A 55373-nucleotide genomic window follows, 5' to 3' on the forward strand; every position below is an offset into this window, starting at 1 on the left:
GTTCAAGCTGCGGATCTGTCTCCACTTCGATGCCTGCCTTGCTCACTGAAACCTCCTCAAACCGCCCCACAATTGTTATCTATAAAAACCGAGAACAACTGTTGGGTAGGAGGTTGACACGTAGGGGTCTCACCGCGGCGCATTTGAACAACGCGCGCCATCACGCTGGCAATCAGATCTTCGTCACCCTCTTCCACCACGGGCGCGCGGTGATGGTGCAGCGCGATACCGGCGCCGCAAGGGAGGTGCTGTGCGGCCTGCTCAATCCACACGGCTTCGAGCCCGGGTGGGACGGCGAACACATAGTTACTGACACCCGCCGCGGTCAGTTGATTTTTCTCGACGAGAACTTCGACGTGAAGTCCGTGCTGGTGATGGATGCCTGCGCCCCGGTCGAAAGCCGCGACGGGCTCGGCGAGTGGCTGCAGAACGTGCTGCACCTCGATCGTGGGCTCTACGCCGCGGTCGACATCCATCGAAGCTGTATTTGGCTTTTCGAGACCGCGACGCAGCGCTATCGCAAAATTGAAGTGAGTCACGACTGGGCGGTGCAGAGCCGGACTGAGCGACCCGGCTGTATCCGTTGCTCGGTGCAGCGGCCCGGACGCGAGCCAAGGTTGGCCGCGGCCGGCTTGTAGCGCGGAAGTCGGAGTAGCAGTCGCCAAGCCGACGATTGCCCAGACGAAATCGATTCCAGCAAGGGCTGTATCAGCACAGACCAACCGCTGGCGCGCGCTGCGCTGAAGAATCGCGCCGACGACGAGTTCGAGGCCGCGCTGCCGGCCGGCCTGCTGCGCTTCGCGGTGCTGAAGGTGAGCTAAAGCGCGCCAAACTCGCACGCTGGCGGCTGACGCCTCGCGACCGTTGGGAAGCACCGCGCTCAACCGATGCGGATCCGCCCAGCACCACCCTGCCCGTCCAGCCGCAAGCCATCCTCCACGCCAATCGAGCGCAGAAGCTCCAGGCTATGGCTGACCACCAGCAGCGCACCGGGGAACTGCGCCAGCGCGTGTTCCACTGCGGCACGCGCGGGCAGATCAAGAAAGCTGTCGGGCTCATCGAGCAGAAGCAGATCCGGCAGCCGCTGCGGATCGAGCTGAGCGCACAGCGCGAGCTTGCAGCGTTCGCCGGTCGACAGGGATTTCGGATGCGTCATCCATTGATCGGCGCCGAAGCCGAACCAGCTCAGGCGCTCGCGCCGCTCGGCTTCGCTGGACTGCGGCTGCAGTGCCGCGATACAAGCCAACAGGCTGTCGGCGGCGGGAAGAGTCGCGTGCTGATCGATCAACACGCAGCGCTGCGCGCCGCCGACGATCGTGCCAGCAGCCGGCGGCATGCGCCCCGCCAGTGTGTTCAGCAGAAGACTCTTGCCGCTGCCGTTGCGGCCGACGATCGCCAGCCGTTGCGGGCCACGCACTTCCAGATCAAGCGCGCGCAACACAACCTCGCCCGCCACCTCGATGCGCAGCCCGCGCGCCTGCAGCAGACGTCGGCCCGCGGGCGGGCCGAGCCCGTCAATACGCAGGTCGAAGCGCGCCTGCTGCTGCAGCCGTGAGCGCTGCTCCTTGGCGCGAGCAAGCAGCACCTGCTCGCGCTGCGCGGCTGCGGCGAGGCGACGCCCCGCGCCGGACTCGGCCCGCTCCTGCAAGAAGTCGAAAGCCATCGCGCCTTGGCTGCCGCGCGCGCGTTCGCGACGCCCCTGGCTGGCACGCTGCTCACTGCGCTCGCGCGCGCGCTGCGCGGATGCGCGCTGCTGAACCAGTGTCGCGCTCGCCTCATGAACCGCCCGCTGCTCCGCGGCGCGTTCGACCGCGCGCAGTTCGCGGTAAGCGTTGTAGCCCATCGCATAGTTGTGCAGGCGCCCGTTCGAGAACTCCAGCACGCGCTGGGCCGCGCCGAGCAGCTCGGGCGAATGGCTGATCAGCAGCGCACCGCCGCGATGAAGCGCCAGCGCGCGCATCAGCCAAGCCTGACCTTCGGCATCGAGATGCACCCCCGGCTCATCAAGCACCAGGAACGCGCACGAATCCGACAGTTCTGCCGCCAACGCAAGCCGCACCACTTCGCCACCGGACAGGCTGCTGATCGGCCTGGACAGATCGAGCCCCGCCAGCCCCAGCTCAGCCAGCCGTGCCCACAGCCCGGGCTCAGACATTGCGTGGGACAGTGTCTCCAGAACGCTGCCGCCCACGGCACGAATTGCGGACGGATCAATTAGACGCACCGGCGCGTGCCTCAACACCGCGCCGCCGGCGGGCGGCTGCAGGCCGGCGAGCGTCCGACACAGGCTGGACTTGCCGACCCCGTTGGCACCGATCAAGGCAACGACGCGCGCATCCAGACTCAGCGAAACCGGCGCCAGCAACGCACGCCCACAGGGAAGCTGCAGCGCAACCGCGCGCAGCTCAAGACAGACAGAGGAAACCATTCAACACCTCGCCGCCCACGGCGCCCAAAGCGCGCCGGCGGGCTCATCGCAGATCAATACACCGGCGCAGCGGCCGGGCTGGATGCGGGTTAGACGAGATAGTTCATGGCACGCGGGTCAGGGGCGAGGTGCGCAGAGTACGACCTGCGCCAGCGGATACTCAAGCATGGCAGGAGGCGTGCATCTCTCTGCCGCCATGCATCGCGGCCAATCGGGTGCTGCGAGAGCGAAGCCCGATCGCCGGCATCAAAACCCCCAGCGCAGCTTCGCCAGCACCTGGTTCGCGGTCTCATTCGCACCGGCGCGGTCGAACAGGCGGTCCAGCCCGACCGCATCCTCGTCTTCGCCGAAGTAGTCGCCGCCGCGGCTGAGCACCAGGTAGAGCTCGCGCTGCGGGCCGAACTCGTAGCGGTAGCGGATCTGCGCGGCCAGCGTGGCCAGGCTGAAATCGGAGGGCGCGGCGGCGCTCTGCAGCGTCCCGTTGAGCACCGCGTATCCGGCGCGGGCGCGGGCATCCAGGCCGACGTACTGGGCGCGGAGGCGCACCTCGTGGCCGGCCCGTGGGAACCATTCAAGGGTCCAGTCGAATTCGACCTGCCGGCGCGCGTACTGGCCGAGGCGGTTGTCGCCGTCCCAGATCAGCCAATCACTGCTGTCGATATACGAAGCCGCCAAGGTGGTCGAGAACTGCTCGCCGATGAACCAGGTCGGCGCGAGTTCGAGCTCGCGTGCCCAGCCACTCAGGCCCTGACGATAGGCTTCGACGCCGGCATCGAAGCGCCAGCGGCCCAATCGCTGGCTTTCGTATTCGAGGCCCAGGTAGGGCTGTGCGGGCAGGTGTACGCTGCCATTGCCGCGCAGGATCAGATCATCGACAAAGCGCCCGGTGCCACCGACATAGGCATACAGGCGCGCCGCGTTGACGAAGCGCCACTGCCGCAGCAGCTCGGCGCCCGCGTACAGGCGCTCGCCGGCGCTGTTGCGCTGCCACAGTAGCTCGGTCTCCCACACGCTTTCGCGCAGCCGCGAGCCGGCCGGATAGCTGCGCGTGTACCAGCTGTGCGAGGCACGCAGCTGGGTCAGATCCGCGCGCGGGAGGTAGCCGAGATCGGCCAGCTGCAGATCGCGGCCGTAGCGGTTGAACTCGTATTCCTGCCGCCAGCGCTCGCTGATGACGTGGTCCATGCGCAGCCACAGCAGACGGCCGTCGCGATCGCCGCGAATCTCATCAGAGATATCGCTCTGCCCGGCCGCGCCGCGCAGCTGCAGGCCTTCCAGCGGGCGCCACAGGCCATCGACCACGCCGGTGCGCGCCTCGCGCTGCAGGGTCGGCCGCAGGGTGTCTGTGAGGCTCACGCCGTACTCGCCGCTGGCAGCACGCATGCGGCCGCGCAGCACGCGGAACTCGCGCCCTTCGGCCAGGCTGCTGTCTTCTTCGGTTGCAATCAGCGCGCCGATATCGGCCGGGCCGAAGGCGCCGGTGTACTTGATCGCCGCATCGACTTCGCCGATGCCCTCGGGGCCGGCATCCGGCCGAGCGCCGATGCGCCGCGTATTGACCAGCAGCGCGCCGCCGCCGAGCGGCACGTCGAACAGGCTCTGGTTCTCGGTGAAGAATGGACGCTTCTCGCTGAAGAAGGTCTCGATGGCGCTGAAGTCCACCACCAGCGCATCGCTCTCAACCTGGCCGAAGTCGGGCTTCAGCGTTGCGTTCAAGCGATGGCCACCGCTGGCCAGATAGAAATCGGCGCCGGCGCGGGTGTGGATGGTCTCTGCCAGGCGATCGTTCGCCACCGCGACGTAGGGCACTACATCCAGCCGCAGGCCACTGTGCGCGTCGATCTCGAAGCGCGCCATGTCGGCGACGAAGGTGGGATTCTCGAAGTCGTAGTGCGGATGCGAGAAGCGCAGGCCGTCCTGCTCGATCACCCGCGACAGATACACGCCGATCGTGCTGCGTCCATCCTCGATCCGGCCCAGCGGCGCGATGCCCCAGGGCAGCCGTACCTCGACACTCCAGCCGTCGGCGTCCTCGGCCACCGCCTGCTGCCAGACGCCGTCCCAATCGTATTTGTAGCTGTTCTGGCCGGTAACGATGGCATCCTGCACGCCACCGCTGAGGCTCACGGTGAACTCGTAGGCGGTGCTGCCGGCGCCCTCGAAATCGATGATCAGGTTGATGCGGTCGGCGCGCGCCTGCGCATCGCGCCGGGTCGGGTGGCGGGTGCGGGCGAACTCTGCGGGCTGCTCGGCGCGGATGCCGAAGTACAGGCCGTCGTCGCGCGAAAGCACCCGAACCTCTGTGCGCACCGGTGGCTGCTCGCGCGTTAACGGCAGCACGGTGCGGAAATCGTCGATGTGCAGGGCATCTGCCCAAGCAGCCTCATCGAGACGACCGTCGAGCTCGATCTCATCGGCCATCGCGGTGGCCGCCACCAAAAAACAGGCGATGCCGGCGAACAGAAGCCGGCCAAGGGGGAGAAACACAGAGGAACGCATGGGCTACCGCTGCAGCGGCCGGGCGACGCAGGGTACGCGAAGGCACGCGACCAGCGACCGGCCGGAGGTCATGTGTTCAGTACTCAGCAGGGATTGCCACGCGGAAAGAAGAACGCCCCGTCCTTGCGAACGGGGCGTTCGATGTCTGCGTTCAAGCAGTCAGGCAACTCTCGAACTCCAAGCATGCGGAGTCACCGCACTTGAGAATCCCGAATCCGTGCCTTCAGTGCCCTCCGTCCAACGCCTTCAGCTCGGCCACCAGTTGGCTGACCATATTGGCGCCGTCGCCGAACAGCATGCGCGTGTTCTCGGCGTAGAACAGGGCGTTCTCGATGCCGGCGAAACCGGTGCCCTTGCCACGCTTGATGACGATGGTGTTTTTCGAGTTGACGACATCGAGGATCGGCATGCCGTAAATCGGGCTGGCCGGGTCGGTCTTGGCGACCGGGTTGACCACGTCGTTGGCGCCGATCACCAACGAGACGTCGGTGATCGGGAACTCCGGGTTGATGTCGTCCATGTCGACGATCAGGTCATAGGGCACGCCGGCTTCGGCCAGCAGCACGTTCATATGGCCCGGCATGCGGCCGGCGACCGGGTGGATGGCGAACTTGACTTTGACATCCCGCTTGAGCAACTGCTGGGTCAGCTCCCACACTTTGTGCTGGGCCTGCGCGACCGCCAAGCCGTAACCAGGCACGATCACCACGCGTTCGGCGTAGGCCATCATCGCCGCCACATCCGAGGCCTCGATGGGTTTCTGCGAGCCGGTGATTTCCTTCGCTTCGCCGCTGCTGCCACCGAAGCTGGAGAACAGCACATTGCTGATCGGCCGGTTCATGGCCTTGGCCATCAGCTGGGTCAACAGCATGCCAGCCGCACCCACCACGGTGCCGGCGATGATCAGCGACTCGCTCTGCAGCACGTAGCCTTTGAACGCGACCGCGAGGCCGGTGAAGGCGTTGAACAGCGAGATCACCACCGGCATGTCGGCGCCGCCGATCGGCAGGGTCATCAGCACGCCGAACACCAGGGTCAGCACGAAGAAGGCGATGATGATCCGCACGTCGAGCTCGAACACCAGCCAGGCGCCGAGGCCCAGACAGGCCACGAACACCAGCAGGTTGACGAACTGCTGGCCGCTGAAGCTGAAACGTTTGTCGAGCCGGCCATCGAGCTTGGCCCATGCGATCACCGAGCCCGAGAACGACACCGCGCCGATCAGCGAACCCAGGATGGCCAGCACCAACTTGGTTGTGTCCAGACAGGCATGTGCGGCCATGTCGGCCGGCGTGCAGGCGCCAGTGTGTGCGGCCGAATTGATCAGCGCGAAGGCGCCGATTGCCGCCGCCGAGCCGCCGCCCATGCCGTTGAAGATCGCGACCATCTGCGGCATGTCGGTGATCGGCACCCGCTTGCCCCAGGCCCAGAACACAAACGACAGCACGATCGCCAGCACCATCAGGCCGAGATTGATCGGATCGATGCCGTGGCTGCCCCAGGTGCTGGGTGCGAAGAAGGTCACCACGGTGGCGATCACCATGCCGAAGCCGGCCCAGCGGATACCGCGCTTGGCGGTGACCGGTGAGCCCATCTGCATCAGGCCGATGATGAACAGCAGGGCCGCGGCGAAGTAGCTGGCCTTGGCGAGCAGGTCGAGCAATTCAGGAAGGCTCATCGATCAACCCTCCTTCTTCTTGCTGGACTTGAACATCTCCAGCATGCGCTCGGTGACCACGTAGCCGCCGACCGCATTGCCGGCGCCGAGCAGCACGGCGATAAAGCCGATCGCGCGCTCCAGATTGGTGTCCGCATGCGCCAGCGAGATCATCGCGCCGACCACCACGATGCCGTGGACGAAGTTGGAACCCGACATCAGTGGCGTGTGCAGGATCACCGGCACCCGCGAAATGATGATGTGGCCGCAGATCGCAGCCAGCATGAAGATATACAGCGCAACAAAACCGTCCATCAGCCGGCCCCTCCTTCGATTCGCTGTTGGGTGGCGGCGTGCTTGATCGCGCCGTCGTGGGTGAGGCAGGTCTGCGCCACCAGATCGTCGGTCCAGTCGAGCGCGATCGCGCCGTCCTTGATCGACAGGCTGAGGAAGTTGTGCAGGTTGCGCGCGTACATCTCGCTGGAGTGGATGCAGCCCATCGAGGCCAGATGGGTCGGCCCAACCACGCTGACCCCGTTGGCTGTCAGCACCGTTTCGCCGGCGCGGGTCAGCTCACAGTTGCCGCCGGTTTCGGCGGCGAGGTCGACGATCACGCTGCCGGCTTTCATGCCCTCCACCATCGCGGCGGTGATGATCTTCGGCGCCGCGCGGCCGGGCACGGCTGCAGTGGTGACGATCACGTCGATATTCTTCAGGTGTTCGGCCAGCTTGCGCTGCTGCTCGGCGCGTTCTTCTGCGGTGAGTTCGCGCGCATAACCACCGGCACCTGCAGCGCTGACGCCGAGGTCAAGAAACTTGGCGCCGAGCGATTCGATCTGCTCGCGCGTTTCCGGCCGCACATCGAAGCCTTCCACCTGCGAGCCGAGCCGGCGCGCTGTGGCGATCGCCTGCAGACCAGCGACGCCCGCACCGACGATCAACACCTTGCTCGGGCGGATGGTGCCGGCCGCCGTGGTCAACATCGGAAAGAACTTGCCGCTGACCTGGGCGGCAATCAGCACCGCCTTGTAGCCGGCCATGCCGGCCTGCGAGCTCAGCACATCCATCGCCTGTGCACGGGTGGTGCGCGGCAGCAGCTCCATCGCGAAACTGGTGATCTTGTGGTCGCGCAATGCCTTGATGCGGGCGTCACCGGTATGCGGCTGCAGGAAGCCGATCACCACCGCGCCTTCACGCAGGCCGGCGATCTCATCATCCTCAGGCGGCTGCACCTTAAGCAGCACGTCGGCGCGGGCGAGTGCCGCGGCGGCGCTGTCGACGAACTCGACGTCGATATAGGCGGTGTCAGGGAAGGCCGCTGAAACACCTGCGCCCTTTTCCAGAACGACGGTCAAACCCGCCGCGCGAAGCTTCTTTGCGATTTCCGGTGTCAACGCCACCCGGCGTTCGCCGGGCACGCGTTCGACCACGGCACAGACCGTACCAGCCATTCGGACAACTCCCCTCTTGTGAACCCCACGTGGATGCTAGCCGAAAGTCCTAGGCAGAGGGATGACACCGGGTGCAATGCCGGGGTCGGCATATGTCAGGTAGAGCGGCAGCAGCTCTGCCCGCGACGCGAACAATACGCGAGATCGATCGGTTCGCGCACTCGCAGGCCTCGACCGCTCACGTCATCGTTTGGGCTCGCACCTTGCCACTGCAGAACACGGAGCGAGAAAACACTGAACACCGCACTCGAACCGGAACCCGGGCCGGCTCGCACACTCAGCGTCCGGCCCCGGCTTCAATGCGCGGCCCGCGCTATCACTCCTGCGCGCCTTTGCCGGATCCAGCGGCCGAGTTGGCGCGCAAGCGACCCAGCACTTGGTTCATGGCGTGCTCGAAGGCCGCATCGTTCTGGCGAATGATCAAGCGCTTGGCGCCGATCATCGCGGCCAGCTCTTCCGCCGACGCGACGCAGTAACGCAGGCCGCGGCGATTCACGAACAACAGGCGATTCGAGATCGGGCTCTGCCAGCTCAGCTTGGCCGGCTGCGAATTGCCATCCTCGTCGAAGAACTGCACCCAAGTGCCGACCGGCATCTTGCGGATGCGCTCGACGTCGCTGGCTTCGAACTCAAGCCCGGCGAGTGGATCCGGCTCAGCCTCGGCTTCGGCGTCGTCGCTTCGAACCGTTGCAGCCAGCGTTGGCGAATCTGCAGGGGGGGCGTTGCGCTCGACCGAGACTGCCAGCTGCTGTTGGATTTCCGGCGAAGCGGCGCGTGGGCTCAAGGCTGCAAACAGGGACTGCAGTACTTCGTCAGCTGCGTTACCCACGCAGCCGGCGCTTTGCAGGACCGGCTCAAGCATGGGCCTCAGCGAAGAGAATGAGGTTTCCGAGAACTGACGGCGCTCGCGCGCTTCCATCCAGGCGCCAAGCAAAGCATCCCCGGCGGACAGGGCGGCCTGGTACTTGGGCGCGTCGTGGCCTTCGCGCAGGCCCATCAGGGTGATGTGATGCACCCAGTAGCGACGCAGGAAGGAATCAATCGCGGGCGCTAGATCGGCGTGCACCTCAAGCCTGCGACCCAGCTCGGCGCTGGCCGCGGAGCGCGCAAACTCCAGCCGCTCCTTGCCGCGCTGTGCTTCCGCCGCACGTCGTTCGGCGAGTGCAATCCGCCGCCGATGCTGTTCGATGAACTCACGGAACTCCTGCTCCAGCGTCTCGAAGATGGCCACATCTTCGTTGAACTCGACCGACAGTCGATCAACCGTACGGCGCACGCGGTCGAGCAACTCGCGATCCTGCGGCGCCTCGCCCGAGTTGCCTTCGCAGGCCTCGGCCAATGAGTTCAGCAGCTTGCGCGCCGGATGCGACTTCTGCAGAAACATCCGCCGGTCCAGCATCGCCACCTTGATGAAAGGCACGATCAGCCGACTGATGGTGCGACGGGTGTCGGTGTGGAAGTCGCGCTCTTCCAGCAGCACCTCGAACAGCATGCCGACCAGATCGATAGCGTCCTCGTCGGCCGCGCTCATGCGCGAGGTGTTCGGGTCCAGTCCCAAGCGCTCAGCGCCGGTCAGCAGCTCCTGCTTGAGGCGCTGCGACAGGCTCTGGTCGGGATCGTCGATCGCAGCACTGACGGACTCAGGCAGGTCGTTCTGATACAGCGATAGCACCGAGAGCATCTCGTTCGGCGACAACGGCCGCAGCGGCAAGGTTTCGCCCATCCCTCCGATGGCCGACTCGGGCGTCTTGGCGCCGGGTGCCGCACCTGGCGCCCGGCCTGCGCGCGTTCCGCGGTAGCTCTCCAGAAGCTCGTGCAGGGTCGAAAACAGCGCCTGCTCGGCGGCCGGACTGACCTGTGACTGCGGCTCGCCATACTCCCGCTGGGGAGGCGGCTGATAGCCCGGGTAATCACCCTCTTCGCCAGTCGATTCGTTGGACGCGGATCTCGGCGACGGAGCTCCCGGCCGCCGCGCCACGGTGTGGCGGATTTCCGGCAGCACCCCCGACTCGATCAGCGCCTTGTTCATGTCGACATAAAACGCCGGCAACAGCCGCTGCAGCTCGCGCTCGTACAGCTTGAACAGCAGCACCTTCACCCGCACCGAAACTTCGCAGCCATCCAAGGACTTGCGGAAGCCCTGCGCGATGTAGGAGGGTCCCACCGGCGAATTCTCATCGTCGATTTCGACGCCGCCGATCAGAGCCGACAGACGCCGATTCAACTGATGCAGTGCCGGGCCCAGTCCACGCGAAATCGCAACCGCGACCATGCGTGCGCTGAGCTGCTCTTCAAGCTCGTCCTCGCTGACCAGACTAAGTTCGCCCGGCGCGGGCTTGGTGGAATTTTCGAGGTCGATGCGGACCGGCAGTCGACGCTCGTAGGCGCCAAATGCATCGACGAAATAGTTCTGGAAGCGCTGCTCGATCTGCGGCCGCTGGCGACGCAGTTCACGCATCGCGTCGAAATACTCTTGGTGATTGAGCGAGCCATCGGCGCGCTGCACGAAGTCGAACAGCGTGTTATCCGCCTTGTCAAGCACCTCGCCAAGAAACGCGGGCAGGCGCTTGACTGCGCGCGCGCGCAGCCCGGTGACGAGAGCCGATATGTCGACGCCGTGCTTCATGCCGAGTCGGCCATTGATGTCCACTATGTTGTCGGGGGTAGACTTGCTGTTCATGGCACGGCCTGATTATGAAGCTGAATCCCCTTAGGTTCGCGAGTCTACGGACGAGGCAGCGCTGGAAACGTGAGTCGGCTCGCGCTTCAGGGGTGATCGGCCTCAGTCCAACCCTGCCTCGGCTCGCAATGTTGACAGACAACGACCCTGCTGCGACACCTCTGACCCCCATCGACCCGGCCCGTCACTCCGCCTGACCCCCTTCCGCTCAACATTCCTCAAACCCCATGACCGTCTTTGTTCTAGAACGTCGCAGATCCACCCCTTCGCGCCTGCTGGGTGAGCCCGGCCCCAGTGATTCGCAGCTGCTTGAGATGCTGCGAGTCGCCTCACGCGTACCGGACCACGGTGCCTTGGCTCCGTTTCGCTTTTTGCGCGTCGCGGGCGATGCCCGCGCCCAGTTGGGAGATCGACTGGCCGCACGCAAACTTGAGCTAGAGCCTGGCTGTGACGAGGGCGTGCTCGCCAAAGAGCGGGGGCGATTCGTGGCGGCGCCGGTGGTGGTGATCGTGATCGGCTGCTATCAAACCCCACACAAGATCCCCGCGATAGAGCAGCAACTGACGGCAGGTTGCGTGTGTTTCAGCCTGCTGCAGATCGCACAGGCAATGGGTTTCGGCGCACAGTGGCTGACCGCATGGGCCGCCTATGACCCCGTCATCGCCGGGCAACTGGGCCTCGCAGACAGCGAAGCCGTGGTCGGCTTCATTCACATTGGCACGGCCCGCGAGAGCGTCGGGGAGCGGCCACGCCCGGACGTTCTTGAGCGACTAAAGGACTGGCATCCTTGAATCAGACTCCCGCGCTGCTGGTGGATGCCAGCCTGTACGTGTTCCGCGCGTGGCACTCGATACCCGACGACTTCGTCGACAGCAACGGCCGGCCGGTCAATGCGGTGCAGGGATTTCTGCGGTTTCTGCTGGAATTGTTGGAGCGGCAACAGCCGGAACGCATCGCCCTCGCCTTCGATGAATCGCTGGAAACGTCGTTTCGCAATCGAATTTTCCCCGCTTACAAGGCGAACCGCGAGCCTGCACCGGAGTCGCTGAAGTACCAGTTCCGCCAATGCATCGCCCTGACGCGCGCGCTGGGCATCAGTGCGCTGGTTGACTCAGAGTTCGAGGCGGACGATCTGATCGGAAGCCTGTCGACCGCGCTGCGGTCACACGAAATCAACAGTCTTATCATTTCCGCTGACAAGGATCTCTCGCAGCTGCTGTATGCGGGCGACTGCCAGTGGGACTACGCGCGCGACTTGCGCTGGGACGTCACTGGCGTACTTGCGCGCTACGGCGTGGAGGCACGGCAGATTCCAGATTTTCTGGGCTTGGCCGGCGACGCGGTCGACAACATTCCCGGCGTGCCAGGCGTGGGCGCCAAGACTGCAGCCGCACTGCTGGCCCACTTCCACACGCTGGATGAGTTGTTGCTGCGTCTGGCTGAGCTGCCCTACCTTCGCCTGCGCGGTGCTGCAGCGCACGCGCAGCGGATCGGTCAACACCGCGAGCTGGCATGCCTGAGCCGTGAACTTGCCACCATCCGGTGCGACATCGAACTGGGGGATGCACTGCTGCTGAGCCGACGGCGACCCGCTGACCAACACCAGCTGCAGTTGCTGGCTGACGAGCTGAAGCTGGGGCCGATGACCCGGCGTCGCCTGCAGGCACTGGACTGAGCGACTTCCAGGCGGCGCTCCGATGATGGCCGACTCAAGGCCCGCATCAACCGGGTGGAGCACATGAAGCGCGGAGCCCGCGGCGGCAATGCCGCTTCACGGTGCCGTGCGCACCCATGCAACGAACGGCTGCGCGATACGGGCAGCTGCCCGTTCAAGCCAGCTGAGGCGCCAGGCGATCAACGCAGCCACGGTGCCCAGCCTCGCCGCGAAACCCGCCGGCGAAGCCTCGTGCCGCAAGCTCACATCTCAGCCGCTTGCATTCCGGAGTCGGCGCGGATGCTGAAAATCTTCGCGCCTTCGAGCGCATCTTTGTTTCGCGGCAAACCAAAGCGGTCGTACTTGTCGCGCTGACTGTTGCCGATCAGCAGCACCTCGCCATCGCTGTTCAAGGTGGCGCCGGCCGGCATGGTCAGATCGGTGCGGCCTACGGAAATCGGGTCTGCCTTGACCACGTTGCGTCCGGAGGCATCCAGGGCGAGTCGCTGGATGCGATTGGTCGGCAAGCCGTTCTGCACCACCAGCAAATGGCCATCGAGGTAGGTCATGCCCTCGATACCGAACAAGGACGTACGTGGCGGCACTGCGATGTCGAAGGCCTTGGCGGCCGCGAGGTCGAAGCCGAAAACGCCGCGCTCTGAGTCGGCGAAGTAGAGGATTTTCGAATCATCTGAAGTCGCCAGCGCACGGATGCTGGTGAGTGTTGGCGCGTGCAGGATGCGGGTGAAGGTGTCGTCCCGGATCTGATACAGGGCGTTGTTGATGGCATCGGCCACGTACACCGCGCCATCGTTTGCAACGGTGACGTAGGTCATCGAAAACGGGCTGCCGCTGATCACCGGCGACAGGAAGCTCTTAATGAACTTGCCATCCGACAGCCGGAACTTGAAGACGCCGGCCTTGCCGAGATCCGCTTCCGCATCGTAGCCCTTGAAGTGCGGCACGGCGGTCGAGGCAACCCAAAGAAAGCCGCGCTCGACGTCCACGCCAACACCGAACACGCCCCACATGCCGTTCTCATCATTGGCTGTCACCAGCGGCTTGAGCGTGCCATCCGAGCCGACCAGCGAAACCGAGCCCTCGCGAACGCTACCCACCAGCAGCTGGCCGCGACTGCGGTCGAAAGTCAGCGACTCGATCAGCAAATCATCCTTGGGCAAGGTCATCGCAACCCTGCCCGGACCGACAGGCTCGCCATTCTTCTTGAGCACACCCACAATGTAGTTCCACACCTCAGTCGTGCTCACCTTCGAAAAGCGATCGTCCACGCTCGGGTCGTAGCTGAAACCCGTCGCGTGCAGCTCCAGCAGGGTGTTGTAGGTTTCGCTCTTGCGGTCCTGTTGCGCCAACACGGCCGCCATCTCGTACATGTAGAGACCGGTGTGCGGGCGCAGCGCAATCAGGCGCTGCCAAACCAGCAATTCACTGTCCAGATCGCCTTGCTGCTGCAGCTCGCCGGCGAGCTGCAGCAGCCTGCTGACATCGTCCACGCTGGCGATCGCTTCGCCGACCTGCGCGGGTGTGGGCCGAGCACCCGCCGAACCTTCGGGCTGCTGCGCGGGCGCTGTGGGCGCGCCTCCCTGCGCGTAGACGGAAAGTGGCAGCAGGGCGAGGATCAACAGTCTTGCGAGCATGCGGTAGAGTTCCGAAACGGTAGGCGTGATCGACAACGCCCACGGCGGGAAGGTTCCCTGCCGCGATGTGGTCGTATGATGGGGCGCCAATTCTAGCGGCTTGCGCCGCCGGCATACCCGCCCATGCAAACGCCACCCGCTTCCGACACCCCTGAAGTCCTGCATGAGGGTCGTTTCCTGCGACTGTGCAAGCGCGGCCGATGGGAATACGCCGAGCGTACCAATGCCAGCAGTGCGGTGATTGTGGTGGCACTGACGCCGGACGACCGCATCGTGTTCGTCGAACAGTTTCGCGAACCGATCCAGTGCAGGAGCATCGAAATGCCGGCCGGCCTGGTCGGCGACATCGACAGCGAAGAGTCGATTGAGCTTGCCGCCGAGCGCGAATTGCTGGAGGAAACCGGCTGGCAGGCCGGGCGCGTGCAGTTCCTCACTATGGGGCCGTCTTCCTCCGGCATGAGTACCGAGTTGATCGCCTTCGTGCGCGCCTACGGCCTGACCCGGGTGCATGCAGGCGGTGGCGATGCGACCGAGAACATCACCGTGCACGAGGTGCCACGCGCAGAGTCAGCGGCCTGGCTGGATGCCAAGCGTCGCGAGGGCTATTCGATCGACCCCAAACTCTATGCCGGCCTGTATTTCGTGGACCACGATGCGGATGGGTCCCGCGCTTCCATTTGAGCGCTCCGCCGTTGGCCCGCTGCGCGTCCCAGCGTACGAAAGCGCCTGCGGTCGAGACCGATTAGGCAATGCGCGGGGCCGTACGAATGGACCGGCGCGGCAGTCGAGCGAGCTCTCGGCCCGGTTGATTTTCAGGGAAATCGTCGCCGCGCGGCCAGGATCGCCCGGGCCAGCGCGAGCGTCAGCATGAGGTCCAGCGCGTACTGCGCGCCGGCTAGGTGCTTGCTGAGATCACGCACACCTTCACCCAGCAGCGCGACGATCACCTGGCTGATGAAGATCAGGATCAACAGCAAGCCGGCGGCCGCGACATCGTCCGCCGTCCGCGACAGGCGCCACAGCGCGAGTATCAGCGCAGCCGAGAGCAGCAGCGGCAGGGCCCAGGGTCGAATCAGTGCGTCGCGCAGCTCCGTAAGGCGCATGAGTGCGCGTGTTGTGGTCGGCACGTGGATCTTGGTCAGAACCACGTAGTGCGCGTCCGCGTCGACGTGAAAGTAGCGAACGGTCAGATGCGGCGGCAGCCCGCTGGCGATCAAGCGCACGGCCACTGAAGGCATCGCCACGTACGGCCGCAAGGTATCGAGCAAGCTCTTCGAACGCGCCCCGGGACATGGGCTGTTGCCCGGCACCGGGTCCACCGAATCCAGCGTGAGCAAGCGGTTGCCCCAGGCATCAACGCCGATGCATGCGCGCTCGGCGGGAGCGAGCCCCATCTGCTCCCGCTCCGGCTCGGTCATGGCCAGATATGAACCGAGATAGGTCGAGTGGTGGTGGTTGAAGCCCATCACATCGCTGATCAACAGCGGCGCGAAGCACAGCACCTGAGCAAGCGCGAGCACGCCGAGAGTGGAACTGCGCAGACGCGACTGGCGTGACTGCGCCTGCAGCCACATGACCGCCAGCATCAGCAGGGGCAAATAGAAGAACTGCGCCTTGGCACCGCCGCACATCAGCAGACCGACCAGCAACAGGCCAAGTCGTGCACGTCCATCGCCCCAAAGCAGTGCGGCCAGCAGCATCGGCAAGCCCAGGAAAAAGCTGAACTCGGCATAGAAGGACTGCAGAAAGGCGACATTGTGTGCCGCGAACGAAACGAGCAGAAAGACACCCGCCAGAACAATCCTGCCGGTCCCGACCAGCGCCAGGTGCTTGCCCACCGCGATCGCAAGCACAAGCAGTGACAGCACCCAGATCGACTTGGCTGCGACGCCCAGATGCTCCAGATCGAAGCGATCCTGATAGCCCGCCTGCAGCAGTGCGGCGCCGGCAAACAGCAAAGGACGAAGTCCCTGACGACGGGTTCGGGTGCGGCAGGCCGCTCTGCAGCCGCCAGCGCGTGTGCGGCGCATCGGCTGCAGCGTCTTCGCCAGGCGCGAGCGGCTCGCCGATGATCCGCGACACGGCGCGCGGGTAGTCGCCCTGATCGACCATGCTGATCGGCAGCGAAGCGGCGATCAGAACAATGACAAGCCCAAGCAGCCCGACCAAGCCTGCCATCACCGCAGGGCTGAAGGCCTTCCTCGCCTGCTGGTGGAGCTTGAGTTTTGGAAGCTTCGAATCAGGCCTCATCGATGACGCCTGAGGGTCGAACTCAAGGTCCGCCTGTCGCGTGCAGTTGATGCAAGCGACACACCAAATGCAGCGGGCTCACGATGCCAACGCCGAGCCGCGCGCCGTGGCAGGCAGCGCCGCTCGGGACATTCAAGAGCTCGACTACGCGAAGATCCACGGCAGGCAGCGCGGGAGTGCGCGGCCAAGCGAAGCCACGGTTTGAAGTCAGCCCCACGCCGTTTGCGCTCGACATGCGCAACGCCGATCTTGCCTGCGGCCGACCTCACCAGCCGCGACCGCGGTCCCGCAGTACTTCGCGCGCCGCGTTGTGACCGGGCAGACCGCTGACGCCGCCGCCGGGGTGGCTGCCGGAGCCGCAGAGGTACAGGCCCTTGATCGGCGCGCGATAGTCGCCGTGGCCCAGCACCGGCCGTGCCGAGAACAGCTGGTTCAGGCTCAGCGCGCCGTGGAAGATGTCGCCGCCGATCAGGCCGAACTCCTGCTCCAGATCCCACGGCGATAGCGCGCGGAAGCCCAGCACCGAGGCTTTGAAGTTCGGTGCCGCGGCGTTGACCGTATCGATCATCAGCCGCGCGACTTCATCGCGATGGTCCTCCCAGCGACGGCCGTCCGGCAGCTCGGGCGCGACGTGCTGGCAGAACAGGCTGGCGACATGTGCGCCCTCAGGCGCGAGGCTGTCGTCCAGCGTCGATGGAATCAGCATCTCGACGATCGGCTGCTGCGACCACCCGCGGGTGCGGGCATCAAAGAAGGCCTGCTCCATGTAGCGCAGGCTCGGCGCAATGATGATCCCGGCGGTGTGGTGCTCAGCGCGTTCGCGCCCGGGCAGGCAGCTGAAGTCGGGCAACTCACTCAGCGCCACGTTCATGCGGAAGGTGCCGGACCCGCAGCGATAGGCCCGCATGCGCTCGGCAAAGTCGGCGCCCAGTTCAGCCGCGGGCAGCAGCCGATTAAACAGCAGCTTCGGGTTGAGATTCGACACCACGCAGAGCGCGCGCAGCACCTCGCCAGTGGACGTGCGCACGCCCACCGCCCGTCCGGCTTCGACCAGCACTTCATCCACGGCCTGGTTCAGCCGCACATCGACGCCGACCGACTTGGCCGCCAGCGCCATCGCCTGAGTGATCGAGCCCATGCCGCCGATCGCATGTCCCCACACGCCCTGCTTGCCGTTGACCTCACCGAACACGTGATGCAGCAGCACATAGGCGCTGCCGGCCGAGTAGGGGCTGGCGTAGTTGCCGACCACGCCGTCGAAACCGAACAGCGCCTGGATCGGCTCGGACTCGAACCAGCGTTCGAGGTAGGCACCGGCCGAATCGGTGAACAGATCGAGCAGATCGCGCTGCGCCTCCAGCCCCATGCCGGCAACCCGGCGGCCCAGCCCTGCGGCCTTCAGCAGCTCGGGTACGGCCTTCAGAAAACCACCCTCGACGGCATTCGGAGGCGTCTGCAGCGCCATCTCACGCAGCAGGCCGGCGACGCGGTCGAGATGCTCACCATAGGCCGGCAGACGCTCGGCGTCGCGGGCGCTGAACTTGGCGACCTCAGCCTGCGTGCGCCCCTCGCCCGCCTTCAGATAGCGGCCATCCGGCAGCGGCAGGAAGTTGCCCAGCTCACGCTCGACGATGCGCAGGCCGTGGCCGTGCAGGTCGAGATCGCGGATCACCTTCGGGTGCAGCAGGGACACCGTGTAGCTGGCGGTGGAATTGCGGAAACCCGGATGGAACTCCTCGGTGACTGCCGCGCCGCCGACCACACCGCGCCGTTCGAGCACCCGCACGGACAGCCCGGCCTTGGCCAGATACGTGGCGCAGACCAGGCCGTTATGGCCGCCGCCGATGATCAGCACATCCGAACGCAGGTCAGACATTCGTTCAGCGCTCGACGATTTGGACGCTGACCTTGCCGACTCCGTCGACCGAAGCCACCAGCGCGTCGCCGGCGACGCAGGGGCCCACGCCGGCCGGCGTGCCAGTGAACACCAGATCACCCGGCTCCAGCCGCACAAAGCTTGAGAGATTCGCCAGCAGCTCAGGCACCGACCAGATCAGATCAGCGATATCGGCATCCTGGCGCAGCTCACCGTTCTGGTGCAGCTGGATGCGTCCAGCGCTTGGATGGCCGATCCGCGCCGCCGGCACGATCGCACTGCACGGCGCCGAGCGGTCGAAGCCCTTGGCCATATCCCAGGGCTTGCCGCCCTTCTTGGCCTGCGCCTGCAGATCGCGGCGGGTCATGTCCAGGCCCACCGCGTAGCCGAATACCAGCGCCTTGGCCTGCTCCGCGCTCAGGTTCTCACCGCTGCCGCCGATCGCGACCACCAGTTCGGCCTCGTAGTGCAGATCCTGGGTCTGCCCTGGATAGGCCAGGCGCGCGCCATCGGCCACCACGGCATCACCCGGCTTCATGAAAAAGAAAGGCGCCTCGCGGCTCGGATCCGCCCCCATCTCGCGCGCATGTTCGGCGTAGTTGCGGCCCACGCAGTAGATGCGCCGTACCGGGAAAAACTGCTCGCTGCCGTCGATGGCGAGGCACGGTGTCGCCGGCGGCGGCAGAACATACAGGCTGGACTGGGGCATTGCGGGCTCCGGCTGAGGGCTGGTAGTCGGGAATCGGGAATCGGGAATCGGGAATCGCCTGCAAGCATAGCTGGCCGTCGCGATCGTGCCCCCTGCGAAAGGCTGGGCGGTGGTGGACGATCGCGCCGGCTTGACGCAAGGCGCAAGCGCAGAACTTGCATGCACCGTCCGCATCCGCTGCACGCCCCGGGAGCCCCCATGTTCGCCAACGACGACGAAGACGCCCTGCTGAAACGCCACCGCTACGCGCTGCAGGAGATCGAGCGCGAGATCCGCAAGATCAACCGCGAGATCATCCATCGCGACATCGACAAGATCGAACGCCAGCAGATCATGGACCTGGCGCGGGTCGTTGCCGAACACCGTGCCCGCTACCTCAAAGCCGGGATGACCTTGGCCAAGGCCACCATGGGTTCCCCCGAAGAACAGGAGCTCATCCGCGCCCTGCCCGGCCTGCGCCGCGAGTTCGAATCCGCACGCGAGGTATTCGCCGCGCTTGAGCGCGCGATCGAGCAAGCTTATGTGGATGTGGAATTGCGCTGAGTCGCTGGTTTTGGTCTTGCGTGCGAAGCGAACCGAGAACGCTGCTTTCGAGTACCGGCATCCAAGCTCGGAACGGCGCCTCTATGCAACGTTCAGCGGCTCAGACGTGGCGACTGCGTAGCAACAGAAAAGCGCGCTCATCATGATCCGGCGAAGAGGAATTCGAGGTAACGACATTGCCCACCCTGCGCTCGGCGACCACGTCCCAGCCGCAGCGGTCGCACAGCCGCTTCAGGCCCGGCATCGAGAAGATCCAGAAATTGGTAGCGTCGTTGTTGCATTCCTGCGGATCGAGCAAGTAGGCCACCGGCGCTTGCTCCAGATTCAAGTCCCCGCCTGCCGTGTTCCGGGCGATCCGGGTGCTGATGAAGCAGTAGCTCGTATGCCGAGCCAGCTTCTCCAACACGAAGAACGGGTTCTTCAGGTGGTAAAGGATGCCAAGCAGGAACACTAGGCCGTAGCGCTCGCGGGGCAGTTTGAACTGGCTGTCGAGATCGACTTCGTGGATTCCGACGTTTGACTCCAGCAGCTGGTGCAGACGGCGCGCGCCAAGCAGGCCGTTCCAATTGGTCGACGGCCAATCCAGCACATCGACCTCGAAGCCAAGACGCTCCATGAAGTACGCCAGATCTCCATCGGCAGCACCGATGTCGGCGACCGGCTGGCCGGCGAGCTGCGCGAACAAGCTGCCGTGTTCGCTGCCAAGCAGCCCTTCGATATGCCAGAGATTGGCCAGGATGTCATAGCCGTACCAGCTGAAGTCGACCGCAGGGTTGTCGCGTTTGATCGCAGCCAGCTGCGTATGCCACTGCGCGGCCGATTCCAGCACGCGCGGGTACGAATCGAGAGTCATATATGTCCCGCTCCAGTCAATGAACCCGCGCAAACAGCGAGGGCTGGCAAGCGCCAGCCCTCGACTGTGCCAAAACAGCCGGCAGTGAACAAGTCACCGCCGGTGATGTCTCGGTGTGGCGTAAACCGGGCGCCGACCTCAGGCCTCGGGACCCGGTGCAGAGCCTTCAGCCGACGGCTCCGTTCCGCCTATACCGGCCGCGCTGGAATCGGGCGCAACCGCCCCGGCATCGTCCGCGCCAAGCGGCAGCGCGACAGCCTCACCCTCAACCTCATCCTCTTCAAACGCCGGCACCGGCTCCACATTCACCAGTTGCTCGCCCTTGCCGAGGCGGATCAAGGTCACGCCCTGGGTGTTGCGGCCGACGCGGGCGATTTCGGTGACGCGGGTGCGCACGAGGGTGCCCTGATCGCTGATCAGCATCACCTGCTGGGCCTCTTCGACCTGCACCGCGCTGACCAGGTTGCCGTTGCGATCGGTGGTCTGGATCGCGATCACGCCCTGGGTGCCGCGGCCCTTCTTCGGGAACTCTTCCAGCGGCGTGCGCTTGCCGAAGCCATTGGCGGTGGCGGTCAGCACGTCGAGCTCGCCCTGCACGCAGATCAGCGACACCAGCTGCTCACCCTCGGCCAGGCGCATGCCGATCACGCCGGTCGCGGTGCGTCCCATCGGGCGCACGGTGCCTTCGTCGAAGCGGCTGACCTTGCCGTTGGAGGCGAACAGCATCACATCGGACTCGCCATTGGTCAGCGCAACGCCGACCAGCGAATCACCGTCTTCCAGATTGATCGCGATCTTGCCGCGCTGCAGCTGGAAGGCGAATTCGGTCAGCGGGGTCTTCTTGACGATGCCGCGCGCGGTGGCGAACAGCACGAACTGGCCTTCCGGGAAATCACGCACCGGCAGCACAGCCTGGATGCGTTCGCCGGGCTCCAGCGCCACGAAGTTCACCATCGGTCGGCCGCGCGCATTCGGGCCAGCCTCGGGCAGCTGGTAGACCTTGGGCCAGAACACGCGGCCGGAACTGGTGAAGCTCAGCAGGATGTCGTGGGTATTGACCACCCACAGGCGCTCGATGAAATCCTCTTCCTTCATCGCCGTGGCCGAGCGGCCGCGACCACCGCGCTTCTGCGCGCGATAGGTCGTCAGCGGCTGGCGCTTGACGTAGCCGGCGTGGCTCAGGGTGACGACCACATCCTCGGGCGCGATCAGGTCGAGGATGTTGAGGTCCTCCATGTTCGGCTGGATGACCGTACGTCGGGCATCACCGTAGTTCTCGCGCAGGTCGGTCAGCTCGTCGCGGATCACCTGGAGCAGGCGTGCGGGGTCTTCGAGGATCTCGATCAGGCCACGGATGATGTCCAGCAGCTTCTTGTATTCCTCGGTCAGCTTCTCCTGCTCCAGTCCGGTCAGGCGATGCAGACGCATTTCGAGGATGTCCTTGGCTTGGGCCTCGGACAACTGGTAGCCGTTGTCGTGCAGGCCAAGGCCGGGCAGCAGGTCTTCCGGACGCGAGGCATCGGCACCGGCAGCGCCCAGCAGCGCCCGCACCAGGCCCGGCTCCCAGCGGCGATCCAGCATGCGCTCGCGCGCTTCCTGCGGGCTGGCCGAGGTCTTGATCAGCTCGATCATCTCGTCGATGTTGGCCAGCGCGACGGTCAGGCCTTCGAGGATGTGGGCGCGCTCGCGCGCCTTGCGCAGCTCGAAGATGGTGCGGCGGGTAACGACCTCGCGGCGATGGCGGACAAAGGCTTCCAGCATCTCCTTCAGGTTCAGCAGACGCGGGCGACCGTCGAGCAGGCAGACCATGTTGATGCCGAACACCGACTCCATCGGGGTCTGCTGGTAGAGGTTGTTCAGCACCACATCGGCGGCGGCGTCGCGGCGCACTTCGATGAAGATGCGCATGCCGTCCTTGTCGGACTCATCGCGCAGCTCGCTGATGCCTTCGAGCTTCTTCTCCTTCACCAGCTCGGCGATCTTTTCGATCAGCCGCGCCTTGTTCACCATGTAGGGCAGCTCGGTGACGATGATCGCTTCGCGATTGGTCTTGTCGTCGACTTCGATATCGGCCTTGGCGCGCACGTAGATGCGCCCGCGGCCGGTGCGGTAGGCCTCGTGGATACCGGCCGAGCCGTTGATGATGCCGGCGGTGGGAAAGTCCGGGCCGGGCACGAACTGCATCAGGCCCTCGATGCCGATCTCGGGGTCTTCGATCAGCGCGATGGTCGCGTCGATGATCTCGGTGAGATTGTGCGGCGGGATATTGGTCGCCATGCCGACCGCGATGCCCGAGCTGCCGTTGACCAGCAGGTTCGGCACCCGCGTCGGCATCACCGTGGGCTCGAGTTCTTTCTCGTCGTAGTTGGGCTGGAAGTCGACCGTGTCCTTGTCGATATCCGCCATCAGCTCGTGGGCGAGCTTGGACATGCGCGCTTCGGTGTAACGCATCGCCGCGGCGTTATCGCCGTCGACCGAGCCGAAGTTGCCTTGGCCATCGACCAACAGGTAGCGCAGCGAGAACGGCTGGGCCATGCGCACCAGGGTGTCGTACACCGATTGGTCGCCATGCGGATGGAACTTACCGATCACGTCACCGACGATACGCGCCGACTTGTAGTACGGCTTGTTGCTGTGCGCGCCGAGCTCGTTCATGGCGTACAGCACGCGCCGATGCACCGGCTTCAAACCATCTCGCGCGTCCGGGAGTGCGCGGCCCACAATCACGCTCATCGCGTAATCGAGGTAGCTCCTGCGCATCTCGTCTTCGATATTGACGGGGATGATTTCCTTCGCCAGCTCTGCCATGCGGGGTCTCGGTCTATAAGGCCCGGCAGCGCGCCCGGGCGGGTTTGGGGTGCGGGCGCCGGGGACCCTGCCGTCAGCCCGCAAAGGCCGCCAGCAAGCCCGGGAAGGCGCCGTGCGAAGCTCGCGATTCTAGCACGCGCCTCCGCCACGCAGCCGCCGGCGGACAAGGCTCGGGTGAGCCAGCGCCCGCGTGTTGACTAGGGCGAAGGCAGCAGGCAGGTGGTGGCGCCTGCTGCAGTCTGCATGTCGTGGGTTTCGAGAAATCCAGGCGCAAACAGGTTCAGCTGGCGGCGCTCAAGCAGGCCCAGCAGGCGCTCGCGAACGTCCATGGGGTAGTCACAGGCACCCAATCCGGGCACGCACTGCGGCGTCTGCAGCCCGGGATGATCGGCCAGACACAGCAGATTGCTCGCCATCGACAGCGAGTACTGCCGGATGTGGACGCCGTGCTGCCAGGCCCGCTCGGTGAGCGCGTACTGCAGCCCGAAGAAGGCGAACGCCAGCACGAAGACCAAAACCTGGGAGCGGCGAGCTTTGACGCCGGTATCGGTGCGGCGCGAAAGCACCACCAGCATCTGCAGGATCATCGCGATGGTGGCGAGCTGGTAGAACGCGATGTAGCGCATCTGCAGCAGATAGTCGGTGCCGAACTGCGGCACCCGCGACAGCAGGATGCCGAGCACCATGCCATAGCTCAGCAGCATCAGGGCGGCCGCGAACCGCGCCAGCGGCACGGGCGCGCGCTGGCGCCACCAACTGATCCAGAACGCGGCGTGCAGCACCAGCCCGATCGAGCCAGAGAACCACTGCAGGGCGATTGCGCCACCATCGGGAAACCAGATCTGCAGATGGGTCGGATGGACCAGCGCACTGCCGGCCGGCAGCAGCAACCACTGGACCGCTTCATCCCAACGCTGCAGCAGCACCTGCACTGCCGCCCAGGCACCACCGCCAGCGCCGGCACCGATGTCTGGGAACAGGGCCGCGTAGGTCCAGCGGTAGGCGACCAGACCGATCAGCAGGGCGATGCCCAAGCCGGCGCAGCGCCGCCATGAGGAACCCAGCAGAACCGAAGCGAACAGCACCGCAAGCAGGGCTGCCACCACCAGCATGCCCGCTCCGTCCAAGGCCACCTGCACGACGATGCAGCCGAGCACGGTGAGCAGCCAGCTGAGCATCGACTGCAGCCAGTGCACTGCAGGGCGCTGCGGGGCTTTCGCTGGGGCGCCTTCCGCTGGGCGCGCAGGTGCTATCGACTGCCAACACACCCAGGCCATCAGACCCAGCGCGGGCAGCAGGGACACGTAGAAGAACGCCACCAGCGACCAGTAGTAGATTTCATGCGAGTTGAGCGAGAACGCCGCCGCCGGCAGCAGGGCCAGGCTCAAGGCCAAGGGGACGGAAAGGGCCCGCAGGCGCACTCCAGCCGCGCGCAAATGCAGCAGGGACAGACCCAGCAACAGCAGCAGGCAGGCGCTCAAGCCGGCCAGACCGATGCGCGCTTCGAACGCGAAATCGAGCGACTGCGTCTCCGCGTTCCAGAGCAGGGCCAGACGATGCAGTGGCTGGGCGTGATCGTCCTGCCCGCGTTTGACGAAGAACTCTCGCCAGCTCAGCTCACCGGCATCCCAGGGCTCAAGAAAGGCGTCGACGAAATACCAGCTGTCCGCATGCGCCAGCGGGTTGGCGACCCATGCCGAGAAACGCGCTGCGTTGGCCCAGCTCAGCGCCAGCACGACCAGCACCAGCAGGCCCGGCAAACCGCGCCTGAGCGCAGTGAGCATCAGCGCCGGCCTGCGTGTGCCAGCACGGCGGCGATGACGCGCTCGATCTCCAGATCCGGCAGCCACAGGGGCAATCGGAGCAGGCAGTCGCTGACGCGGTCGGTGACCGGCATCGGCGCTGGCGTGCGGCCGTGGCGCAGACCGGCGGGCGCGCTGTGCAGCGGGATGTAGTGGAAGACCGGGCGGATGCTCTGCGCATTCAGTGCCTCGATCGCGGCGGTGCGCTCTGCGATGGAGTGGAACAGCAGGTAATACATGTGCGCGTTGTGCTGGCAGTGCGCAGGAATGATCGGTCGACGGATCCAGCCCTCGGCTTCAAGCTCGGCGAAAGCGGCGTGGTATCGGTCCCACAGCTGCAGACGCTGCGCCGTGATCGACTCGGCCTGCTCCATCTGCGCGGCCAGAAAAGCGGCAATCAGCTCGCTGGGCAGATAGGACGAGCCGATGTCGACCCAGGTGTACTTGTCGACCTGACCGCGAAAGAACTTGCTGCGATTGGTGCCCTTCTCGCGGATCACTTCGGAACGCTCGGCATCCTCGGCGCGGTTGACCAGCAAGGCACCGCCCTCGCCGGAGATCAGATTCTTGGTCTCGTGAAAACTGAGCGCACCGAAGCGGCCGATGCTTCCCAGCGCGCGGCCGCGGTAGCTGGCCATCACGCCCTGGGCTGCATCTTCGATCACCGCCAGGCCGTGGCGGTCAGCCAGCGCCATGATCGCGTCCATCTCGCAGCCAACCCCGGCGTAATGCACAACGCAGATCGCCCGCGTGCGCGGAGTGATCGCGGCTTCGATCAGGGTCTCATCGAGATTGAGGGTGTCAGCGCGGATGTCGACAAACACCGGCACCGCCCCGCGCAACACGAAAGCGTTGGCGGTGGAAACAAAGGTATAGGACGGCAGGATCACCTCATCACCCGGCTGCAGGTCGAGCAGCAGCGCGGCCATTTCAAGCGCCGCGGTGCAGGAGTGCGTGAGCAGGGCGCGGTGGCTGCCGGTGTTCTGCTCCAGCCAGGCGTGGCAGCGCTTGGTGAACTCGCCGTCGCCGGACAGATGCCCACGCGCATGCGCCTGAGCGATCAACCACAGCTCGCGGCCGGTCATGTAGGGCTTGTTGAAGGGAATCGTCGACACGGTGCTAATCCTTGGCAAGAATTCTCGGAATCAGTAGAAAAGAGCGCCGTCGCGAGCACGACGGCGCCGGAAGTCAGACACACAGCTGCAGCGGGCCATGCAGTGACCCGGCATGTGGATTGCTCAGGCCCGCGCCATCACCACCAGCCCAACGACGATGCAGCCCACGCCAGCCAGTTTCGCCCAACTCGCCTGCTCATTGAACAGCCACACCGATGCCACCCCCACCAGCACGAAGTTCGCGGCCATGAACGGGTAAGCCTTGCTCAGCTCGAACTTGGTCATCGCCCCCATCCAGCAGACCATCGCGCCGAACGCGGCGGCGATTGCGGTGATCACCCAGGGGTTCAGCAGCAGACGCAGCAGGTACTCGAGCTGCGCCACAGGTGCCTCCGGCAGCGGGCCGGCCAGATTGACCTGCCATTTGATCGCCAGCTGGCCGTAGACGGTCAGCAGGATTGTCAGCGCAATGAACAGATAGCCCACGGGATGTCCTTGTCAATCGGGGTTCAGGTCGGTGTGGATCCATGCCACTGGCCGGCCGACCGCGCCGATCAGCACGCTGACGGCACGGCCGCCACGACCAAAGCGCAGGCCGCGCATGCCGAAGGGGCCCTCCGGCAGTGCGTCTGCGGCTGCACTCAGGCTGCTGCGCCCGGCAGATTTCCCCTGCCACTCGTGGTGACGCTGCCAGAACGACTGCAGGGCTTCATCGAAGCTCTCGCACGGGAAAGCACCGAGCTCCGCCGACGCGCTGGCGCGACCGAGCAGTGGCATCAGATGGAAGGTCGCCTCAGCCTTCTCAAGCTCCAGACCGAGCCGGCCCCAGACCCGCTGCACGCTGCGATTGCCGACCTGGGTGGCGATGCTGAAGACCCGGTAGCCGAGCTGCCGGTAGTGCTGCAGGCTGGTTTCGATCAGCCACCTGTAGATGCCGCGGCCGCCAACCCTGGGGTCGACTCCATGCAGAACGCCCACCGCCTCGCCAGCGGCGGCTGCGTGACTGCTGCAGGCCAGGGCTGCGACCTCGCCGTCGACCATCGCCAGCCAGCACAGCCGATCCGCGTGGTCGACATGGCTCAACGCCCACTCCACATAGCCCTCCAGCGCGAGCGCGGGATCGAGCAAGGGGTTGGCGGCGTAGTGATTGGGATAGCGCGCGAACACGCCATGCACCAGGGCAGCGATGGCATCGGTGTCGGCCGAGCTGGCAGGCCGCAGGCTGCAGCCCGAAGGCGCCTCCGGTACCGGCACCGCGATCGACTGCAGGTCAGCCTGCCAGGTCACCAGGGTGTCGGCCTGCAAGGGCTCAAGCCCAAGCGCGCGGAGCTGCGCCGCAACGCGCTCGCTGCCGCAAGGAATGCGCAGAATCACCGCGTCCCAAACACCGTCGACGATCTCGTCGCGGAACTGCGTCGGGTCTGCCACGGCGGCAGCGCTTGCGCGCCCCAGCTTCAGAGCAAAGCGGCGGCTCTCGGATTCGGAATAGGCGATCAGATCGGGGCGTGAGGTCACAACGGCGCATCCGGATTCGATTCGCGCGCGTGCCCTGCCCGCTCCGGCACATTCAAGCTCTCTGCCACCAGATAGTGCGGGCGACGCTTGGCCTCGCCGAAGATCCGGCCGACATACAGCCCGACCACGCCCAGGCTTGCGATCATCGCACCGCCCACCAGCCAGACCGAAGCGACGATGCTGGTGAAGCCTGCCACGGCGATATCACCGGCCACATAACGCACCACGCTATAGGCGACCATCAGGAACGACAGCAGGGCGAAGATCAGGCCCAGTCGGACCACCAGCCGCAGCGGTCGGTCGGAGAAGCTCAGGATCGTGTCCAGCGCAAGCCGCAGTGCGCGACCGAAGCTGTAGCCGCTGCGTCCCGTCTCGCGCTCGGCATGCGCGACCGGCAGGCTGGTCTGGCGGAAGCCCACCCAGCGCACCAGCAGCGGAAAGAAGCGCCCGGCCTCGGGCATGCGCAGGACCGAGTTCACCAAGCGCCGGCTGTAGACGCCGAAATTTGCCGTCTGCGGGTTGTGGCGCTCACCGGTCAGGTAGGACAGCGTGGCGTAGAAGGCGCGCGACGCGCCGCGCTTGAACACACTGTCGCGGCGCTGCACGCGCTCACCGACCACGGCGTCAAAGCCCTGCTGCGCGCGTGCGATCAGCTGAGGAATGGCTTCCGGCGAGTCCTGCAGGTCGCAGTCCATCACCACCACCCAATCACCGCGAGACTGCGCCAGCCCGGCCGAGATCGCTGCATGCTGTCCGAAGTTTCGGCTCAGCAGCAGCCCGACCACGCGGGAGTCCACGGCCGCGACCTCGCAGATCCGCTGCCAGGAATTGTCCGGGCTGGCATCGCAAACCAGCACCAGCTCGCAGTCCGCGCCCACCTGCGACACCGCAGCAAACACGCGCTCGCACAGGCGTTCGATGCAGTCGGCGCAACCGTACACGGGCGAGACAACGGAGATCAGTGATGTCGACAAGGGGCAGAAGCTCGTGCAAAGGAAGAAAGCGCTGACGCACGCCTAACGGTTGTGCGTCAGCGCGCGGTCGGGGTGACGGCCCCAGGTTTGGCGGTCGGGGCTTGGGATCGGCACGGCATGCTACCGAAGCTCAGCACCTGCAGTTCGATTTCGACGTCGGAGCGCCTGCCCACGTGCACCTGCGAGCTCTCCAGACAGGCTCGCCAAGCGTGCAGATAGTCGGCGCCGCGGTGTGTGGCCGGCTCGCCCTTGCTGCGGCGATAGCTGAGCCAGACCACTCGGCGGTTCGCGATAAACCGCTGATGCAGGACCGCCGTTGCCGCTGGATCTGTCTCAGGGCCCTGCAGCAGCCGCCAGGTCCAGTCGCGATACTTGAGCCGATCCGCAGGCCGCGCCAAGCTGAGCAGGCCATGGTGCAAGCCCCACTCGCTTGAGATCACGCTGTCTGCATCGATCTCGGCCAATGCAGCCGCCACATCGTAAAGCACCGGATCGAAATGTCCACGCACCGCCCGCTCGCCCGCCCACAGCGGCAGCGCATCGCGGTAAGTCAGCAGACCTCGCGCGGCCGGCAGCAGGATCAGCGCGAGCGCCGCCGCTACGCCGACTCGCCGTGCCGCGCCCGCGCGAATGGTCCCGGGCACGCAGGCAATCATGGCCAGCGCCTGCAGCAGCGGAAACGGCCACAGCACCACCAGATGGTGCGAGCCGCCAACCTCGCGGGTGGCGACCAGCATCAGCAGCAGACCGAAGATGATGGCGGTGAACATCGCCAGCAAACGCAGTGGGCCGCGGTCCTTGGCGTACTCCCGCCGCCGCCACCACAGCAGCCCCAGCGCAGCGGCGCACTGCAGGCCCAGCAGTAGTCGCGGCCACAGTGGCACAACCAGGTCGACTCCAAACACCCAGCGCCGCAGCGCGAGGCCGGCGAAACTGAGATCGTAGAGGTCGAGCACGCGCAGCAAGCGCTCGATCGGCCCCAGCGGCTGTTCGAAGCCGGGCAACTCGATCCTCAGCGCGGGGAGAATCAGCTTCCAGGCGATCAACAGCATGAACACGGCCGCGCCGGCCAGCATCCGCGTCTGCACCCGCGGCAGCGCACGCAGTCGCGTCAGCAGCCAATCGGGCTGGGTCAGCACCACGGCAAACACATAGGCGAACGCCACCCAGACGAAGCTGAGTTTGTCGAGCAGGCCGACGATGCAAAGCACCAGCGCCAAGGCGAGATCGAGCGATCGGCCCGATTCCAGCCAGCGCCACAGCGCTGCCAAGCCCAGCAGCTTGCACAGGTTGGAAACCACGAACGGCCCCCAGTCAAAGCGCGCGTGCTCGATCAGCACTGGGTCAACCGCCATCAACAGCAAACCGAGCACAGCCCAGGCGCCGATCCGCGGCGACAGAAAGCGCTGGAATCGCCACAACACGAAGGCCGTGAGCAGGATCGGCGGTAGCCTCACGCTCCAGGCATCGACGCCGAACACGGCAAACACCGGCGCCATCAGCGCGGCTTTGATCACGCCGACATAGGGCGGCGACTGCATCAAGGGCACGCAGCCCTTGGCGATTCCCACTGCGGCATCGAGCTCGCATTCGCCGAGAAAACGCAGCGACACCGGCACGAAGATCCACTCGTCGTAGTACGGACCCAGCCAGCCCAAACTCTGAGTCGCAAGGACGACGAACAGCAACAGCGAGAGCACCGTCAGCAGCGGCGCAAGCCACACGCGCGCTGCGGCGGTGCGGCTCATGCCACGTCGGACGAACGCGGGCTGGCGGCCCGGCGCGGCGCCAGCAGCAGGGCCAGGCTGGCGAGCACGAACGCCGGCATCGGGTGCAGATAGCGGAACGAGACGATGTGCGAAAACAGCAGGTGGCTGGCAAACAAGCCGAGGCCCGCGAACCCGATCACCCAGGCGGCGCTCCGCGCCTGGCCCGGCTGACGGTAACGCCACATCACCGCCAGCGCGAGCGGGGCCAGCGCGAACAGCACGGCGGTCAACCACCAGCGGCTGCCAAGAAACACCTGGGCCACGACGCCGGGCCGCGCGTACAGATCGCTTGCGTCGTAGCGCAGATGGGTCCGCAGGTCGCGGATCATGCCCGGGTTCGGGGCGACGTCACCGGCATCGTTGCGCAGGCGAGCCAGCGCCAACGGGCTGTCGAAGTAGTCGAGCAGGGTCGCGCCACCCATCCGGAACAGCCCCAACGGGTCGCCCTGCAGCGCGCGCACGGCGATCTTGCCGGCCACTGCGTCGGCGCCCGCCGGCGGCTGGGCGTCGCGAATCTGCGCCCACAGGCCCTGATTGCTCCAGATCTGCAGCTCGCGCGTGCGGTGATCGATCAGCGGATGACCGAGCTGGTTCAGCAGCTCAGCGGGCAGACCAAAGCGCTGCAGATGCTCAGGCTTGACCAGCGGCGCCACCAGACCCAGACGCATCCGCCCCTGCTCACGCATGTACTCGGGCTTGCCTTCGGTAAGCGCGCCATAGGCGTGCTTGTAGGCGGCATGGGCTGCCACGGTCATCGCCAGCACCAGGAACAGGTGCAGGCCGAGACGCAGCACTGCAAGCAGCGGTCGACCCGGGTCTTCGATCGAGTGGCGCGCGTGCGCGCGCAGCACGGGCGCCAGCGCGGTCATGCCGAGCACCACCGGCAACGCACTCATCCGCATCGATACGGCTACGAGCCCGGCCAGAACCAGCAGCACCGCCCAGCGCAGCTGTCCGCTGCGCACGTAGGCCAGCACGCTGGCAACGCAGCCCATCAAGGCCAGCAAGCCGGCGGCTTCGGCCATCAGCATGCGTTCGTAGAACAGCTGCGCGGGCTCCACCGCCAGCAGCAGTGCAGGTGCAGCGGCCCACGCAAACGGAAGTTGCGCGCCGCGGCGCAGCATCCAGAAAAGCAGCAGGGCGGTGCAGACGCCGAACAGGCTCTGCAGCAGCACCAGCGCGAACGCCGACTGCGCGAACACCGCGCTCACATACACCAGCCAGGGGTAGGTGAAACTGCGGTCCGGCGGGATCCATTCGGTCAGCGCGCCATGCAGATAGCTGCCCGAGTCGCCCATGAAGATGCGCAGGTTCGGGTCAAGCAACAGCAGCGCGCACTTCAGCAGCAGCAGACTGAGCGCGATGCGCTGCCACTCCGCGCGCCGCGCGGAGGCAGATGGCTCAGGCGCGATCGGCAAAGGCGACATGTTTGGCTCCAAGAAAGTTCACCAGCAGTCCAGCCACTGAACCGGCAGCCACGCCCAGCACCGGCCAGCGCGCCACCAGCGGCAGCAGCGCCGCCAGCACGGCATACGTCAAGAGGTTGATGCTCAGCCCGCCGAGCTGGGTGCCGACGTACAGCAGCCACTCACGCGGCAACGACAGCGGCCGCTGCGGGCGAAAGGTGAAATGGCGATTGAACAACCAGGTGCAGGTTACGGCCACCGGAAACGCAAGCGCCCGCGCGCTCCACGGATCAAGCCCCGCGAGGCTCACCCAGGCTTGGGTCAAGCCGGCGTCGACGCCGAAAGCCAGCCCACCGCTGACGCAGAACAACAGGAACTGGCGCATGGCTTCAGCGCGGGGCCGGATGCTGCAGATAGGCCAGCATCTTGAGCTCGCGACGGCCGCGGGTGACGGTGTCGAGAATCAGCCCGGCGAAGCCAGAGAGCGCGGCCAGAATCATCAGCCCGGTCGACAGGATGGCGGTCGGAAAGCGCGGCACCAGGCCGGTCTGGAGATAGTCGAGAATCACCGGAATTCCGAAACCGATTCCGGCCAAGGCCAGCACCGCAGCGAAACCGCCGAAAAAGGCCAGGGGCCGCTCGGCGCTGAACAAGCGCAGCATGGTTTTCAGGATGCGAAAGCCATCGCGGTAGGTGCTGAGCTTGCTGAACGAGCCCTCCGGCCGCTCCTTGTAGGGCGTGTCGACTTCGCCCACCGACATTTTCAGTTCCAGCGCATGCACGGTGAGTTCGGTTTCGATGTCGAAGCCGGCGGTCAGCACCGGGAAACTCTTGGCGAAGCGTCGCGAAAACACGCGGTAGCCGGACAGGATGTCCTTGCAGGGTCGCCCGAACAGGCGACTCAGGAAGCCGGTCAACATGCGGTTGCCCCAGACGTGCCCGGCGCGGTAGGCCGCTTCGGCCTCGTGCTTGCGCACCGCCACCACCATGTCGTGCGCACCCTCGCGCAGGCACTGCACCAGGGCCGGTGCACTGGCAGCATGGTAAGTGTCGTCACCGTCTACCATCACGTAGAGGTCGGCCTCGACATCGGCAAACAGACGCCGCACCACATGGCCCTTGCCCTGCAGAGTGACCCGCTGCACCCGCGCGCCATGATCACGCGCAATCGCGCCGGTATCGTCCTTCGAGTTGTTGTCGAACACGCAGATCTCGGCGTCCGGCAGTGCAGCGCGGAAATCGGCGATGACCTGGGCGACTGTGACCGCCTCGTTGTAGCAAGGCACCAGAACAGCGATACGCGGAACGGTGGACATTGACATCTCATCAAGGATGGCCCGAGGCGAAAGCCAGGGGCCGTGTGGCGCAAAGAAACTGAGCGTTGAGACAGGCTCGACGATCAGTGCGGAAGGGTCAATCCGGAAACAGTGCACGCATTCGCTGGGCGTCCGGACGTTCAACCACGCCGCGCTCGGTCACGATCGCGTCGATCAGTCCGGCCGGCGTCACATCGAACACCGGGTTCCAGGCCTTGACCCCCTCGGCCACGGTGCGCACGCCGCCATAGCCCAGCAGTTCGTCGGCAGAACGCTCTTCGATCTCGATCGCGGCACCCGTGGCGGTGTGCATGTCGATCGTGGATGCCGGCGCGACCACCATGAATTTCAGCCCGTGGTGGCGAGCGGCGATCGCCAGCTGGTAGGTGCCGATCTTGTTGGCGACATCACCATTGGCGGTGATGCGGTCAGCGCCGACAATCACCCACTGCACCTGGCCGGTCGCCATCAGATGCGCCGCGGCGGCATCGGCGATCAGGGTCGCGGGAATACCGTCCTGCAGCAGCTCCCATACGGTCAGCCGCGCGCCTTGCAGCCAGGGCCGGGTTTCGCCGGCGAAGACGCGCTGCACGCGGCCCTCAGCGACGCCGGCGCGGATCACGCCAAGCGCAGTGCCGAAGCCTGCTGTCGCCAGTGAACCGGTATTGCAGTGGGTCAGCACGCCGCTGCCCGGGGCGATCAGCGCGGCGCCGAGCTGGCCCATGTGCCGGTTGGCGGCGAGGTCTTCGGCTTCGATCGCGCTGGCCTCGATCTGCAGCTGCGCACGCCAGTCCGTGCCCGCACCGATCAAGCGCGCGCGCATTCGGCGCAGCGCCCAGGCCAGGTTGACCGCGGTCGGTCGGGCCGCGTTGAGGTGATCGATTGCCGATGCCAGCCGTTCGGCTGCCTGCGCGCCAGAGCCCGCTTCGACCTGTTGCGCAGCGAGCACGAGGCCCCAGGCTGCGGCGATGCCGATCGCGGGCGCGCCGCGCACGACCAAGTCATGAATCGCCGCAGCCACCGCCTGACTGCTGCGGCACAGCACGTGCTCCTGCCGATGCGGCAGCAGGCGTTGATCGAGCAGATCCAGTGCTTCACCGGTCCAGCGCACAGCGCGGACGCGGTCGTAGCGGTCGTAGTCCATGACCTTGGGCGAATGTGGAGGGGGCGTACAGGGTAGCTGAACAAGCCTTGCGCCCCAATGCCGGCCCAGCGCCAACTTGAATGGATCGCATTGCGGCCCCGTGGCTGGACGAACGACAAGTGCAACGCTGGACCCGGCAGGTTCGGCCCCCGACCGTCCCCCGATCAGCCCACCCGTGGCCGAACCCAAGGCCAGAGCCGGCCCCTTACGAGCCCGACCCAGGCTGCTATCCTCCTCGACATGGCTAAGACCCCTGCCACCCCCGCCTCCCGCAAGCGCGCCAGCGCTGAACTCGCCGCGAAGCCGGCCACGCCAAAGCGTGCCGCCGCGAAGGATGCAGGCAAGCCCAAGCCCGCCCCGGCCCGGAAACGCAGTACGGCCAAGCCGGAGGCGGCGGCGAAGCCGGCGAAAGCCGCCCGATCCACAACATCCAAGCCCGCTCCGGCCGCTGAAACCAAACCCGCCCGCGCGCGCACCGCCGCACAGCGCGAGGCCGCCTTTGACACCCTCGTGCGCAACGCCTGCCTGAAGGCCGGCACCGCCGCGGCGATTTCGAGTCTGACCCGCCGGGTGCCGCTGATCGGGCGGCTGGCGCCCAGCGTGCTCGGCCCGCTGGCTGAAACTGTCGCGCTGGCGCAGGTGCAGAAGGATCTGGTGCGAGAAGTCATCGCCCTGTATGAAGTCGAGCTGTCTGAACCGGAGCAACGTGGCGTGGTGCTGCTGGCCACGGCCACCAATATCGGCGCGCAGCAGCTGTCCAAGCGCAGCATGGATGCGATCCTGAAACAGTTTGGCGAAGGCGTCGTCCGAGGCATTGCCCAGCGCGTGTTGCCGATGGCCAGCATCCTGGCAGAGATCACCGCCTCGGTCGCCAGCACCTACACGGTGGCCAAGCGCGCGCAGGCGCTGTGCAAACTGCCGGGCACCGGCGCTGGCAATCTGGCCGATCTGCTGCGTGGCCTGTCAGGCATCGACCAGCAGCGCCTGCTGAGCTGGAGCGGGGAAGCGTTCAAGCTGGCGCTGATGCCGTTTCGCGGCGCGCTGGCGCTGTTCTGGCGCGGCTGAACGCTGTCCACCACAGGCCCTACCCTACCGCATCGGCGCAGGAAGTTCCGGCTGCAATCGCCTCGAACCGGATCGCCGCGCCACCGCTGGCCGCCAGCCACAGGTCGAGCGTGTCGCTCGAATTCACTTCGCGCTTTTCGATCCGCATCGCATAGGGCCGGGTGCGCCAATGCGCGCCCTCGCCGTCCAGATACAGGTGCGCACAGTAGGTCTGCGCTGACTGCAGGAAACCGAGCTTCAGGCTGAAGCTGCGCTCGGCCTCATCGGTCAGCGCGCCCACGAACCAGTCGTCGCCATTGCGCTGGCGACGCGCGAACACCACGTAGTCGCCGACCTCGCCGGCCAGGGCGCGACTCTGCTCCCAGTCGGTCGGCACGTCCTTGATGAACTGGAACGCCCGCGGATGCGCGGCGTAGTGCTCGGGCAAGTCCGCCACCATCTGGATCGGGCTGTACAGCACGACGTACAGGCTCAGCTCCTTGGCCAGGGTGTGCTGCACCCGATTGACCGCATCCAGCCCCTCGTAGGCCAGATTGAAGATGCCCGGGGTGTAGTCCATCGGGCCCGACAGCATCCGCGTGTAGGGCAACATCGCGACATGTTCGGGCGGGTTCGGCGGGGTGCCCCAGGCGTTGTACTCCTGGCCACGCGCGCCCTCGCGAGCGATCCAGTTCGGATAGGTGCGGCGCAGGCCGGTGTCCTTGATCGGCTCATGTGCATTGATGCTGATCTGGCGTGCGGCGGCGGCGCGCACGGTGCGTAGATGCTCATTGACCATGAACTGTCCATCGTGCCATTCGCGCCGACGCACGCCGTCCTGATCGATGCGTTTGATGCCGCCGCCATCGGCCACGTAGCCGGTCTTGATCTGACGCACGCCGAGGCGCTGGTAGAGGTCGAACGCGGCCTCCATCTGCCGCGCGTAGTGGCTGACGCTGCCCGCGGTTTCGTGGTGGCCGACCAGGCGCAGGCCGCGCTCGCGGGCATAGGCCGCCACCGCTTCCAGATCGAAATCCGGGTAGGGCTGCAGAAAGTCGAACACATCGCCGTTGTTGAACCAGTCGCCGTCCCAGCCGAGGTTCCAGCCTTCGACCAGCACGCCCGAGAACCCGTTTTCGGCCGCGAAGTCGATGTACCTGCGGGCATTGCGGGTGGTGGCGCCGTGCCTGGCCCCAGTGCCCCAGGTCTCGGTGCCAAGGTGCATGCCCCACCAGATGCCGACGTACTTGCCCGGCTCGACCCAGCTGACATCGCCCAAGGCATTCGGCTCGTTCAAATTGAGAATCAAATCGGAGTTCAACAGGCCAACCGCAGTATCGGCGATGTGCAGGCTGCGCCAGGGCGTGTGGAAGCCGGCGCGGGTGCGCACCCGTACGCCGTCAAACCACGGCGTGAGGTCGGCCTTCAGCACGCCATCGCGCTGTTGATCGACCACCATCGACGCGTAGTCGACCAGGGCCGCCTCGTGGATGGCCAGATGCACGCCGGAGGGCAGGCGCAGGGTCAGCGGCGTATGCGCGCGGTCGAGCTCGGCCAAGCGGGTCGAGCGATACAGATATTCATAGCGGTTCCAGCCGCGGCCGGGAATCCACCAGGCTTGAGTCTCACCGGGCTTCGGAATCCGGAACTCGGTCAGCTCATCCAGAATGTCGAGTTCGGCCAAGCCGTCCTGTTCAGGCACCTCGTAGCGGAAGCCGACGCCGTCGTCGAACAGGCGCACCCGCAGGCTGAAGCGGTGATGCGGTGACGCGATGCGCTGCAGATCGACGCGCAGCTCCTGATGCCGATCGTGTACGCGGCGACGCTCGCCCCAGGGCTGCTCCCATGAGAGGTCAACGCTGGCCGTTTCTGCCCCGACGATGCCAAATCCCGGCCCGAAATCCGCGCTCTGACGAAACACCAGGCCCAGCGGTGAGCGCTCAACCACCTGCTCGCCATCGCGCTCAATCCAGTACTCGAGGCGCTCGGCACCGGCCTCGATGACGAAGGCGGTGCGTCCGTCCGGTGACAGCAGCCGCTGTTCGCGCGCAGGGACCTCGCCGGGCGCTTCCAGCGATGTCTGCAGCGCCGCCGCGGCGCTGCAGCCGAGCGCCGCCAGCGCGACGGCGAAGGCCGTTGAGAACCATCGCCCCGTGCGTTTGTACATCCCCATTGTGGCGACTCCTAGCCATGCGATGCCCAGACCCTAGGCCATCCGAGCGGCGCTGCGCAGTCGTCTACATACGTATTCACGCCGGCGTCGCCTGCTGCGATGCGACGCAAACCCGATTGCGGCCAGCCGCTTTGGCCGCGTACATGGCCGCATCGGCGCGGCGAATCAGCTGCATCAGCGGTTCGCCGGCGCGGCGCTCGGCGACTCCGAGGCTGATGGTCAGCGCGCGCGGAAAGCCGCCCTCCCCGAGCGCGCTGAAGTGCCGCTCCACGCAGCCGCGCAAGCGTTCAGCCGTATCGCCTGCAGCCGCCTCGGAGCAGCCGGGCAAGGCGACCACCAGCTCCTCCCCGCCATGTCGCGCCAGCACGTCGTGATCACGCAGCTCGCGCCGAAGCAGGTCGGCCATCTGCACCAGTACTGCATCACCGGCCTCGTGGCCGAGCTCATCGTTGAGCGCCTTGAAGCGGTCGACATCAATGAACACCACCGACAGCGGCACGCCCGGCGCGAGCTCGCTGAGTTTCTCCACCCGCTGGCTCCAGGCACGCCGGTTCAACAGGCCGGTCAGCGAATCCACATCGGCCAGGCGCTGCACGCGATCACGATCGCGGCGCAGATCCGAACTGCGATGCGCCAGACCCACCGATAGCACCAGCGCTTCGAACGCGCCGGCGCCGAGTGCGGCTTCGGTCGACCAGCTCCAGCCCGCGAACAGGCCAAACACCTGCAGGCTGCTCAGCACGGTGACCGTCAGCAGAGGTGCCCAGCCCAACGCGAAGATCCAGCCGTAGCGTGATCCCGCGAGGCCCGACCACAGTGCCACCAGCAACAGCATGGGCCCACCGAGAATCAGCAGCGGGTTGATCAGCATGCGGCCGACTGCGCGCAGCTCGGGGATCGGCATCAGCCCAAGGCAGCCGGCGACCAGCACACCCAGCGCCAAGCCCATGAGCACCCATCGCAGGCGCGGCGCGTAGCGGGCGAGATTGGCGAAGCGGTCCAGGAACAACGCCGCCAATACGACCGCGGCGATGGTGGCCCAGCGTCCGGAAGGCGGCGAGCCCTCCGCGCCGAACTGCAGCTGCAAGGGGGCGGCCAGATAGCCCGTTTGCAGACCGAGAATCCACACGTAGGCGATCAGATAGCCCGAGTACCAGACAAAGGTGCTGTCACGCAGGTAGACGGCAAACACCAACGCCATCAGCGCCATCGCCAGCATCACCGCCAGCATCGCGCTGGTGAAGGCGAGCCAGCCGGCATCCGCGCGCTGGTAGGTGGCTGGATCGACCAAGTGCACCTCGATCGCACTCGGAATCGCTTCGCGCGCGTCCACCTCCAGCAGCAGCGGCTGTCCGTGCGCGGGCAGCGTGTCGAGGTGGAACGCGACATCGCCGTGGCCGAAGCTCGCAAGCGGGTGCCGGTTGATCAGACGGCTGCGCACGCTGTCACCCTCCGGCGTCCGCAACGTGAACCACTGCATGCCTGCGCCCTGCACCTGCAACACTCGCGGCGCTACTGGCCACTGGCCGCCGCGCGGGGCCAACTGCAGGGTCACTCGGGGGTGAGCGCGTGAGCTCACCTGAACCCGAGTGTTCATGCTGACATGGCGATCGGACACACCGTCGGCGCGGACGACCGCTTCCAACACTTCGGCCGCCGCGGTGTTGCCGGCTCCGAGTTCGCTCAGGCCGAACAACAGCACGAACAGCGCAAGCCAGCGAGAGTGGGCGGTTCGAGTATTCACTCCAGCTAGCAAAGCATGTTCTGTGCCGATAAGGGCGCAGATCACTCATTCTTCCCGGACATTCAGGCGCTTCAGCGTCGACAAGCTGCGCGAAACACAGCGGTCGCCATCACCGCGTTGCCACAAACTGGTAACCCAAACACCATAATTCGCCCGCCCCTTCTGCTCGACCGAGACGCCACCGCATGCGCCGCCCGATTCATGTTGCCCTAGCCCTCCTGTCGTTCTGCCCCAGCCTGGCCGCTGCGGCCAACCATTGGTCGGTCAAGCCCGCCGGCATTCTGCAGTACGACTATGCCGGCTACGCTGGCGATAGAGCCCGCGGAGAGGCCGATGGCGCCCGTCGCACCCGCGCCGGCCTGCGCGCGAAGCACAGCTCCGGCCTGATGCTGCGTTTCGAGTGGGATTTCGCTGCAGGCACCATCACCGATGTCTACGCCGAATGGCCTTCGATCAATGCCAGCCACCTGCGCGTCGGCCAGTTCAAGCAGCCGTTTTCGCTGGAGCAGCAGGGCTCGTCGCGCGACACCGCGCTGCAGGAACGCTCAATGGTCCACGACGCCTTCAATATCGGCCGTCGCGTCGGCCTGATGTGGACTCAACCGCTGGCTGCGCTGACGGTACAGACCAGCGTATTCGGGGGCGCCGCTGAGGTTCCCTCGGCCGCACGCGGCATCGCCCTGCGCGGCTTCGCTGCGCCAATCGAGGGTGAGCAATTTCATCTCGGCGTCGCACTCGCCCATGAGCGCCGCGACGACACCCGCCTGCGCCTGCGTGCACGCGCCGAGTCGCGCCTGCTGCCGTTCACTCCGCTGGACAGCGGCTGGCAAAACGGTGTGGATGCCAGCTGGCGCGGCGGTCTCGAGTCGGCGTGGCTGAGCGGCTCGCTGAGCCTGCAGGCGGAGTGGATCGCGCTTTACAGCGACGGCGGCGAGGCGCTTGATGGCGCGGGCGGCTACATCCAGGCCAGCTGGCTCAACGGCGGCGCACAGCGGGTATTGAGCGATGGCAAAGTCCGCAAACCGGCCCTGAACGCCGACACGCGCCTGTGGGAGTTCAGCGCGCGCCTGTCGCAGGTCGAGCTTGAGCGTGATGAGGCGCCGTTGGGCAGACAACAGCAGTTGACCTTTGGCGTCACCGCCCTCATCGGCCGCCATTGGCAGTGGGCGCTTGAGCATGGCCGTTGGGAAACGCGGCGAGCCAGGGCGGGGCATGCACCCGACCTCGAGCAGGGTCGATTGACCAGCGCCCGCCTGCAGTTCTCGTTCTAGCGCATTGCTTCGCACCTGACCAAACGCATCTGCGGCCTCTTTTCGCGGCTGCCGACCTGGCTCCTTCTCGCCCCAGCGCTGCGACGACTCGTCGTCGCCCCCTGCCAGCCACGCCAAACTACTCGCAGCGAATGTCCATCAAGTACGAATCACCAGACTTGCAGCCCGACCAGCCGAAGCTCGACAGGCTGCTGGAACCACAAGGCATCGCGGGGCTGGCATCGGCCCCGATGCCGATTTGAGCCTGCGCAAAGTCGTGGAGGATAATGCCCGGCATGCTTCAGCCGGATAGGCCTCCTACCCGGCCGCTTCCAGCCACTCGGCGGGTTGATATGAACCGCTCCGCCTGGACGTGGCAGCCGACGCCACCACGCCCCTCCCTTCACCTCGCGTGGCAGCTGCCACCGATGGCTCCGCTTTGGAACCCGCATGAACCCAGTCGCACAGCCGGCACGCGCCGAACTCGACAAGCCGTACCGCATTGAACGCGTCACCGCGGTTCACCACTGGACCGACCAGTACTTCAGCCTCCTCACCACACGCGACGAAGGTCTGCGCTTCGAGAACGGGCAATTCGTGATGATCGGCCTGATGGTCAATGGCAAGCCGCTGCTGCGCGCCTATTCCATTGTCAGCCCGAACTGGGAGGAACAGCTGGAGTTCCTCAGCATCAAGGTGCAGGACGGCGCCCTGACCTCACGGCTGCAGCACATCGCGGTTGGCGATGAGCTGATCGTCAGCAAGAAGCCCACCGGCACGCTGCTGGTTTCGGACGTCACGCCCGGTCGCAATCTGTATCTGCTCGGCACCGGCACCGGCCTGGCGCCGTTTCTGGCCATCGCCCGCGATCCGGAAACCTACGAGCGCTACGAGCGCATCGTGATCGCCCACGGCGTTCGCCACGAATGTGACCTCGCCTACCGCGACTACCTCACCCGCGAGCTGCCGCAGCACGAGTACCTCGGCGAAATGGTGCGGCAGAAACTCCTGTACTACCCCGCCGTCAGCCGCGAGCCCTTCGTGCATTCCGGTCGTCTGACCGACCTGATGGCCTCGGGCCAGATGATGCGCGACCTCGGTCTGGAGCCACTGGACGCCGAGCATGACCGCGCCATGATCTGCGGCAGCCCGCAGATGCTGGCGGATTTCCGCAGCCTGCTGGATGAGCGCGGCTTCGCGGTCTCACCCCGCATCGGCACGCCGGGGCAGTACGTTTTCGAGCGCGCCTTCGTCGAAAAATAGCGCCAGCCCCCCTAGCAGCTGGCGCAGGTCACGCGTGCAGTGAATACTTCGCCTTCACGTCCGTGCCCAATGGGGGCATGGCGTCTGTCGGGGGAATCCACCCATGTTCGAACGTTTCTCGCGCAGCTGGGCGCTGATCAAGGCCAGTGCTTCCGTCCTCAAGCAGGACAAGGAACTGTTGGTCTTTCCGCTGCTGTCGGCGATTTCGGTCGTGCTGGTCGCGGCCTGTTTCATCCTCCCGCTGTTCGGCCTGGGCGCGCTCGATGGCCTGACCGAGGACGGCGGCGAAGCGATCAGCCCGCTGGCCTACGGCCTCGCCTTTCTGTTCTACCTCGCGCAGTACTTCGTGATCTTCTTCTTCAACACCGCCCTGGTCGGCGCGGCGATGATCCGTCTCGACGGCGGTGACCCGACCGTGCGCGACGGCCTGCGCATCGCCAGCGGCAAGCTGGGCCCGATCTTCGGCTATGCGGTGATCGCCGCCACGGTCGGCATGCTGCTGCGCGCCCTGCAGGAGCGCGCCGGCTGGATCGGCCGGTGGGTTGCAGGCCTGATCGGCATGGCCTGGACAGTGGCGAGCTTCCTGGTGGTGCCGATCCTGGTCACCCGCGATGTCGGCCCGATCGAGGCCGTCAAGGAAAGCGCCTTGCTGCTGAAGCGCACCTGGGGCGAGAACGTGATCGGCCAGGGCGGCATCGGCCTGGTGTTCGGATTGATCAACCTGCTGGTCGTGGGCCTGGGTATCGGGCTGATCTTCGCCGCCGCGATGACCAAAACTGCGATCGTTGTCGGCTTGGCGGTGGCAGCGATGGTGATCGCGCTGATGCTGTGTGCACTGATCCAGGCGGCGTTGTCGGGCATCTATTCCGCCGCGCTGTACCGCTTCGCCAGCGGCGAAGGCGAGACCCGGGGCTTCGACAGCGACCTGCTCAGCCAGGCCTTCGCGCCGAAGCGCTGACCCGCCGCGACACATCCCGCGCCGGCCATGGCGAACCTGCTTGGAACCCGCAACGCGTGGCTCTTCAACGGGCCACACGTTTGCGCTTGTGGGCAGCGCACGCCTGCGCAAGGTCTGCGCCGTACCGCGCCTCACCTGCGGTAAATCGCCACGCGCGGATGCTGCAGGCCTGCCAGCTGCTGGACACCGCACATGACCGCACACCTGATGCTGCTGCTGACCCTCGCGGCAGTGGCGCCGGAGCAGCATCCGCCACTGCCACCGCTGCTGCCACGCGGCAGCATGAATCTTCCGGTGACGCAGATTTCGCTGGAGGACTACAGCGGGCGCTGGCATGAAATCGCCCGATTGCCGGTGTACTTCCAGCGCAAGTGCGTCAGCGAGATCAGCGCCGATTATCGCCTGCTCGACGATGGCAGCATCGAAGTCCGCAATCGCTGTCGCAACCGCAGCGGCGGCGTGGACGAAAGCGCCGGCAGTGCCCGCACCACCGAACGCATCGGCGCGCTGGAGGTGCGCTTCGCCCCGCGCTGGCTGAGCTGGTTCCCGATGGTGTGGGCCGACTACTGGGTAATTGATCTCGACCCGGGCTACCACTGGGCGGTGGTCGGCGGTCCGAGCCGCGAACAGCTGTGGATACTGGCGCGCGCGCCGCGGATCGCACCTGAGCTGTTGGCTCGGCTGCGTCAGCGCGCGGAAGCCCGTGGCTATGTGCTCGATGCGCTGCTGATATCGCAGCCCGAGCGCTGATCTGCGTGCGTTCAGCGTGCTGGCTTCACGCGCGGGCCGAGATCAAACTCGGAGCAGCACCGGCGAAGAAGTGCGCCGGGTTGCCGACGCGCCGGGCGAAATCCATCGATGTCCGCGCGCTACTTCGAGCGCAGCGCGCACAGCACACAGCTGACCCTCGGCCGCCAAAGCGGGTGACGTCCAGGTTCAACGCAGCTGACTGTCCTTGCTGCCCCGGCGGTTGTAGCCGGCGCCCTGCCCCTGTGCGCGATCGCGTTCGGATTGGCAGGCCACGCACAGGCGCACACCGGGCAGCGCCGCGCGCCGTGCCGGCGGAATCTCTGCGTCGCACTCTTCACAGTTCACCAAGCTCGGGCCCGAAGGCAATTGCGCCCGCGCCCGCTTTATGGCGTCCTTCACCGTGGCGTCGATCTGATCCTGCACCGCGCCGTCACCTGCCCAACCGGTGGCCATGGCCCTGTCTCACTCTGTTCGGGTGCCAAGCGTAGCAAGCGCCGTCGATGGGCTCAGCAGCAGGCGCCCGGCGCACGCACTGACGCCGACGATGCGGGTGTGCAATCGAGCATGCCCGAGTAGATTCGGGTATCGCCGATCAGCTGGGAATGTGGCGCGTAGCGGCTGCACGCCAGCATGTCGAAGCTGTTGCTGCAGATCCGCAGCAGGCGCCGGTTTTCGGATTGCGGCGCGACTGCAGGACCTCGACGAAGCGGTGACGGACTTGGGAATGCGTGCTGTTGGCGGGCTCGATGGCGCAGCGGCGGGAACGATCGCGTTCACTCGGGTGCGGATCGCGGCCGAGGCAAGGTCGGGCTCAGCCCCGGTAGCTCTGCAGGTGAATACTGGTTTCGGTGGCGCTGATGCCGGGCACCGCACGAATGCGCTCGAGTGTGGCCGATAGCTGGATGAGGTTGTCGACACGCAGCTCGGCGAGCAGATCCCAGCGCCCGTTGGTGTCGTGCAGCGCTGCGATGCCCGGTTCCCCCAGCAGAGTGCGGATGACCTTCTGTTGATTGCCCTCCACCGCGATGCTGGCCCAGGCGCGAATCTCGTCGCGGGCGGCGTCCGGGCGCAAACGCAGGGTGTAGCCACTGATGATGCCGTCGCGCTCAAGCCGGGCCATGCGGTTGGTGATGGTGCCGCGCGAGACCTTCAGCGCCAACGCCAGCTCGGCCACGGAAGCGCGAGCATCGGCGCGCAGTTTGGCGATGAGCCGCTGATCGAGATCGTCCATCTGCCCAGAATGACACTCAGGGTTGGCATTTGGATAGTGATCTGTCGTTCTGCTGTCGAAACTGCCGTTTCGGGCTGGCGCTTGAGTCCGGACAATGGCCGCTCGCACCCACCGGAGCCGCCCATGACCACTTTGCTTACCACCGCCGATGTCGCGCGCATGGTCGCCCGCCTCGGTTTGCCGACCCTGCTCGCTCGTATGGTCGACTACGTCGAGGCCGATTTCCGGCGCTGGGAGGAGTTCGAGAAGTGCGCCCGACTTGCCGCCCATTCCGAGGTCGGCGTGATCGAGCTGATGCCGGTCAGCAACGCGACGGACTACAGCTTCAAATACGTCAACGGCCACCCGAAGAACACCCTGCAGGGCCTGCCGACCGTGATGGCCTTCGGCGTGCTGGCCGAGGTCGACACCGGCGTGCCAACCCTGCTCAGCGAACTCACCTTGACCACGGCCATGCGCACTGCCGCCACCTCGGTGATGGCGGCCAAGGTTCTGGCACGGCCTGGCTCACGCTCGATGGCGCTGATCGGCAACGGCGCGCAAAGCGAATTCCAAGCGCTGGCCTTTTACCATCTGCTGGGCATCGATGAGATGCGACTGTTCGATGTCGATCCTGCTGCCACTGCCAAGCTGGTCGCGCATCTGCAGCCGTACACCAGCCTGCGCGTGATCGTCTGCAGCAGCACGGCCGAGGCCGTGCGCGGTGCCGATATCGTCACCACCGTCACCGCCGACAAGACCAATGCGACCATTCTGACGCCCGACATGATCGAGCCCGGCATGCACATCAACGGCGTCGGCGGCGACTGCCCGGGCAAAACCGAACTCCACGCCGAGGTGCTGAAGCGCGCTTCGGTCTTTGTCGAGTTCGAACCGCAGACCCGGATCGAGGGTGACCTGCAGCAGATGCCGCCCGAGTTCGGCGTCACTGAGCTCTGGCGCGTGCTGAATGGCGCCGCCAGCGGCCGGATCAGCGCGGGCGAAGTCACCGTGTTTGACTCGGTCGGGTTCGCGCTGGAGGACTATTCTGCGTTGCGCCTGCTGCGCGACTGCGCGGCGGAGCTGGGCCTCGGCCAGACCATCGGCCTGATTCCACAACTCGCCGACCCCAAGGACCTGTACGGCCACCTTATGCTGTCGAGCGCGGCGACTGTAACCGCGACTCCGGCGAGCAAGGCAGCCTGAACCCTACGCCAGCATGGAGTGGACTGTGCCTCATCGCCGGGACACTTCGAGCGACCGGCTCCTGCGGTTCTCCGCGCGCGGCGCAGGTCTGATCGCAAGGCCTGCCCTCGATCAACTGCGTTGAACCCTCGCGAGGCGGCCTCGCGCGGGTGTGCTGCGAGAACGGCCGGCCGCGCCTTGCGCCAAGAATCCAACTGCGCCGGGTCGTGGCAGCGGCTTTTCCGTTAGATTCTCACGCAAGTAATGAGGAGTCCGGACATGCTGCTGTTCCTGCAGATCGTTGCTGCGGTAGTGCTGGTGCTTTTGGTTCTGGCCGTGCTGGCCTGGTGGGGGTTCAAGCGCTGGCTGCGACGCAAGATCGGCCACTACGCGGCAAGCGCCGCGCTGGTTGACCCGCGCTACAGCGCACCGGCGCGGATCCATCTGCAGCTGGCTGAAACGGTCGAGACCGAACCCGATTTCGATCGACTCTGGGCGCAAGCCCAGGCGCTGGGCTTTCAACGTCTCGCTGAACTGGAGACCCGCGAGGGCGAACCTGCCTTGCTGCGTGTCGCTACCCACCCGGATTTGCCGTATGCACTGGCGCTGTCCCAGCACTCGGATGCCGTGCACTTCAGCCTGCTGGCGATCGACGACGGCCAGCGCCTGCGCGCGGTGAGCGACGGCCCCGGCGAATCGATCCACAGCGGCACCCTGCACTGGGATGTCGACGCCAGCACCTCGCTCGCGGACGCCTTCCAGCGTCTGCAACAGGCCTGCGCGGGACGCAGCCTGCGCAGCTTCGACCTGCGTCTGTTCCGGCTGGTGTTCGAGCGCGCCCACGCGCGTCGGCAGGACGCTTGGCTGGCGCGGCCGCCGCAGCGCGCCGAGGTTGCCCGCCGCGGCGCGCTGCAGACGCCGCCCAGCAACGAGCAGACCATCGACCAAGCCCTGCAGAACGAGCGCCAACTCTGGCAGCAGGCCGTCCGCACGGCGGTGCTCGATCACTACCGCCAGATCTCGCGCATCGACGCCGACAGCTGGGAGCGCATGGGCGACGATCTGCATGTCGTCCACGCCCAGATGAGCCGCGACGACATCGGCGAATTGCTGGTACACACCGACGCCGAAACCGCGCTGCTGCAGCAGTTGCACGCGCAGGGCCTGAGCGGCAGCGCACTGTACGAGGCGCTGGCCGAACGCCTGCCATCGGCTCGGCAGCGTCGACGTCTGTTCGAGGTGCGGCAGCCCCTGCACGCATGGATCTATGCGCGCGCCGAAGAGACCGCGCCGGCCGCTTCGGTCGCGCGCACTCACCTGTACTCCGCGACCCAGGCCGATGGCAGCAGCGTGGGTGGCAGCGTCCTGGCCCGCAACAGCGCCGAAGCCGTCCATCAGCTTGACGCGCTGGGCCTGCGCGATGCGCGCGTGGTCGGCGAGTCGATGCCGATGGGTGAGCTGCCGGACTTCATGCTCAACCCTGAGTTCGCCGCCATTGCCGCCCGCAGCGCGCGCGAGGGCATCGGCTTGGGCGTGGCGCGGGCACTGCTGGCGAACGCCCTGCTGTGGGCACCGCCGCTGCTGCTGAGCGCGTGGAGCCTGCTCGATGGCGCGCCCTTCAGCTGGGGCGACTACCTGGCATTCGCCTATCTGGCCGTGGCTGCAGTGGCGCTGCTGGTGCTGATCGGGCCGATGGTGCTTTACAACCAGCTGCTCAGCGCCCGACTGCACGGACGCAAGCGCACTGCGCGACTGTGTCTGGCGCTGTTGGGCAGACTCAATCTGATGGGCGGGCTGCGTCCGGACCAGCTGGCACTGGAACGCGCCAAGCTGATAGCCGAGGACGGCCAACTCGACGCCGCAGTGAGCTACTGGAACCGCGGCGCCGCCCAGCTCGAAGAGGCGCAGCTGCAGACCGGGCTGGCGCAGATCTTCGATGCCGCCGGCAGCATCGAGCAGGCCATCGCCGCTCAGCGTGCAGTGCTGAAACTGCTGCCCATCGACATGAGCCGGATCGATCTGGCGCTGACCCTGGCGAAGCACGCGCCGGACACCCATGAGGCCGAAGCTGTGCTGGCCGAGGTGGATTCGCGCGAGCTGTCCGAGCTCGCCCAGGGCGGGCTGCATTTTGCGCGGGGCCTGCTGGCCAGCCGCAGCGGCGATGCAGCGAGGGCTCTGGTGCACTTCAGCAAGGCCCAGCAGCAGCTCGCCCAGTTCCAGAGCAATCCGCTGGTGCTGGGGCTGATCGCGGAGATCAACGGCTATGCCGCACTCACGCTGAAGCAGAGTGGCGAAGCGGATCGCGCGCAGGCGCTGTGGCAGAACGTTCGGCCCCTGCTTGAAAAGCATGCATCGTGTCGTGCGTTGATTGCGCGCTACGAAGGTCGGCAAAACCAGTGGCGCGACGGCAGCGCGAGCAGCGGCTAGCGAATCCAGCCCTGCACTCCCAACCCTGCCGGTCCAGGCATGACCCACAGCGGCAGACGCATACGCGTTGACCCCTGCTGCGCTGATGCCTCGCGCGCTCCCACCAGTGCTGCAGTCGAGCCCGCGCACGCGGCCTCAGCGTCGGCTAGTGGCGCTCGGAACGCGCGCGAATTCCGGCAGAAAAGCTCTCGCTGTCCGCGTGCTCAAGCGCCAGATCATTGATGCGGTGTGCGGCGCGAAAATGCTCGCGCGACAGCGTGGTGTCGATCAGGCCGAGGTCGAACGCCAGTTCATCCGAATAGCCCGGCAACAGGGTCTTGTAGCTGAAGGGAATCCGGCCCGGCACGATCGCTTCAATGTGATTGACGATGTTGGTCGTGCAGGTGTTGCTGAGGGTGTTGTAGAACTCCGGTTGCGCCGCCACCGCATTCGCCCGTTCGAGCATCGACACCAACAGCGCGCGGCGGCCCGCGCGCGTGGTGTGGATGGGATACAGGAACACCTCATCGCGGCGGTGGTTGGCGCGCAGGCCGATCAGGTCGCGCTCGTCGCCGATGATGTAGGTCAGCTCGTACTGCCGCAGCAGGCCCTTGAGCGGCGAAAACGCCTCGCCCTGTTCCTTGCGAATCTCGACCGACACCGCCAGATAGCCGCCGTCGCTGAAACCGAAACTGAGCAGGGTGTGGGCCGGCCCGCGCCAGTCCGAGAATGGTTCGACCATGAACCACACCGACTCAAGCCGGCCGAGGTCGTAGCGGCGCTGCTCCCAGCGTACGTCGTAGTCGGTGGTCGACCGGTACAGCGCATTGCGCACATTGCTGATCTCCACTTGGTCGCCCTCGATCACCGCAGTGGCCAGCTCAGCCTGATCGGGCGACCAGTCGCGGTCGTTGGTGGGACGCAGCAGCGCAACCATGGTTCCCCACAGCAACAGGAGCACCAGCACACAGAGCAACATCGCGCGCGAGAGCCGGCGCAAACGGGAAAGTGGGTAGGCCATATTGTCGATGCTAAGCCATGCGCTGCGTTCTGATCGGGTTTCGACCGAGCAGGACGACGACCTCACTTCGAACGCTCGACCGGCCAGATGCACGGCGATGTCTGCGCTCCGCAGTCGCGAGAATCACCAGCCTCGCCGAACAGCGCAGCACCCTTGAAATGTGATGCATCGCCTGTTCTAGCCTGTCGGATCGGACAGGGTGAAACAGGCGCAGGCCGCGGGCACCATGCGATAGGTCGAGCGCGAGCTGTTGCAGGGCACTGCGGGCGCAAGGCTGATGGCCGGAAGATGCCGCCTGTCGCCGGAGCAGCAGAGCCCCTGCGGCAGCGGGGTACGCCCATTCGCGATCGCGGCTGACGAAGAGCGGCGACCTGACCGCAGCGGTTTCGCTGGCGGCCGGCACGGGGAAACGAACGGTGCACCGTGCGCGCGGCCACTGCCCAGCGACGGTGTTCTACAACAGCACGTCCATCCAGCGAGGCGCAGCGCATGTCGAGCACCCTGGTCACCCGTTGGGAAGAACTCCGCGAACTCACCGGCGGCGGCAAGCGGCACCGCGCCGCGGTGGACGAATGGCTGGCCACGCGCCCTGCCGTCCTGTACTGGGGCGATTCCTGGTTTTCCACACCGCTGTACCCGAACCTCGCCCGACACAGCGCCTGGCGCATTGATGGCTTGAGGATGATCGTGGGCAAACCGGGCGCTACCGCGGCGGATCTGCTGTCCGCGCGCAGCGTCGCCGCAATGATGGATCGCCTGCAGAACAACCCGTTTGACCTGCTGGCGGTAAGCGCCGGCGGCAATGATGCGCTGTCGGAACGGCTGCAGCAGGTGTTCGAGCCATGGATGACCTCCAAGCCGCCGAAACTTGAGCCCGAAGACGCCTTCCAACGCTTGGTCGACCACAAGCTGTTCGAGCGGCTGGCCAGCCGCTATCGCCATCTGCTGCAGCGGGTGCAGCTGGACGTGCTGCCCAAGCGCAAGCACTTCCGGGTGATTTCCCACACCTATGCGCCCTTGCTGCGCATCGGCCAGGCCGGCGATCTGAGCATCCCCAATATCGGCCTGATCGCCATTCTGAAGGACGACGTGGGCCCTTGGCTGTACGGCCCGATGAAGAAGGTGCTGAAGGATTCCGCCGCGGCTGGCGTGTTTGCTCGCCATCTCCTGGTCGATGGCTTCGGCACCTTGGTACTGGCCGCAATGCAGAGAGAATTCGCCGGTCTGTTCACGTACTCCGACCTCGCCGCGGTGCCCGAGCTGGCTGAACCCGCCGCCTGGTACGACGAGATCCACCCCACTGGCGAAGGCTTCGAGGCCTGCGCGCCACACCTCAATGCCGTTCTGCGGGTGGCCCTGCCGGCCGCCAAGCGCGCGGCGGTCGGATGAAAGCCGCCCTGGGCCAACTGTGGCGGTGGGTACTGCAGGTGTTCGACCTGCTGGTGCTGGCGCGAATTCCGATCCTGATGGTGGCCGCTGGTTTTGTTCTGGCGCTGTACGTCGCCCAGATCCGCGAGCTGTTCGACATCAGCCTGAGCCGCATCCTGTGGGCCGGCACCACGTTCGTATTCACGACCGGCCTGAGCCTGCTGGTGTGGTACTCCGCGCGCACCCTGTACTGCTTCGAATGGCCGCATTGGCAAACCTCGACCCGGGTTCAGACCTGGCTCGGCGCCCGTCTGCCAAGGCTGCTGGCGGCCGCCGGCCCAGTCATCATGGCTGCCGCTTATGGCCAAGCCGATGCGCCTGACGGCAGCCGCGCCAACTACGTGTGGATGGTCGCCTACCTCACCCTGGCCGCCGCGCTGTGGCTGTTCACCACCTACCGCCGTGCACTGGTGCATCGCTTCGTACCGGCCGCCGCGCGCGAACCAATGAATGTCGAGGCGGTGCCCCAGGTCGGCTTCTACCGGCGCTGGCACGACCTCGGCAAGACCCGCTACTTCCACTATCTGGGCATCTTCGCGCTGGTGGCCTCCTGGTTCATCGGCCTGTACTTTCCGCAGAGCATCGATGCCTTCGGTCCACTGGCCTTGATCCTCGGCGCGGCAGCGTTCACGGTCTGGGCCAGCACCTATCCGATCTACCTCGCGGCGCGTGCGCGTTTCCCGCTGCTGACCGGCATGTTGGTGTGGGCGGTGCTGATGACAGCACTCGGCTGGAACGACAACCACGCGGTCCGGGTCACCGCTCTGCAGCAGTCCAATCAAGACCCGCCCACGGGCCTGCACTATGACAATGACGGCCGCCCGTCGCTCGCCGAGTTCACCCGCCGCTGGTGGCGCGAACGTCGGGACGAATGCGACGGCGAGGTATGGCTGATCTCCAGCGAAGGCGGCGGCATCCGCGCCGCGATGTGGACAGTGCTCGTGCTGTCCGAGCTGCACGATAAAACCGGGGGTCGACTGTGGCGGTGCACACTCGCCACCAGCGGCGTGTCGGGTGGCAGTCTCGGCTTGGCCGTGTTCGCGGGCGCCTATCGCGATCTCGATGGGGAACTCGATCGCACCGCGATCGATCAACTGACGCGCCTGCTCGAAGCCGACTTCCTCGCCCCGGTGCTCGGCGCCATGTTCGGCGTCGATGCAGTGCAGCGCTTTCTGCCGTTCCGCGTTTTCACCGACCGCGGCGAAGCGCTGGAGAACGCGTGGCTGCGTGCCTATGCAAAGTACGTGTTGAACACCAGCGGTTTGGCGGCCGCAGGCTCCGACGACTACCTGCGCGGCTCACTCGCCGGACCGCTGGCCGACACCGCCTTCGCGACAGATCAGGCGAAAAGCCCGCTGCCCGCGCTGCTGCTGAACACCACGGTTGTCGACAGCGGCCTGCGCTTGATCCAGCACCCGTTCAGCACGCTTTACCGCGGTGATCTTGCAAACGCCTTTCCCGGTGTGATCGACGGTGCCGACTGGCTGCCACGCGAGCTGCCCACCTTCAGCGCTGCCCACAACAGCGCCCGCTTCACCTTCGTCAGCCCGGCCGGCACCGTTCAACGCCGCGCGGGCGAACCCGCGGATGGCGCACTCAACCGCATGGGCCAAGTGGTCGATGGCGGCTATTTCGAGAACAGCGCCACCACCACCGTGCAGGCCCTGATCGATCGCCTGCGCAGCGCCTCGATCGCACCCGATGCGAAGGTCCGCGTGATCCACATCAGCAATGACATCGGCGTGCCGGCATTTGCCGAGAACAGGTTCGATGCCTGCCCGCCGCAGGCGCCGGTCGGAGGCCCGACGTCCTCCGTTGTACCGCTGTACGGCGAAGCCCGCGCGCCTCTGATCGCCATTCTCGCCACCCGCGAAGCCCGCGGCGAATACGCGCGCCAAGCGTTGATGGATCAGATTCAAGCGGTGGACGGAGCGCTCTGGCACTACCGCCTGTGCGCCGGCAAACGCGTGCTGCCGCTCGGATGGACCCTGGGCGCCGACAGCACCGCGGAAATGCAGCGACAGCGGCGCGGAGACGGCAGAGATGCCGCAGCGAATCTCGCCGCGAGCACAGCGGAGGTGGTCAACGCCCTCGCCGCCAAGTCGCGCCGTGAGCAGCGGCGCAGTACGGAAGCCGATCCTCAGTCCGGCGAGTCTGTGCAGACGGCTGCGCCGGAGGCTCTGAACTGAGAAACGCGCACGACAATGCATGAGTGCAGGCAGCTCAGGTTGGCCACGCGAAATCGCGCTGTAGCCGGAACCGCAAATGCGTGCGCGTGTGCCGAGACCCTGCACGCCTGGGCGGTGCCCAGCGCAGCAAGAGCAAGGCCCGCAAGAGTGAGCAATCATGCGGGTGCTTTGGGGATCGGGGACCACGAGGCTCAGCGTGTAGACGACATCGGAACACACCCGCGCAAGACCGATCGATCACGTCCAACTGGTACGGCGCATACAGGCCAGCGACGCGAACGCATGCGCCAGCCGCTGGTCTCTGCGGGAGTCCACGAAAAGTGAGCGATGCAGGTCGCGCCGAACTCCCGAACCCGCAACCGGGCCGGACCCGATCCTGAGCCCTGCGCTGGGGACACGGAACACAAAGGGCGGTCTATAGAATCTGCCGCTGCCAGAGTCGCTTGACCTGGGGAGACCCGCTACCGCCTTCGGGGCTGCTCGGCTGCTGCTGCGCGAGTCAGGTCAGTTCGTTCGATTGCGCTTGGTGAGCAGATTCCGATCGACCTGATTCGGCTGCGTCTGGACTCGCCAGACCGCGCGTTCCCTGCCCCGTGCCAGGAACGCTCTGACGTTCACTGAAACCGCCAGCGCACTTCGGAAACATCTCCGGATCGTGGTCACCGCAGCTCCGCACACGGTTCTGGCGAACGGTACTGGCCAGTGCTTTCCCACCGGTCTGACGCATCCGCACTGACCCCGCGTCATCGGTGTGTTCAGGCGAGCACGCCGGTGGGCATGTTTTACGCACGGATGTCCGGCGGAACTGCCGTTATGCTGGCGCCTGTCGTTCTGAGAGCTCCCCCATGAAATCCCATCCGTCCTCGTTTGTCGCGACCCTGCGGCACGCGACCGTCGCTGCTGCATTGTCCTCCAGCCTTGCTCCGGCGATCGCCTTCGGACAGGACATGAACTCCGTCGAGCCGGCGACTCCCGCAGCCTGTGCGGCAGTCGAATCCGATCCGGCGCGTCTGCAGTGTTACGACCGCGCTGTCGGACGTGAACGCAGCGCCACCGCGATCGCGATCGCGAAAACCCAGGCTGAGGTAGACGCCTACGATGCGCTGGACGCATCGCTGCGCCCGAACAGCGTACGCAATGAGGCCGAAGATCGAGTGGCTTCCCGTCTTTCTGCCGGCGAGCTGAGCCCACTCGATCGCCGCTGGGAGCTCAGTTCCAACTCCAAACTGGGCACCTTCAACCTGCGCGCCTACCGGCCGGTCTATCTGTTGCCGGCCAGTTGGTCCAGCCGGCCCAACTCCCAGCCGACCAGCCCCAACCCGGATAACGCAACCAGCAGCCCGGTCGATCTGCGCTCGCTGGAGGCCAAGTTCCAGCTCAGTCTGAAGACCAAAGTGGCGCAGGACGTGCTGTTCGGCAAGGGTGATGTCTGGTTCGGCTATACGCAGAGCTCGCGCTGGCAGCTCTACAACAACGAAATCTCGCGTCCGTTCCGCGAGACCGTCTACGAGCCCGAGGCGCTGCTGGTGTTTGGCACGAATGCTGCGGCGTTCGGGTGGAACATGCGCATGCTCGGCCTAGGCGTCAACCATCAGTCCAACGGCCGCAGCCTGCCACTGTCGCGCAGTTGGAACCGCATCACCGCGCAGCTGGCATTCGAGCGCGAGAACTGGCTGCTGACCCTGCGTCCGTGGTGGCGGATCAGCGAAGACGTTCGTACCGATGACAATCCGGACATCGAAGACTACATGGGACGCGGCGACATCACCCTGGTTCATCGTCGCGGTGATCAGGAGTTTGCATTGCTGATGCGACACACCTTTCGCGGCGGTGAGGAATCACGCGCAGGCCTGCAGTTCGACTGGAGCTTTCCGCTGTCTCGAAGCCTGCGCGGGCACGTACAGGTGTTCGATGGCTACGGCGAGAGCATGATCGACTACAACCATCGCGCGACCTATGTCGGCCTGGGCATCTCGCTGTTCGAGTGGCTGTAGTCACGTTGGGTGCCGGGTCGGCGCTGGCGGGGCTGTCGAATTCGCTGCGGTAGCGATGCAAGGCGTCCGGATCGCGCCCGGCGGCGCGGCTCAGCAGCACCCTGTAGCTTTCGGGTGCACGCGGCATCAGTCGTCGCTGCTAGCTTGCGATCGCTTCAGCAGCAGGCCGCGTGCGGCCGGATTCGATGCTCTGGGAAACCTGTGCCATGCACGGGCTTGAGCCCCTCGCCGTTCGACTGGGCTGAGTTGGGGCGGGTGGGCGAAGTCGCGGCCAGAATTACCCCCCTCTCCGACGCAGAGAGCGGGCAGCTCAGCGCCGCGTGCGCCGGACGTTTGAAGATCTGCCTGTTTCGAGGCGCGGCTTGCGCATGACGCCCTCAGCGCTGCACGTTCTCCAGCTTCACCGCCCTGCCCTCCAGCCGCGGATCCGCCCCGCCAACCAAGCCGTCCGGGGTGACTTGAATCAGGTGCGTGCCGCTATACAGATCCGCCTCGACCACGTTCCAGCCGAGCTGCCGCAGGGCCGAAGCGGAACGCGTCAACCCCTTTGAGACAGCCTGTTCACCAGATAGCTGTCATTCGTTCTCCTGAGTGGCGGATTCGCTCATGCTTGCGATCTCGTTGCTTCCGAGTTCACTGGGCAGGGTCACGATG

The 55373-nt window shown here is 66.0% G+C and carries 45 protein-coding genes; 17 read left to right on the top strand and 28 right to left on the bottom strand.

Annotated features, from left to right (window positions below):
- Both ACIQ7H_RS10740 and ACIQ7H_RS10745 read left to right on the top strand, forming a co-directional pair.
- Positions 1-638: hypothetical protein (locus ACIQ7H_RS10740; protein WP_395791243.1), on the top strand; the 638-nt coding region annotated here is incomplete at its 5' end.
- A 48-nt stretch (positions 639-686) separates the two neighbouring features.
- On the top strand, positions 687-821 hold the full coding sequence (locus ACIQ7H_RS10745; RefSeq protein WP_395791329.1) for a GreA/GreB family elongation factor: 135 nt from the start codon (positions 687-689) through the stop codon (positions 819-821).
- 59 nt (positions 822-880) lie between these two features.
- Here ACIQ7H_RS10745 and ACIQ7H_RS10750 read toward each other — a convergent pair whose 3' ends face one another.
- The 6 genes from ACIQ7H_RS10750 to ACIQ7H_RS10775 all read right to left on the bottom strand — a co-directional run bounded on the left by ACIQ7H_RS10750 (position 881) and on the right by ACIQ7H_RS10775 (position 10715).
- Entirely contained in the window at positions 881-2428 is a 1548-nt protein-coding gene (locus tag ACIQ7H_RS10750; RefSeq protein ID WP_395791245.1) for an ATP-binding cassette domain-containing protein, read from the bottom strand.
- Positions 2429-2674: 246 nt separating this feature from the next.
- Positions 2675-4927: a DUF5916 domain-containing protein gene (locus ACIQ7H_RS10755; RefSeq protein ID WP_395791247.1), complete on the bottom strand. Its 2253-nt coding sequence runs from the start codon at positions 4925-4927 to the stop codon at positions 2675-2677.
- Positions 4928-5150: 223 nt separating this feature from the next.
- Positions 5151-6605 carry an NAD(P)(+) transhydrogenase (Re/Si-specific) subunit beta gene (locus ACIQ7H_RS10760; protein WP_395791249.1) on the bottom strand — a complete coding sequence of 485 codons (1455 nt, stop codon included), beginning with the start codon at positions 6603-6605 and terminating at the stop codon, positions 5151-5153.
- Between the two features lie 3 nt (positions 6606-6608).
- On the bottom strand, positions 6609-6902 hold the full coding sequence (locus ACIQ7H_RS10765) for an NAD(P) transhydrogenase subunit alpha (RefSeq protein WP_395791331.1): 294 nt from the start codon (positions 6900-6902) through the stop codon (positions 6609-6611).
- Positions 6899-8035, bottom strand: coding sequence for a Re/Si-specific NAD(P)(+) transhydrogenase subunit alpha (locus tag ACIQ7H_RS10770; RefSeq protein ID WP_395791251.1), 1137 nt, complete (start codon positions 8033-8035; stop codon positions 6899-6901). The genes ACIQ7H_RS10765 and ACIQ7H_RS10770 overlap by 4 nt, the downstream gene beginning before the upstream one ends.
- 316 nt (positions 8036-8351) lie before the next feature.
- A complete protein-coding gene (locus ACIQ7H_RS10775; RefSeq protein ID WP_395791253.1) occupies positions 8352-10715 on the bottom strand; it encodes a DUF1631 domain-containing protein in 2364 nt (787 codons plus the stop codon).
- A 227-nt stretch (positions 10716-10942) separates the two neighbouring features.
- Between ACIQ7H_RS10775 and ACIQ7H_RS10780 the strand changes: the two genes are divergently transcribed.
- Complete coding sequence (locus ACIQ7H_RS10780; RefSeq protein ID WP_395791255.1) at positions 10943-11506, top strand: nitroreductase; 564 nt, start codon at positions 10943-10945, stop codon at positions 11504-11506.
- Positions 11503-12390 carry a 5'-3' exonuclease H3TH domain-containing protein gene (locus tag ACIQ7H_RS10785; protein WP_395791257.1) on the top strand — a complete coding sequence of 296 codons (888 nt, stop codon included), beginning with the start codon at positions 11503-11505 and terminating at the stop codon, positions 12388-12390. The genes ACIQ7H_RS10780 and ACIQ7H_RS10785 overlap by 4 nt, the downstream gene beginning before the upstream one ends.
- 242 nt (positions 12391-12632) lie before the next feature.
- Here ACIQ7H_RS10785 and ACIQ7H_RS10790 read toward each other — a convergent pair whose 3' ends face one another.
- Positions 12633-14024, bottom strand: a complete 1392-nt coding sequence (locus ACIQ7H_RS10790) for a hypothetical protein (RefSeq protein ID WP_395791259.1) — start codon at positions 14022-14024, stop codon at positions 12633-12635.
- A 123-nt stretch (positions 14025-14147) separates the two neighbouring features.
- Here ACIQ7H_RS10790 and ACIQ7H_RS10795 point away from each other — a divergent pair, with 123 nt between their 5' ends.
- The gene (locus ACIQ7H_RS10795; protein WP_395791261.1) at positions 14148-14705 is read left to right on the top strand and encodes an NUDIX hydrolase; all 558 of its coding nucleotides are present in this window, start codon (positions 14148-14150) and stop codon (positions 14703-14705) included.
- Positions 14706-14836: 131 nt separating this feature from the next.
- Here ACIQ7H_RS10795 and ACIQ7H_RS10800 read toward each other — a convergent pair whose 3' ends face one another.
- Positions 14837-15982, bottom strand: coding sequence for a hypothetical protein (locus ACIQ7H_RS10800; RefSeq protein WP_395791263.1), 1146 nt, complete (start codon positions 15980-15982; stop codon positions 14837-14839).
- A 152-nt stretch (positions 15983-16134) separates the two neighbouring features.
- On the opposite strand from ACIQ7H_RS10800, the gene ACIQ7H_RS10805 reads away from it, so the two are divergent.
- The gene (locus ACIQ7H_RS10805) at positions 16135-16287 is read left to right on the top strand and encodes a hypothetical protein (protein ID WP_395791265.1); all 153 of its coding nucleotides are present in this window, start codon (positions 16135-16137) and stop codon (positions 16285-16287) included.
- Between the two features lie 252 nt (positions 16288-16539).
- Here ACIQ7H_RS10805 and ACIQ7H_RS10810 read toward each other — a convergent pair whose 3' ends face one another.
- Positions 16540-18150 (bottom strand): phytoene desaturase family protein, encoded by a 1611-nt coding sequence (locus tag ACIQ7H_RS10810; protein WP_395791267.1) that lies wholly within the window; start codon positions 18148-18150, stop codon positions 16540-16542.
- A 4-nt stretch (positions 18151-18154) separates the two neighbouring features.
- A complete protein-coding gene (locus ACIQ7H_RS10815; protein WP_395791269.1) occupies positions 18155-18859 on the bottom strand; it encodes a fumarylacetoacetate hydrolase family protein in 705 nt (234 codons plus the stop codon).
- A gap of 198 nt (positions 18860-19057) precedes the next feature.
- Here ACIQ7H_RS10815 and ACIQ7H_RS10820 point away from each other — a divergent pair, with 198 nt between their 5' ends.
- Positions 19058-19402, top strand: a complete 345-nt coding sequence (locus tag ACIQ7H_RS10820; RefSeq protein ID WP_395791271.1) for a hypothetical protein — start codon at positions 19058-19060, stop codon at positions 19400-19402.
- Between the two features lie 100 nt (positions 19403-19502).
- Here the strand turns inward: ACIQ7H_RS10820 and ACIQ7H_RS10825 are convergent, their stop codons facing one another.
- The 12 genes from ACIQ7H_RS10825 to mtnA form a co-directional block, all read right to left on the bottom strand.
- On the bottom strand, positions 19503-20255 hold the full coding sequence (locus tag ACIQ7H_RS10825) for a class I SAM-dependent methyltransferase (protein WP_395791273.1): 753 nt from the start codon (positions 20253-20255) through the stop codon (positions 19503-19505).
- A 138-nt stretch (positions 20256-20393) separates the two neighbouring features.
- On the bottom strand, positions 20394-23063 hold the full coding sequence (gene gyrA / locus ACIQ7H_RS10830) for a DNA gyrase subunit A (RefSeq protein WP_395791275.1): 2670 nt from the start codon (positions 23061-23063) through the stop codon (positions 20394-20396).
- A gap of 197 nt (positions 23064-23260) precedes the next feature.
- Complete coding sequence (locus tag ACIQ7H_RS10835; RefSeq protein WP_395791277.1) at positions 23261-24847, bottom strand: hypothetical protein; 1587 nt, start codon at positions 24845-24847, stop codon at positions 23261-23263.
- Positions 24847-25980, bottom strand: coding sequence for a dTDP-4-amino-4,6-dideoxygalactose transaminase (gene rffA / locus ACIQ7H_RS10840; protein WP_395791279.1), 1134 nt, complete (start codon positions 25978-25980; stop codon positions 24847-24849). The genes ACIQ7H_RS10835 and rffA overlap by 1 nt, the downstream gene beginning before the upstream one ends.
- Before the next feature lie 123 nt (positions 25981-26103).
- Positions 26104-26466 (bottom strand): EamA family transporter, encoded by a 363-nt coding sequence (locus tag ACIQ7H_RS10845; protein ID WP_395791281.1) that lies wholly within the window; start codon positions 26464-26466, stop codon positions 26104-26106.
- Positions 26467-26478: 12 nt separating this feature from the next.
- Complete coding sequence (locus ACIQ7H_RS10850) at positions 26479-27495, bottom strand: GNAT family N-acetyltransferase (RefSeq protein WP_395791283.1); 1017 nt, start codon at positions 27493-27495, stop codon at positions 26479-26481.
- The gene (locus tag ACIQ7H_RS10855) at positions 27492-28469 is read right to left on the bottom strand and encodes a glycosyltransferase family 2 protein (RefSeq protein WP_395791285.1); all 978 of its coding nucleotides are present in this window, start codon (positions 28467-28469) and stop codon (positions 27492-27494) included. Before ACIQ7H_RS10855 ends, ACIQ7H_RS10850 begins: the two co-directional genes overlap by 4 nt.
- Positions 28470-28525: 56 nt before the next feature.
- Complete coding sequence (locus tag ACIQ7H_RS10860; protein WP_395791287.1) at positions 28526-30217, bottom strand: ArnT family glycosyltransferase; 1692 nt, start codon at positions 30215-30217, stop codon at positions 28526-28528.
- Positions 30214-31665, bottom strand: a complete 1452-nt coding sequence (locus ACIQ7H_RS10865) for a hypothetical protein (RefSeq protein WP_395791289.1) — start codon at positions 31663-31665, stop codon at positions 30214-30216. The genes ACIQ7H_RS10860 and ACIQ7H_RS10865 overlap by 4 nt, the downstream gene beginning before the upstream one ends.
- On the bottom strand, positions 31640-32029 hold the full coding sequence (locus tag ACIQ7H_RS10870) for a GtrA family protein (RefSeq protein ID WP_395791291.1): 390 nt from the start codon (positions 32027-32029) through the stop codon (positions 31640-31642). The genes ACIQ7H_RS10865 and ACIQ7H_RS10870 overlap by 26 nt, the downstream gene beginning before the upstream one ends.
- A 4-nt stretch (positions 32030-32033) precedes the next feature.
- Positions 32034-32966: a glycosyltransferase family 2 protein gene (locus tag ACIQ7H_RS10875; RefSeq protein WP_395791293.1), complete on the bottom strand. Its 933-nt coding sequence runs from the start codon at positions 32964-32966 to the stop codon at positions 32034-32036.
- Positions 32967-33057: 91 nt separating this feature from the next.
- Positions 33058-34104: an S-methyl-5-thioribose-1-phosphate isomerase gene (mtnA, locus tag ACIQ7H_RS10880; RefSeq protein ID WP_395791295.1), complete on the bottom strand. Its 1047-nt coding sequence runs from the start codon at positions 34102-34104 to the stop codon at positions 33058-33060.
- Between the two features lie 240 nt (positions 34105-34344).
- Here mtnA and ACIQ7H_RS10885 point away from each other — a divergent pair, with 240 nt between their 5' ends.
- Positions 34345-35169 (top strand): hypothetical protein, encoded by an 825-nt coding sequence (locus ACIQ7H_RS10885; protein WP_395791297.1) that lies wholly within the window; start codon positions 34345-34347, stop codon positions 35167-35169.
- A 19-nt stretch (positions 35170-35188) separates the two neighbouring features.
- On the opposite strand, the gene ACIQ7H_RS10890 is transcribed toward ACIQ7H_RS10885, so the two are convergent.
- Entirely contained in the window at positions 35189-37321 is a 2133-nt protein-coding gene (locus ACIQ7H_RS10890; RefSeq protein ID WP_395791299.1) for a glycoside hydrolase family 97 protein, read from the bottom strand.
- Positions 37322-37397: 76 nt separating this feature from the next.
- Entirely contained in the window at positions 37398-39065 is a 1668-nt protein-coding gene (locus ACIQ7H_RS10895) for a diguanylate cyclase (protein ID WP_395791301.1), read from the bottom strand.
- Positions 39066-39250: 185 nt separating this feature from the next.
- Here ACIQ7H_RS10895 and ACIQ7H_RS10900 point away from each other — a divergent pair, with 185 nt between their 5' ends.
- From ACIQ7H_RS10900 to ACIQ7H_RS10915, 4 genes are all read left to right on the top strand, one after another.
- On the top strand, positions 39251-40336 hold the full coding sequence (locus ACIQ7H_RS10900; protein ID WP_395791303.1) for an OprO/OprP family phosphate-selective porin: 1086 nt from the start codon (positions 39251-39253) through the stop codon (positions 40334-40336).
- Between the two features lie 429 nt (positions 40337-40765).
- Entirely contained in the window at positions 40766-41578 is an 813-nt protein-coding gene (locus ACIQ7H_RS10905; protein ID WP_395791305.1) for a ferredoxin--NADP reductase, read from the top strand.
- 103 nt (positions 41579-41681) lie between these two features.
- A complete protein-coding gene (locus ACIQ7H_RS10910; protein WP_395791307.1) occupies positions 41682-42536 on the top strand; it encodes a DUF6159 family protein in 855 nt (284 codons plus the stop codon).
- A 192-nt stretch (positions 42537-42728) separates the two neighbouring features.
- Complete coding sequence (locus ACIQ7H_RS10915) at positions 42729-43286, top strand: lipocalin family protein (RefSeq protein WP_395791309.1); 558 nt, start codon at positions 42729-42731, stop codon at positions 43284-43286.
- Between the two features lie 186 nt (positions 43287-43472).
- Here the strand turns inward: ACIQ7H_RS10915 and ACIQ7H_RS10920 are convergent, their stop codons facing one another.
- Complete coding sequence (locus tag ACIQ7H_RS10920) at positions 43473-43739, bottom strand: DksA/TraR family C4-type zinc finger protein (protein ID WP_395791311.1); 267 nt, start codon at positions 43737-43739, stop codon at positions 43473-43475.
- 358 nt (positions 43740-44097) lie between these two features.
- Entirely contained in the window at positions 44098-44517 is a 420-nt protein-coding gene (locus tag ACIQ7H_RS10925; RefSeq protein WP_395791313.1) for an Lrp/AsnC family transcriptional regulator, read from the bottom strand.
- Positions 44518-44640: 123 nt separating this feature from the next.
- Between ACIQ7H_RS10925 and ACIQ7H_RS10930 the strand changes: the two genes are divergently transcribed.
- Both ACIQ7H_RS10930 and ACIQ7H_RS10935 read left to right on the top strand, forming a co-directional pair.
- The gene (locus ACIQ7H_RS10930; protein WP_395791315.1) at positions 44641-45702 is read left to right on the top strand and encodes an ornithine cyclodeaminase; all 1062 of its coding nucleotides are present in this window, start codon (positions 44641-44643) and stop codon (positions 45700-45702) included.
- Between the two features lie 258 nt (positions 45703-45960).
- Complete coding sequence (locus ACIQ7H_RS10935; RefSeq protein ID WP_395791317.1) at positions 45961-48108, top strand: tetratricopeptide repeat protein; 2148 nt, start codon at positions 45961-45963, stop codon at positions 48106-48108.
- A 145-nt stretch (positions 48109-48253) separates the two neighbouring features.
- Here ACIQ7H_RS10935 and ACIQ7H_RS10940 read toward each other — a convergent pair whose 3' ends face one another.
- The gene (locus ACIQ7H_RS10940; RefSeq protein ID WP_395791319.1) at positions 48254-49108 is read right to left on the bottom strand and encodes a DUF4105 domain-containing protein; all 855 of its coding nucleotides are present in this window, start codon (positions 49106-49108) and stop codon (positions 48254-48256) included.
- A gap of 489 nt (positions 49109-49597) precedes the next feature.
- Here ACIQ7H_RS10940 and ACIQ7H_RS10945 point away from each other — a divergent pair, with 489 nt between their 5' ends.
- The 3 genes from ACIQ7H_RS10945 (at position 49598) to ACIQ7H_RS10955 (ending at position 54719) form a co-directional block, all read left to right on the top strand.
- The gene (locus ACIQ7H_RS10945) at positions 49598-50497 is read left to right on the top strand and encodes a hypothetical protein (RefSeq protein ID WP_395791321.1); all 900 of its coding nucleotides are present in this window, start codon (positions 49598-49600) and stop codon (positions 50495-50497) included.
- The gene (locus ACIQ7H_RS10950; RefSeq protein WP_395791323.1) at positions 50494-52725 is read left to right on the top strand and encodes a hypothetical protein; all 2232 of its coding nucleotides are present in this window, start codon (positions 50494-50496) and stop codon (positions 52723-52725) included. The genes ACIQ7H_RS10945 and ACIQ7H_RS10950 overlap by 4 nt, the downstream gene beginning before the upstream one ends.
- Positions 52726-53570: 845 nt before the next feature.
- Positions 53571-54719, top strand: a complete 1149-nt coding sequence (locus ACIQ7H_RS10955) for a phospholipase A (protein WP_395791325.1) — start codon at positions 53571-53573, stop codon at positions 54717-54719.
- Between the two features lie 377 nt (positions 54720-55096).
- Here ACIQ7H_RS10955 and ACIQ7H_RS10960 read toward each other — a convergent pair whose 3' ends face one another.
- Entirely contained in the window at positions 55097-55261 is a 165-nt protein-coding gene (locus ACIQ7H_RS10960) for a hypothetical protein (RefSeq protein WP_395791327.1), read from the bottom strand.
- Positions 55262-55373: the final 112 nt, after the last annotated feature.

The sequence above is a fragment of the Aquimonas sp. genome (assembly GCF_044377145.1).
In the GTDB taxonomy this organism is placed as follows: Bacteria; Pseudomonadota; Gammaproteobacteria; order Xanthomonadales; family Xanthomonadaceae; genus Aquimonas.

Bases quoted from the DNA above. Each gene is read 5' to 3' on its own strand.
- ACIQ7H_RS10790 (WP_395791259.1), bottom strand. From the start codon at position 14,024: ATGCTCGCAAGACTGTTGATCCTCGCCCTGCTGCCACTTTCCGTCTAC.
- mtnA (WP_395791295.1), bottom strand. From the start codon at position 34,104: ATGGACTACGACCGCTACGACCGCGTCCGCGCTGTGCGCTGGACCGGT.
- gyrA (WP_395791275.1), bottom strand. From the start codon at position 23,063: ATGGCAGAGCTGGCGAAGGAAATCATCCCCGTCAATATCGAAGACGAG.
- ACIQ7H_RS10900 (WP_395791303.1), top strand. From the start codon at position 39,251: ATGCGCCGCCCGATTCATGTTGCCCTAGCCCTCCTGTCGTTCTGCCCC.
- ACIQ7H_RS10930 (WP_395791315.1), top strand. From the start codon at position 44,641: ATGACCACTTTGCTTACCACCGCCGATGTCGCGCGCATGGTCGCCCGC.
- ACIQ7H_RS10865 (WP_395791289.1), bottom strand. From the start codon at position 31,665: ATGTCGCCTTTGCCGATCGCGCCTGAGCCATCTGCCTCCGCGCGGCGC.
- ACIQ7H_RS10955 (WP_395791325.1), top strand. From the start codon at position 53,571: ATGAAATCCCATCCGTCCTCGTTTGTCGCGACCCTGCGGCACGCGACC.
- ACIQ7H_RS10820 (WP_395791271.1), top strand. From the start codon at position 19,058: ATGTTCGCCAACGACGACGAAGACGCCCTGCTGAAACGCCACCGCTAC.
- ACIQ7H_RS10915 (WP_395791309.1), top strand. From the start codon at position 42,729: ATGACCGCACACCTGATGCTGCTGCTGACCCTCGCGGCAGTGGCGCCG.
- ACIQ7H_RS10755 (WP_395791247.1), bottom strand. From the start codon at position 4,927: ATGCGTTCCTCTGTGTTTCTCCCCCTTGGCCGGCTTCTGTTCGCCGGC.
- ACIQ7H_RS10805 (WP_395791265.1), top strand. From the start codon at position 16,135: ATGCTGATCGGCAGCGAAGCGGCGATCAGAACAATGACAAGCCCAAGC.
- ACIQ7H_RS10780 (WP_395791255.1), top strand. From the start codon at position 10,943: ATGACCGTCTTTGTTCTAGAACGTCGCAGATCCACCCCTTCGCGCCTG.
- ACIQ7H_RS10920 (WP_395791311.1), bottom strand. From the start codon at position 43,739: ATGGCCACCGGTTGGGCAGGTGACGGCGCGGTGCAGGATCAGATCGAC.
- ACIQ7H_RS10770 (WP_395791251.1), bottom strand. From the start codon at position 8,035: ATGGCTGGTACGGTCTGTGCCGTGGTCGAACGCGTGCCCGGCGAACGC.
- ACIQ7H_RS10870 (WP_395791291.1), bottom strand. From the start codon at position 32,029: ATGCGCCAGTTCCTGTTGTTCTGCGTCAGCGGTGGGCTGGCTTTCGGC.
- ACIQ7H_RS10775 (WP_395791253.1), bottom strand. From the start codon at position 10,715: ATGAACAGCAAGTCTACCCCCGACAACATAGTGGACATCAATGGCCGA.
- ACIQ7H_RS10795 (WP_395791261.1), top strand. From the start codon at position 14,148: ATGCAAACGCCACCCGCTTCCGACACCCCTGAAGTCCTGCATGAGGGT.
- ACIQ7H_RS10885 (WP_395791297.1), top strand. From the start codon at position 34,345: ATGGCTAAGACCCCTGCCACCCCCGCCTCCCGCAAGCGCGCCAGCGCT.
- ACIQ7H_RS10750 (WP_395791245.1), bottom strand. From the start codon at position 2,428: ATGGTTTCCTCTGTCTGTCTTGAGCTGCGCGCGGTTGCGCTGCAGCTT.
- ACIQ7H_RS10950 (WP_395791323.1), top strand. From the start codon at position 50,494: ATGAAAGCCGCCCTGGGCCAACTGTGGCGGTGGGTACTGCAGGTGTTC.
- ACIQ7H_RS10905 (WP_395791305.1), top strand. From the start codon at position 40,766: ATGAACCCAGTCGCACAGCCGGCACGCGCCGAACTCGACAAGCCGTAC.
- ACIQ7H_RS10860 (WP_395791287.1), bottom strand. From the start codon at position 30,217: ATGAGCCGCACCGCCGCAGCGCGCGTGTGGCTTGCGCCGCTGCTGACG.
- ACIQ7H_RS10945 (WP_395791321.1), top strand. From the start codon at position 49,598: ATGTCGAGCACCCTGGTCACCCGTTGGGAAGAACTCCGCGAACTCACC.
- ACIQ7H_RS10760 (WP_395791249.1), bottom strand. From the start codon at position 6,605: ATGAGCCTTCCTGAATTGCTCGACCTGCTCGCCAAGGCCAGCTACTTC.
- ACIQ7H_RS10940 (WP_395791319.1), bottom strand. From the start codon at position 49,108: ATGGCCTACCCACTTTCCCGTTTGCGCCGGCTCTCGCGCGCGATGTTG.
- ACIQ7H_RS10810 (WP_395791267.1), bottom strand. From the start codon at position 18,150: ATGTCTGACCTGCGTTCGGATGTGCTGATCATCGGCGGCGGCCATAAC.
- ACIQ7H_RS10910 (WP_395791307.1), top strand. From the start codon at position 41,682: ATGTTCGAACGTTTCTCGCGCAGCTGGGCGCTGATCAAGGCCAGTGCT.
- ACIQ7H_RS10935 (WP_395791317.1), top strand. From the start codon at position 45,961: ATGCTGCTGTTCCTGCAGATCGTTGCTGCGGTAGTGCTGGTGCTTTTG.
- ACIQ7H_RS10875 (WP_395791293.1), bottom strand. From the start codon at position 32,966: ATGTCAATGTCCACCGTTCCGCGTATCGCTGTTCTGGTGCCTTGCTAC.
- ACIQ7H_RS10890 (WP_395791299.1), bottom strand. From the start codon at position 37,321: ATGGGGATGTACAAACGCACGGGGCGATGGTTCTCAACGGCCTTCGCC.
- ACIQ7H_RS10925 (WP_395791313.1), bottom strand. From the start codon at position 44,517: ATGGACGATCTCGATCAGCGGCTCATCGCCAAACTGCGCGCCGATGCT.
- ACIQ7H_RS10825 (WP_395791273.1), bottom strand. From the start codon at position 20,255: ATGACTCTCGATTCGTACCCGCGCGTGCTGGAATCGGCCGCGCAGTGG.
- ACIQ7H_RS10815 (WP_395791269.1), bottom strand. From the start codon at position 18,859: ATGCCCCAGTCCAGCCTGTATGTTCTGCCGCCGCCGGCGACACCGTGC.
- ACIQ7H_RS10835 (WP_395791277.1), bottom strand. From the start codon at position 24,847: ATGCTCACTGCGCTCAGGCGCGGTTTGCCGGGCCTGCTGGTGCTGGTC.